The 54016-nt window shown below is 69.5% G+C and carries 58 protein-coding genes, 1 tRNA gene and 1 pseudogene (2 of these 60 running past the window's edge); 27 read left to right on the top strand and 33 right to left on the bottom strand.

Annotated features, from left to right (window positions below):
• The 3 genes from RWQ91_RS11740 to RWQ91_RS11730 all read left to right on the top strand — a co-directional run.
• Positions 1 to 423 carry the 3' portion of an anti-sigma factor gene (locus RWQ91_RS11740; RefSeq protein WP_314506176.1) on the top strand. The gene continues 345 nt to the left of window position 1, outside the view, so only the last 423 of its 768 coding nucleotides appear in the window; the start codon falls outside the window, past its left edge; the stop codon is at positions 421 to 423.
• Between the two features lie 34 nt (positions 424 to 457).
• The gene (locus RWQ91_RS11735) at positions 458 to 1096 is read left to right on the top strand and encodes a DNA-directed RNA polymerase subunit beta (RefSeq protein ID WP_314506174.1); all 639 of its coding nucleotides are present in this window, start codon (positions 458 to 460) and stop codon (positions 1094 to 1096) included.
• A 172-nt stretch (positions 1097 to 1268) separates the two neighbouring features.
• Entirely contained in the window at positions 1269 to 2153 is an 885-nt protein-coding gene (locus RWQ91_RS11730; RefSeq protein WP_314506172.1) for an aminodeoxychorismate lyase, read from the top strand.
• A 9-nt stretch (positions 2154 to 2162) separates the two neighbouring features.
• On the opposite strand, the gene pstB is transcribed toward RWQ91_RS11730, so the two are convergent.
• The 7 genes from pstB to RWQ91_RS11695 form a co-directional block, all read right to left on the bottom strand.
• Complete coding sequence (gene pstB / locus RWQ91_RS11725; protein WP_314506170.1) at positions 2163 to 2942, bottom strand: phosphate ABC transporter ATP-binding protein PstB; 780 nt, start codon at positions 2940 to 2942, stop codon at positions 2163 to 2165.
• A 21-nt stretch (positions 2943 to 2963) separates the two neighbouring features.
• The gene (gene pstA / locus RWQ91_RS11720) at positions 2964 to 4058 is read right to left on the bottom strand and encodes a phosphate ABC transporter permease PstA (protein ID WP_314506168.1); all 1095 of its coding nucleotides are present in this window, start codon (positions 4056 to 4058) and stop codon (positions 2964 to 2966) included.
• A gap of 1 nt (position 4059) precedes the next feature.
• On the bottom strand, positions 4060 to 5040 hold the full coding sequence (gene pstC / locus RWQ91_RS11715) for a phosphate ABC transporter permease subunit PstC (protein ID WP_314506167.1): 981 nt from the start codon (positions 5038 to 5040) through the stop codon (positions 4060 to 4062).
• Positions 5041 to 5113: 73 nt separating this feature from the next.
• Positions 5114 to 6214 carry a phosphate ABC transporter substrate-binding protein PstS gene (pstS, locus tag RWQ91_RS11710; protein WP_314506165.1) on the bottom strand — a complete coding sequence of 367 codons (1101 nt, stop codon included), beginning with the start codon at positions 6212 to 6214 and terminating at the stop codon, positions 5114 to 5116.
• 162 nt (positions 6215 to 6376) lie between these two features.
• On the bottom strand, positions 6377 to 7315 hold the full coding sequence (locus RWQ91_RS11705; RefSeq protein ID WP_314506164.1) for an NUDIX hydrolase: 939 nt from the start codon (positions 7313 to 7315) through the stop codon (positions 6377 to 6379).
• Positions 7312 to 9477, bottom strand: coding sequence for an RNA degradosome polyphosphate kinase (locus RWQ91_RS11700; protein ID WP_314506163.1), 2166 nt, complete (start codon positions 9475 to 9477; stop codon positions 7312 to 7314). Before RWQ91_RS11700 ends, RWQ91_RS11705 begins: the two co-directional genes overlap by 4 nt.
• Positions 9478 to 9521: 44 nt before the next feature.
• Complete coding sequence (locus RWQ91_RS11695) at positions 9522 to 10220, bottom strand: response regulator transcription factor (RefSeq protein WP_314506162.1); 699 nt, start codon at positions 10218 to 10220, stop codon at positions 9522 to 9524.
• A gap of 149 nt (positions 10221 to 10369) precedes the next feature.
• On the opposite strand from RWQ91_RS11695, the gene RWQ91_RS11690 reads away from it, so the two are divergent.
• The 4 genes from RWQ91_RS11690 (at position 10370) to RWQ91_RS11675 (ending at position 13632) form a co-directional block, all read left to right on the top strand.
• Positions 10370 to 10660 carry a hypothetical protein gene (locus RWQ91_RS11690; protein WP_314506161.1) on the top strand — a complete coding sequence of 97 codons (291 nt, stop codon included), beginning with the start codon at positions 10370 to 10372 and terminating at the stop codon, positions 10658 to 10660.
• Between the two features lie 136 nt (positions 10661 to 10796).
• Positions 10797 to 11420: an FABP family protein gene (locus tag RWQ91_RS11685; protein ID WP_314506159.1), complete on the top strand. Its 624-nt coding sequence runs from the start codon at positions 10797 to 10799 to the stop codon at positions 11418 to 11420.
• Positions 11420 to 12520, top strand: coding sequence for a folate-binding protein (locus RWQ91_RS11680; protein ID WP_314506158.1), 1101 nt, complete (start codon positions 11420 to 11422; stop codon positions 12518 to 12520). The genes RWQ91_RS11685 and RWQ91_RS11680 overlap by 1 nt, the downstream gene beginning before the upstream one ends.
• Before the next feature lie 8 nt (positions 12521 to 12528).
• Positions 12529 to 13632 (top strand): FUSC family protein, encoded by a 1104-nt coding sequence (locus tag RWQ91_RS11675; RefSeq protein WP_314506156.1) that lies wholly within the window; start codon positions 12529 to 12531, stop codon positions 13630 to 13632.
• A gap of 20 nt (positions 13633 to 13652) precedes the next feature.
• On the opposite strand, the pseudogene RWQ91_RS11670 reads toward RWQ91_RS11675, so the two are convergent.
• Positions 13653 to 14470 (bottom strand): annotated as a pseudogene (locus RWQ91_RS11670) (class I SAM-dependent methyltransferase).
• Positions 14471 to 14543: 73 nt separating this feature from the next.
• On the opposite strand from RWQ91_RS11670, the gene RWQ91_RS11665 reads away from it, so the two are divergent.
• Positions 14544 to 15293 (top strand): phosphoglyceromutase, encoded by a 750-nt coding sequence (locus RWQ91_RS11665; protein WP_314506154.1) that lies wholly within the window; start codon positions 14544 to 14546, stop codon positions 15291 to 15293.
• Between the two features lie 99 nt (positions 15294 to 15392).
• On the opposite strand, the gene phoU is transcribed toward RWQ91_RS11665, so the two are convergent.
• Positions 15393 to 16067 carry a phosphate signaling complex protein PhoU gene (phoU, locus tag RWQ91_RS11660; RefSeq protein WP_314506152.1) on the bottom strand — a complete coding sequence of 225 codons (675 nt, stop codon included), beginning with the start codon at positions 16065 to 16067 and terminating at the stop codon, positions 15393 to 15395.
• Positions 16068 to 16231: 164 nt separating this feature from the next.
• Between phoU and RWQ91_RS11655 the strand changes: the two genes are divergently transcribed.
• Positions 16232 to 17449, top strand: coding sequence for an ATP-binding protein (locus tag RWQ91_RS11655; protein WP_314506150.1), 1218 nt, complete (start codon positions 16232 to 16234; stop codon positions 17447 to 17449).
• Positions 17446 to 18129 (top strand): response regulator transcription factor, encoded by a 684-nt coding sequence (locus tag RWQ91_RS11650; RefSeq protein WP_314506148.1) that lies wholly within the window; start codon positions 17446 to 17448, stop codon positions 18127 to 18129. Before RWQ91_RS11655 ends, RWQ91_RS11650 begins: the two co-directional genes overlap by 4 nt.
• An 18-nt stretch (positions 18130 to 18147) precedes the next feature.
• Here RWQ91_RS11650 and RWQ91_RS11645 read toward each other — a convergent pair whose 3' ends face one another.
• A complete protein-coding gene (locus tag RWQ91_RS11645) occupies positions 18148 to 18618 on the bottom strand; it encodes a DNA modification methylase (protein ID WP_314506146.1) in 471 nt (156 codons plus the stop codon).
• A gap of 145 nt (positions 18619 to 18763) precedes the next feature.
• Between RWQ91_RS11645 and RWQ91_RS11640 the strand changes: the two genes are divergently transcribed.
• Together RWQ91_RS11640 and ispD are read left to right on the top strand one after the other, a co-directional pair.
• Complete coding sequence (locus RWQ91_RS11640) at positions 18764 to 19246, top strand: CarD family transcriptional regulator (RefSeq protein WP_314506144.1); 483 nt, start codon at positions 18764 to 18766, stop codon at positions 19244 to 19246.
• Between the two features lie 138 nt (positions 19247 to 19384).
• Complete coding sequence (gene ispD / locus RWQ91_RS11635) at positions 19385 to 20590, top strand: 2-C-methyl-D-erythritol 4-phosphate cytidylyltransferase (protein ID WP_314506142.1); 1206 nt, start codon at positions 19385 to 19387, stop codon at positions 20588 to 20590.
• A gap of 3 nt (positions 20591 to 20593) precedes the next feature.
• On the opposite strand, the gene RWQ91_RS11630 is transcribed toward ispD, so the two are convergent.
• Together RWQ91_RS11630 and RWQ91_RS11625 are read right to left on the bottom strand one after the other, a co-directional pair.
• Positions 20594 to 21058 carry a GNAT family N-acetyltransferase gene (locus RWQ91_RS11630; protein ID WP_314506140.1) on the bottom strand — a complete coding sequence of 155 codons (465 nt, stop codon included), beginning with the start codon at positions 21056 to 21058 and terminating at the stop codon, positions 20594 to 20596.
• Between the two features lie 3 nt (positions 21059 to 21061).
• A complete protein-coding gene (locus RWQ91_RS11625; RefSeq protein ID WP_314506138.1) occupies positions 21062 to 22015 on the bottom strand; it encodes an EamA family transporter in 954 nt (317 codons plus the stop codon).
• Between the two features lie 93 nt (positions 22016 to 22108).
• Between RWQ91_RS11625 and cysS the strand changes: the two genes are divergently transcribed.
• The 3 genes from cysS to RWQ91_RS11610 all read left to right on the top strand — a co-directional run bounded on the left by cysS (position 22109) and on the right by RWQ91_RS11610 (position 25234).
• Entirely contained in the window at positions 22109 to 23533 is a 1425-nt protein-coding gene (cysS, locus tag RWQ91_RS11620) for a cysteine--tRNA ligase (RefSeq protein WP_314506137.1), read from the top strand.
• Positions 23523 to 24515, top strand: a complete 993-nt coding sequence (gene rlmB / locus RWQ91_RS11615; RefSeq protein ID WP_314506136.1) for a 23S rRNA (guanosine(2251)-2'-O)-methyltransferase RlmB — start codon at positions 23523 to 23525, stop codon at positions 24513 to 24515. The genes cysS and rlmB overlap by 11 nt, the downstream gene beginning before the upstream one ends.
• A 77-nt stretch (positions 24516 to 24592) precedes the next feature.
• Positions 24593 to 25234 (top strand): NAD(P)H-binding protein, encoded by a 642-nt coding sequence (locus tag RWQ91_RS11610; protein ID WP_314506135.1) that lies wholly within the window; start codon positions 24593 to 24595, stop codon positions 25232 to 25234.
• A 20-nt stretch (positions 25235 to 25254) separates the two neighbouring features.
• On the opposite strand, the gene RWQ91_RS11605 is transcribed toward RWQ91_RS11610, so the two are convergent.
• Together RWQ91_RS11605 and RWQ91_RS11600 are read right to left on the bottom strand one after the other, a co-directional pair.
• Positions 25255 to 26565 (bottom strand): DUF4032 domain-containing protein, encoded by a 1311-nt coding sequence (locus RWQ91_RS11605; RefSeq protein WP_314506133.1) that lies wholly within the window; start codon positions 26563 to 26565, stop codon positions 25255 to 25257.
• A 75-nt stretch (positions 26566 to 26640) separates the two neighbouring features.
• Complete coding sequence (locus RWQ91_RS11600; RefSeq protein WP_314506131.1) at positions 26641 to 27747, bottom strand: sn-glycerol-3-phosphate ABC transporter ATP-binding protein UgpC; 1107 nt, start codon at positions 27745 to 27747, stop codon at positions 26641 to 26643.
• 221 nt (positions 27748 to 27968) lie between these two features.
• Between RWQ91_RS11600 and RWQ91_RS11595 the strand changes: the two genes are divergently transcribed.
• The 3 genes from RWQ91_RS11595 (at position 27969) to RWQ91_RS11585 (ending at position 30088) form a co-directional block, all read left to right on the top strand.
• On the top strand, positions 27969 to 28958 hold the full coding sequence (locus RWQ91_RS11595) for a thioredoxin domain-containing protein (RefSeq protein WP_314506130.1): 990 nt from the start codon (positions 27969 to 27971) through the stop codon (positions 28956 to 28958).
• 41 nt (positions 28959 to 28999) lie between these two features.
• A tRNA-Thr gene (locus RWQ91_RS11590) sits at positions 29000 to 29072 on the top strand.
• Positions 29073 to 29164: 92 nt separating this feature from the next.
• On the top strand, positions 29165 to 30088 hold the full coding sequence (locus tag RWQ91_RS11585; protein WP_314506128.1) for a metallophosphoesterase: 924 nt from the start codon (positions 29165 to 29167) through the stop codon (positions 30086 to 30088).
• Positions 30089 to 30177: 89 nt separating this feature from the next.
• On the opposite strand, the gene RWQ91_RS11580 is transcribed toward RWQ91_RS11585, so the two are convergent.
• From RWQ91_RS11580 to RWQ91_RS11535, 10 genes are all read right to left on the bottom strand, one after another.
• Complete coding sequence (locus RWQ91_RS11580; protein ID WP_314506126.1) at positions 30178 to 30399, bottom strand: amphi-Trp domain-containing protein; 222 nt, start codon at positions 30397 to 30399, stop codon at positions 30178 to 30180.
• Positions 30400 to 30510: 111 nt separating this feature from the next.
• The gene (locus RWQ91_RS11575; protein ID WP_314506124.1) at positions 30511 to 31047 is read right to left on the bottom strand and encodes an HPP family protein; all 537 of its coding nucleotides are present in this window, start codon (positions 31045 to 31047) and stop codon (positions 30511 to 30513) included.
• Entirely contained in the window at positions 31044 to 31502 is a 459-nt protein-coding gene (locus RWQ91_RS11570) for a hypothetical protein (protein WP_314506122.1), read from the bottom strand. The genes RWQ91_RS11575 and RWQ91_RS11570 overlap by 4 nt, the downstream gene beginning before the upstream one ends.
• Positions 31502 to 33970, bottom strand: coding sequence for a nitrate reductase (locus RWQ91_RS11565; RefSeq protein ID WP_314506121.1), 2469 nt, complete (start codon positions 33968 to 33970; stop codon positions 31502 to 31504). Before RWQ91_RS11565 ends, RWQ91_RS11570 begins: the two co-directional genes overlap by 1 nt.
• Before the next feature lie 24 nt (positions 33971 to 33994).
• Positions 33995 to 34303 carry a hypothetical protein gene (locus tag RWQ91_RS11560; RefSeq protein WP_314506119.1) on the bottom strand — a complete coding sequence of 103 codons (309 nt, stop codon included), beginning with the start codon at positions 34301 to 34303 and terminating at the stop codon, positions 33995 to 33997.
• Positions 34304 to 34409: 106 nt separating this feature from the next.
• Positions 34410 to 35852, bottom strand: a complete 1443-nt coding sequence (locus tag RWQ91_RS11555; RefSeq protein ID WP_314506118.1) for an NAD(P)/FAD-dependent oxidoreductase — start codon at positions 35850 to 35852, stop codon at positions 34410 to 34412.
• Positions 35853 to 35893: 41 nt separating this feature from the next.
• On the bottom strand, positions 35894 to 36391 hold the full coding sequence (locus RWQ91_RS11550) for an SRPBCC family protein (RefSeq protein ID WP_314506116.1): 498 nt from the start codon (positions 36389 to 36391) through the stop codon (positions 35894 to 35896).
• 2 nt (positions 36392 to 36393) lie between these two features.
• The gene (locus tag RWQ91_RS11545) at positions 36394 to 36633 is read right to left on the bottom strand and encodes a hypothetical protein (protein ID WP_314506114.1); all 240 of its coding nucleotides are present in this window, start codon (positions 36631 to 36633) and stop codon (positions 36394 to 36396) included.
• 162 nt (positions 36634 to 36795) lie between these two features.
• Positions 36796 to 37725: an SDR family NAD(P)-dependent oxidoreductase gene (locus RWQ91_RS11540; protein ID WP_314506112.1), complete on the bottom strand. Its 930-nt coding sequence runs from the start codon at positions 37723 to 37725 to the stop codon at positions 36796 to 36798.
• Between the two features lie 81 nt (positions 37726 to 37806).
• On the bottom strand, positions 37807 to 38466 hold the full coding sequence (locus tag RWQ91_RS11535; protein WP_314506110.1) for a hypothetical protein: 660 nt from the start codon (positions 38464 to 38466) through the stop codon (positions 37807 to 37809).
• A 74-nt stretch (positions 38467 to 38540) separates the two neighbouring features.
• Between RWQ91_RS11535 and RWQ91_RS11530 the strand changes: the two genes are divergently transcribed.
• A complete protein-coding gene (locus tag RWQ91_RS11530) occupies positions 38541 to 39485 on the top strand; it encodes a DMT family transporter (protein WP_314506109.1) in 945 nt (314 codons plus the stop codon).
• 21 nt (positions 39486 to 39506) lie between these two features.
• On the opposite strand, the gene RWQ91_RS11525 is transcribed toward RWQ91_RS11530, so the two are convergent.
• Both RWQ91_RS11525 and msrB read right to left on the bottom strand, forming a co-directional pair.
• Positions 39507 to 40094: a nitroreductase family protein gene (locus RWQ91_RS11525; RefSeq protein ID WP_314506107.1), complete on the bottom strand. Its 588-nt coding sequence runs from the start codon at positions 40092 to 40094 to the stop codon at positions 39507 to 39509.
• On the bottom strand, positions 40091 to 40492 hold the full coding sequence (gene msrB / locus RWQ91_RS11520) for a peptide-methionine (R)-S-oxide reductase MsrB (protein WP_314506105.1): 402 nt from the start codon (positions 40490 to 40492) through the stop codon (positions 40091 to 40093). The genes RWQ91_RS11525 and msrB overlap by 4 nt, the downstream gene beginning before the upstream one ends.
• 86 nt (positions 40493 to 40578) lie before the next feature.
• On the opposite strand from msrB, the gene RWQ91_RS11515 reads away from it, so the two are divergent.
• From RWQ91_RS11515 to groL, 5 genes are all read left to right on the top strand, one after another.
• Complete coding sequence (locus RWQ91_RS11515) at positions 40579 to 41559, top strand: DUF2332 domain-containing protein (RefSeq protein ID WP_314506103.1); 981 nt, start codon at positions 40579 to 40581, stop codon at positions 41557 to 41559.
• A 24-nt stretch (positions 41560 to 41583) separates the two neighbouring features.
• The gene (locus RWQ91_RS11510) at positions 41584 to 41835 is read left to right on the top strand and encodes a DUF3263 domain-containing protein (protein WP_314506099.1); all 252 of its coding nucleotides are present in this window, start codon (positions 41584 to 41586) and stop codon (positions 41833 to 41835) included.
• A 59-nt stretch (positions 41836 to 41894) separates the two neighbouring features.
• Positions 41895 to 42470 carry a LytR C-terminal domain-containing protein gene (locus RWQ91_RS11505; RefSeq protein WP_314506097.1) on the top strand — a complete coding sequence of 192 codons (576 nt, stop codon included), beginning with the start codon at positions 41895 to 41897 and terminating at the stop codon, positions 42468 to 42470.
• 135 nt (positions 42471 to 42605) lie between these two features.
• A complete protein-coding gene (locus RWQ91_RS11500; RefSeq protein WP_018172554.1) occupies positions 42606 to 42806 on the top strand; it encodes a cold-shock protein in 201 nt (66 codons plus the stop codon).
• 188 nt (positions 42807 to 42994) lie between these two features.
• Complete coding sequence (groL, locus tag RWQ91_RS11495) at positions 42995 to 44623, top strand: chaperonin GroEL (RefSeq protein ID WP_314506093.1); 1629 nt, start codon at positions 42995 to 42997, stop codon at positions 44621 to 44623.
• 177 nt (positions 44624 to 44800) lie between these two features.
• Here the strand turns inward: groL and RWQ91_RS11490 are convergent, their stop codons facing one another.
• The 4 genes from RWQ91_RS11490 to RWQ91_RS11475 all read right to left on the bottom strand — a co-directional run bounded on the left by RWQ91_RS11490 (position 44801) and on the right by RWQ91_RS11475 (position 48292).
• The gene (locus RWQ91_RS11490) at positions 44801 to 45088 is read right to left on the bottom strand and encodes a WXG100 family type VII secretion target (protein ID WP_314506091.1); all 288 of its coding nucleotides are present in this window, start codon (positions 45086 to 45088) and stop codon (positions 44801 to 44803) included.
• A 120-nt stretch (positions 45089 to 45208) separates the two neighbouring features.
• Positions 45209 to 46903, bottom strand: a complete 1695-nt coding sequence (locus tag RWQ91_RS11485; protein ID WP_314506090.1) for a HAMP domain-containing sensor histidine kinase — start codon at positions 46901 to 46903, stop codon at positions 45209 to 45211.
• Positions 46904 to 46990: 87 nt separating this feature from the next.
• The gene (locus RWQ91_RS11480; protein WP_314506088.1) at positions 46991 to 47683 is read right to left on the bottom strand and encodes a response regulator transcription factor; all 693 of its coding nucleotides are present in this window, start codon (positions 47681 to 47683) and stop codon (positions 46991 to 46993) included.
• Between the two features lie 60 nt (positions 47684 to 47743).
• Entirely contained in the window at positions 47744 to 48292 is a 549-nt protein-coding gene (locus RWQ91_RS11475; protein WP_314506087.1) for a TetR family transcriptional regulator, read from the bottom strand.
• 117 nt (positions 48293 to 48409) lie between these two features.
• Here RWQ91_RS11475 and RWQ91_RS11470 point away from each other — a divergent pair, with 117 nt between their 5' ends.
• Positions 48410 to 49255, top strand: coding sequence for an alpha/beta hydrolase (locus RWQ91_RS11470; protein WP_314506086.1), 846 nt, complete (start codon positions 48410 to 48412; stop codon positions 49253 to 49255).
• Between the two features lie 13 nt (positions 49256 to 49268).
• Here the strand turns inward: RWQ91_RS11470 and RWQ91_RS11465 are convergent, their stop codons facing one another.
• From RWQ91_RS11465 to RWQ91_RS11455, 3 genes are read right to left on the bottom strand one after another with little or no spacing between them, the layout of a single operon-like run.
• Complete coding sequence (locus RWQ91_RS11465; protein WP_314506084.1) at positions 49269 to 50909, bottom strand: DNA repair helicase XPB; 1641 nt, start codon at positions 50907 to 50909, stop codon at positions 49269 to 49271.
• Between the two features lie 57 nt (positions 50910 to 50966).
• Entirely contained in the window at positions 50967 to 52700 is a 1734-nt protein-coding gene (locus RWQ91_RS11460; RefSeq protein ID WP_314506083.1) for a helicase-associated domain-containing protein, read from the bottom strand.
• Positions 52701 to 52970 (bottom strand): multidrug ABC transporter ATPase, encoded by a 270-nt coding sequence (locus RWQ91_RS11455; protein ID WP_314506082.1) that lies wholly within the window; start codon positions 52968 to 52970, stop codon positions 52701 to 52703.
• 110 nt (positions 52971 to 53080) lie between these two features.
• Between RWQ91_RS11455 and RWQ91_RS11450 the strand changes: the two genes are divergently transcribed.
• On the top strand, positions 53081 to 53464 hold the full coding sequence (locus RWQ91_RS11450; protein ID WP_314506081.1) for a cold shock domain-containing protein: 384 nt from the start codon (positions 53081 to 53083) through the stop codon (positions 53462 to 53464).
• Positions 53448 to 54016, top strand: the 5' portion of a protein-coding gene (locus RWQ91_RS11445) for a DUF3027 domain-containing protein (RefSeq protein WP_314506079.1). Its footprint extends 235 nt past the window's final position; 569 of the gene's 804 nt are visible here — the first part of the coding sequence; the start codon lies at positions 53448 to 53450; its stop codon lies off the right edge, out of view. Before RWQ91_RS11450 ends, RWQ91_RS11445 begins: the two co-directional genes overlap by 17 nt.

Below are 54016 nucleotides of genomic sequence, written 5' to 3'. Positions count from 1 at the left end.
TCGCTCGTGCTGCTGGTCGGCGTCGGGTGGGGGGCTGTCTTCGTCGGCGAACGCCTCAACACTCCGGCATCCGTCGTCGCTCTCGACCAGATCGAATCTGCGCCCGACGCCCAGTCCGAGACGGTCAGCCTCTCCGACGGCGGCGAAGTGACCGCCCACTGGTCCGAGTCGCTCGGCAAGGCGGTGCTCGTCTCCGACAGCCTGCCTGACATCTCGGCAGATGAGACCTACGAGCTGTGGTTCGTCCGCGACGGCGCCGCTGTCTCGGCGGGCACCTTCACGACGGAGGACGGGGCGGCGACCGCACTGCTGGACGGCTCGATCGAGTCCGGCGACGTCATCGCGGTGACGGTGGAGCCCTCCGGCGGATCGCCGACCGGACAGCCCACGTCCGACCCGATCGTCGCGATCGAGACCGCCTGAGTCCCGGACAATCCACCGCGGGTAGCCTGGATGGGTGAGCGACGATTCGAGGGAGTTCCACAAACCCGTCCGCCGGCCCGCTGAGCTCTTCGATCGCCGGTTCGCGGCCGAGGACCCCGCCGAGGTGTCGCGCATCGCCCACTCGACTGCTCACGCCCTGCTGTCGCGCGCGCGGGAAGACCGTGACGGCGAGGTCGTGAACCGTCTGGTCGCCTTCACCGACGAACACGGCATCGACGACATCGCGGAACTCTGGTCCCGCTCGCCGGCGAGATCCCTGCCGGGTACGCTGTGGCGGCTGTACCTGATCCAGCTCATGATCCACGACGACCCGCATACCGCCGCTCTGCTGTACGAGCGCGGTCGCCTGGAGATCGCCTCCGTCGACCCGGTCGTCGCCGGAGCGCCGACTCCCGCGGGTCCGGAAGAACTGGTCGACCTCGTGGACACGATCCTGCGCGGACTCTTCCAGGGGGACTTCGCGGTCGCGCTCGACCGCGCCGCCGCGTTCTGCCGCGTGGAGGCGTCCGGCGCGAGTCACCTCGCCGACGATTACGAGCCGACCGAGCCCGAGCGCGCCTCAGCGCTCACGACCAGGGCACTGCGCCTGGCCGACTACGCAACCGACCTGACCGCCTGCGCTGCACTGTGGCGCCGTGAGTCGCTGACCTGACGGCCGGTCCGCAGGGGAGGAAAGTTGGTGCCGGGCCGCAGAACGCCTCTCGGCGCGAGGCCGCTCGCAGCGGCAGAAGATGGAGCCCGGGGTTACTGCGGCCCGGCTGTTCCATTGTAACCGAGGGCTCGGCGCAGGCATTCCCTGGAACGCGAATGGCTAGGCTCGTGGCATGCCCTGGCGCTTCGCCCTCCTGATCGATCCGGCGGCGTCCGACGATCCCCGGGAGGACTACTCCCGCACGTTCTCCGCCGTTGCTCCCGCGGGCCCGGTCCTTCCCGTCGGCGAGTTGAGCACCCAGCGCGGTGACGGCATCTTCGAGTCCATCGGCGTGATCGACGCGCACCCCCAGGAGGTCGAGGCGCACCTGGAGCGGCTCGTGCGTTCCGCCCAGATCTGCGACCTGCCCGCGCCGAACCTCGCGCAGTGGCGCCAGGCGATCGCCGCCGCGGCGGGGCACTGCGGGACGGGGGAGGCGGTCATCAAGCTCATCCTGAGCCGCGGTGTCGAGCGCGGCCCGGCGCCCACCGCCTGGGTCACGGCAGCCGACGCGGCCGACTTCCGCGGTCCGCGGGCCGAAGGCGTCAGAGTCGTGACGCTCGACCGCGGCCACGACAGCGGCGCCCCGGCCCGGGCGCCGTGGCTGCTGCTGGGTGCCAAGACGCTCTCGTACGCGGTGAACATGGCTGCGATCCGCGAAGCCAAGCGCCGTGGTGCCGATGACGCCGTCTTCGTCACCACCGACGGCCTGGTCCTCGAGGCGCCGACCGCCTCGGTGATCATCCGCACCGGAGACGAGTACGCCACGCCGACTCCGGCCGGCGGCATCCTGCAGGGGACGACGCAGGCGAGCGTCTTCTCGTGGCTTGACGCGCAGGGGATCCGCACGGCCTACCGAGACGTGTCGACGGACGAACTCAGGACGGCCGATGCCGCCTGGCTGGTCTCGTCGGTGCGCCTGGCTGCGCCGGTCAGCGAGGTCGACGGCATCCCGATCACCGTCGACGGCGACGTGACCGCGCGTCTGAACGGGTATCTGCTCAGCCCGCGGGACTGATCGGCGCTTCTATCCGAAGCGACCGGAGACGTAGTCCTCGGTTGCCTGCACGCTCGGCGTGGTGAAGATCGACCGGGTGTCGTCGTACTCGATGAGCTTGCCCGGCTTGCCGGTGCCCGCGATGTTGAAGAATGCGGTGCGGTCCGAGACACGCGAGGCCTGCTGCATGTTGTGCGTCACGATCACGATCGTGTAGTCGTTCTTCAGCTCGCCGATCAGCTCTTCGATCGCGTAGGTCGAGATGGGGTCCAGCGCCGAGCACGGCTCGTCCATCAGCAGCACCTGCGGCGAGACGGCGATCGCGCGTGCGATGCAGAGGCGCTGCTGCTGCCCGCCCGAGAGTCCCGAGCCGGGCTTGTCGAGGCGGTCCTTGACCTCGTTCCACAGGTTCGCCCCGGTGAGCGACTTCTCGACGAGGGCGTCGGCATCGGACTTCGAGATGCGCCGGTTGTTGAGCTTGACGCCCGCCAGGACGTTCTCCTTGATAGACATCGTCGGGAAAGGGTTGGGCCGCTGGAAGACCATCCCGACCTGTCGCCGGACGGCGACCGGGTCGACGCCGGGGCCGTAGAGGTCGTCGCCGTCGAGGAGCACTTCACCCTCGACCCGCGCGTTCGGGATCACCTCGTGCATGCGGTTCAGGGTGCGCAGGAACGTCGACTTGCCGCAGCCCGACGGCCCGATGAAGGCCGTCACGCTGCGCGGTTCGATGGACAGGCCCACACCCTCGACGGCGAGGAAATCGCCGTAGTAGACGTTGAGGTCGTTGACTTCGATGCTCTTGGACATGTGTGTGATTCCTTAGGTCGCTCAGCGACCGGTCTTGGGGGAGAAGATTTTGGCGACCAGGCGCGCGGCCAGGTTGAGCACCATGACGATGAGGATGAGGGTCAGCGCTGCCGCCCACGCACGGTCGAGGTACGCCTCAGGCGGGATGCCCTGGTTCGCGTACTGCGTGTAGGTGAAGACGGGGAGGGTCTGCATCCGCCCGCTGAAGAGGTCGTAGTTCATCGAGTCGGTGAACCCGGCCGTGATCAGTAGAGGTGCCGTCTCGCCGATGACGCGTGAGATCGACAGCATGATGCCGGTCGTGATGCCGGCGATGGCGGTGGGCATCACAACCTTGACGATCGTGAGCCACTTCGGCACACCGAGCGCGTACGCGGCCTCGCGCAGCTCGTTGGGCACGAGCCGGAGCATCTCTTCACTCGAGCGCACGACGACGGGGATCATCAGCACCGACAGCGCGACCGAGCCCATGATGCCCAGGCGGATGCCGGGGCCGAAGAACAGCGCGAACAGGGCGTAGGCGAACAGACCGGCGACGATCGAGGGGATGCCGGTCATCACGTCCACCAGGAAGGTGATGCCGCGGGCGAGGCGTTTGCCCTGGCCGTACTCGACGAGGTAGACCGAGGTCATCAGTCCGATGGGGATGGAGATGATCGCCGCGGCCCCGGTGATGAGGACCGTGCCGACGATCGCGTGCAGCGCCCCGCCGCCCTCGCCGACGACGTTGCGCATCGACGACGAGAAGAACAGGATGTCGAACCGCGCGATGCCGTTGCTGATGACGGTGAACGCCACCGACACCAGGGGCACCATCGCGACCACGAAGGCCGCGGTGACCACGCCGGTGACGAGGCGGTCGGTGGCCTTGCGCCCGCCCTCGATGATCGAGGAGGTGACGTAGATGACGACGAGGTAGACCAGGGCAGCCGAGACGAGCCATCCGCCGTAGTTCAGATCGCCGCCGGCAGCGCCGGCCATGACGAGGAAGACAGCCAGCATCGCCACGAGCGACGCGCCGAGCAGCGCCCAGGGAACCCAGCTCGCCAGGCGGCCGCTGCGCAGTGAGTCCGCCGCTGGTGCGGTCGAGACGGGGGCGGGAGCAGTGAGGGTCATGTCAGTTCGCTCCCGAGAATTCCTTGCGGCGGTTGACGATCCACCGCGCGACGGCATTGACGATGAAGGTCACCACGAACAGGATCAGGCCCGTCGCGATGAGCACGTTGATGTTGGTGCCGAACGCCTCGGGGAAGGTGAGGGCGATGTTCGCGGCGATGGTCGACGGGTTCGTCGAGGTGAACAGCTGGAAGGTGACGGTGCCCGTCGCCGAGAGCACCATGGCGACCGCCATCGTCTCGCCGAGCGCGCGGCCCAGACCGAGCATGGATGCCGAGACGATGCCGGAGCGGCCGAACGGGAGGACCGCCATGCGGATCATCTCCCAGCGGGTGGCGCCCAGGGCGAGCGCGGCCTCTTCGTGCAGCACCGGCGTCTGCAGGAAGATCTCGCGGCAGATCGCGGTGATGATCGGAACGACCATGACGGCCAGGACGATGGATGCCGTGAAGATCGTGCGGCCCGTTGCGGACACGTCGCCGCTGAACAGCGGGAACCAGCCGACGTTCTGGTTCAGCCAGGCGTACACGGGCTGAACGGCCGGCGCCAGCACCAGGATGCCCCAGAGGCCGAAGACGACCGAGGGGACGGCGGCGAGGAGGTCGACGACGTAGCCGAGGCCCTGCGCGATGCGGCGGGGTGCGTAGTGCGTGATGAACAGCGCGACGCCAAGGGAGAGGGGGACGGCCATCAGAAGGGCGAGGAAGGCCGCCCAGATCGTGCCGAACAGCAGGGGCCAGACGTAGTCCCAGAAGTTGGTGCTGATCAGCGATGCCTCATCGCTGCCGGCACCCAGGGCGGGGATCGACTGGATGATCAGGAAGAAGGCGACCGCCGCCAGCGTGGCGAGGATCATCGAGCCGGCGAACAGCGCCGATCCCGAGAACCACAGGTCCCCCGGTCGCTGCTTCGCCTTGCCGCGGGGATCCGGGGCCAGCGGGTCGGGAGCCTGCGGCTCGGTCGGCACGGAGGTCGTGGACATGTCTGCTTCCTGGATCGGGGAGAGCGGGGTTCGACCCCGGGCCGACGTTACCGTCGACCCGGGGTCGAGGGGACTACTTGATCGCGTCGACCGCAGCCTGGGCCTGCTCGGCCAGGCTGGCCGAGATCGGGGCGCTGCCGGCGGCTTCGGCCGCAGCCTGCTGGCCCGCCTCGCTGATCGCCGTGCTGAAGAATCCCTTCACCAGCGCAGCGGCGTCCGCGTCCTGGTACTCGACGCAGCCGATGAGGTAGCTCACGAGCATGACGGGGTACGCGCCGGCCTCGGTGGTCGTGCGGTCGATCTCGAACGCGAGATCGGTCGATGCGCGGCCTTCGGCCAGCGGCGAGGCGTCGAGAGCGATCGCGGCGCCGGCAGCGGAGGGCTCCACCCACTCTTCGCCCACCTGGACGTTCACGGCGCTCAAGTCGGTGGTCTGGGAGTGGTCGGCGTAGCCGATCGTTCCGTTGCCGCCCTTGATGGCGTTGACGACGCCCGAAGTGCCCTGGGCCGCTTCGCCGCCCTGGATCGGCCATTCCTCGACCGAGCCGTAGGTCCAGATCGTCTCGGCCGTCTGGGTCAGGTAGTCGGTGAAGTTGGCGGTCGTGCCCGACTTGTCCGAGCGGTGGACCGGGGTGATCGCCAGGTCGGGCAGCGTCACGCCGTCATTCGTCGCGGCGATCGCGGGGTCGTTCCAGTTGGTGATCGTGCCCGCGAAGATGCCGGCGATCGTGGCCGGGTCGAGGTCGAGCGAGTCGACGCCCTCGACGTTGAACGCGATGGCGATCGGCGACACGTAGGCGGGGATCTCGACGAGGTCCGAGCCTTCGACGCACGCGTCGAACGGACCGGCTTCGATCTCCTCGGCCTTGAAGGCGCGGTCGGAGCCGGCGAACTGGACGGCGCCGGACTGGAAGGACTCGCGTCCCGTTCCCGATCCCTGCGGGTCGTAGTTGACCGTCACGTCAGGGTTGGCGCCCTGGAATTCGGCCGTCCACGCCTGGACGGCGACCTGCTGCGACGTGGCGCCGGAGCCGTTGAGCGTTCCGGTGAGCGCGGGCGCGTCACTGGCGGCGGGCGTGCTGGTGGCGCCGGCCTCGTTCGAGGCACATCCGGAGAGTGCGAGGGCCGCGATAGCGGCGACAGCGCCCAGCTGGGCGATGCGGGAGATCTTCACTGTGTGAATCCTTCACGGGTCAGGGTACGAGTCCGGTGCAGGACTCGCTCTGAAACCTAGGGAGCGACTCTTAAGCGAATGCGCTGCGATGGTGAACGGGAGGTGAACGGCACGAGGGCAGATTGACGTTCACCTGCGGGCGATGGATCTCGATACGCGCGGCTAGGCCTTCGGAGCGTGGGTCTCGATCGCGACGATGCCGGATCCGGGATTGTCGATCGACAGGTGCACGACCGAGAACGCGCCCAGCTCCAGCGCGGACGCGCTGCCGAGGTAGGAGCCGCGCAGCGTCCCGGTGGCCAGGGCGATCTCGGTCAGGATCTCGGGGAGAACCGGGCCGTGACTGCAGACGACCGCAGGCTTGCGGGTGCGCACGCGCTCGCCCACGATGGTGCGGGCGTCCGAGCGGCCGTCCTCCCACGCGTCCTGACTGATCAGCGGCGTCTTGTCGATCTTGCGGCCGAGTGCGGCGGAGAGGGGAGCGACGGTCTTGACGCAGCGGGTGGCGGGACTGGAGATGATCCTGCGCGCGCCGAAGGCCAGCAGCGGACCGACGATCGAGTTCGCCTGCTTCTTGCCTCGCGAGGTGAGAGGACGCGCCGCATCCTTGCCGTCCCACTCCTCGCGAGGCACCGCTTTCGCGTGCCGCAGCGCGATGATGGGAAACGTGCGGAGCACGCCGTCGTCCACGAGCTTCTCGAAATGCTCGAGGATTTCCACGTCGACCGGGTAGCTCAACCGCCCGGACGCCTTCTTGAGCGCGACCCATTCCAGCGCCGCGATCTCCTTGTTCGGCACGAACGCGGACGTGCGGATCGCCGCATCGGTCGCCTCGGCCGCCCAGTAGTGCACGATCTTCTGCCGCTTGTTGGGCATCACGTACCGCGAGACGCCCACGGGCACACCGAGGCTCACCCGGATTCCGGTCTCTTCGAAGATCTCGCGGCTCGCGGTCTCGGCGAGCATCTCACCCGGGTCGACCTTGCCCTTGGGCAGGGTGACATCCCGATACCGCGTGCGGTGGATGAGCAGGACCATCAGCTTCTCGTCCACGATGCGCCACAGCACACCGCCCGCCGCGTAGACGGCGGTCTCGGTCATCGTGCCGCCCGGGAACGACGTCGGCGCTGGACGTCGGCCATCGTCCGCTCCTGGATGTCGATCAGCGCCTGACCGTCGGCATCCACGCTGTGACGGATCCACTCGCCCTCTGAACCGAGCCACCACGAACTGACGGCGTCGCTCATCGCCAGCTCGAAGAGTGCCTCCATCTCCTTCAGGTGCGCCGGAGCAACGACCCGCACGAGCGCCTCGACGCGTCGGTCGAGATTGCGGTGCATCATGTCGGCACTGCCGATGTAGACCTGAGGGTCGCCGTCGTTGTGGAACATGAAGATCCGCGAGTGCTCGAGGTAGCGGCCCAGGATGCTGCGCACCTTGATGTTCTCACTCACCCCGGGCACGCCCGGCTTGAGCGAGCAGATGCCGCGGACCCACACCTCGACGGGCACGCCGGCCTGGCTGGCCCGGTACAGCGCGTCGATGATCTGCTCGTCGACCATCGAGTTGACCTTGATCCGGATGCTGGCCGGCTTGCCGTTGAGGGCGTTGCGGCGCTCCTTCTCGATGAGTCGGAGCAGGCCCTTGCGCAGATGCAGCGGGGCGACCAGGAGGCGCTTGAACTTCTTCTCGATCGCGTAGCCGGAAAGCTCGTTGAACAGGCGGGTGAGATCGCGGCCGACCTGATCATCGACGGTGAACAGACCGAAGTCCTCGTAGATGCGGCTGGTCTTGGGGTTGTAGTTGCCCGTGCCGACGTGGCTGTAGTGACGCAGCCGTCCGTCTTCCTCGCGGATCACCAGCGCGAGCTTGCAGTGCGTCTTCAGTCCGACGAGCCCGTAGACGACGTGCACGCCGGCCTTCTCGAGCTTGCGCGCCCAGACGATGTTGGCCGCCTCGTCGAACCGAGCCTTGACCTCCACGAGCGCGAGCACCTGCTTGCCGGCCTCGGCGGCGTCGATCAGCGACTGCACGATGGGGCTGTCGCCCGAGGTGCGGTAGAGGGTCTGCTTGATCGCCAGGACGTGCGGATCCTTGGCCGCCTGCTCGAGGAAGGCCTGCACGCTCGTCGCGAAGGACTCGTACGGGTGGTGCACGAGCACGTCCGCACGACGGATCGCCGAGAAGATGTCCGAGCGGCCGTTCTGCTCCCTCGGCTGGAAGGCGACCGCGGTCGTCGGCACGTGCGGCGGATAGTGCAGCTCCGGACGATCGATCTTCGCCAGATCGAACAGGCCCCGCAGATCGAGGGATCCGGGAAGCCGGTAGACCTCCTGTGCGGTGATGTCCAGCTCGTTGATGAGCAGGTCCAGCGTGAGGTCGTCCATGTCGTCGCCGACCTCGAGCCGGATGGGCGGACCGAAGCGGCGCCGCAGCAGTTCGGCCTCGAGCGCCTGGATCAGGTTCTCGGTCTCGTCCTCCTCGATCACGACGTCCTCGTTGCGCGTGAGGCGGAAGGCGTGATGATCGAGGATCTCCATGCCGGGGAAGAGGTCCTCGAGGTGGTTGGCGATGAGCTCTTCCAGCGGCAGATAGCGCACCGTGTCGCCGTGCCGGGAGACATCCACGAAGCGGGGGAGCATCGGCGGCACCTTGAGGCGTGCGAACTCCTGTCGACCTGTCTTGGCGTTCCGGATGCGGATCGCCAGGTTCAGCGACAGGCCCGAGATGTAGGGGAACGGGTGGGCGGGGTCGACGGCGAGGGGCATCAGCACCGGGAACACCTGACCCTGGAAGTAGTCCGAGACGCGCGCGCGCTCGTCATCCTCGAGCTGATCCCACGAGATGACCTCGATGCCGGCATCCGCGAGCGCCGGTCGCACCTGCGAGGTCCACGCGTCGGCGTGACGCAGCTGCAGCGCGTGCGCGTCGGCCGAGATGTCCGCGAGCACCTCCTGCGGCGACCGTCCGACATTGGTGGGCACGGCCAGCCCGGTCACGATGCGGCGCTTGAGCCCGGCGACGCGCACCATGAAGAACTCGTCCAGGTTGCTGGCGAAGATCGCGAGGAAGTTGGCCCGTTCGAGCACCGGCAGGGCCGGATCCTCGGCGAGCTCGAGCACTCGCTGGTTGAAGGCCAGCCAGCTCAGTTCCCGGTCGAGATAGCGGTTGTCGGGCAGCTGGGAGTCGAAGACCTCGGACAGGTCGAAGTCGTCGTCGTCCGCGTCTCCGAGACCCGCGTCGAGCACGTCGTGTTCGATCATCCCCTCATCATTGCAGGGTGAGGTGACGAGCGCGTGAACTGGTGCTACGCGCCGGTGCGTTCGCGGGGGGCGGGGACCTGATCGTCCTCGTAGACGTTGAAGCGGTAGCCGACGTTGCGGACGGTGCCGATGAGCTGCTCCAGGTCGCCCAGCTTGGCGCGCAGGCGACGGACATGGACATCCACCGTGCGCGTGCCTCCGAAGTAGTCGTACCCCCATACCTCGCTGAGCAGCTGTTCGCGGGTGAAGACGCGCGAGGGATGCGTGGCGAAGAAATGCAGGAGCTGGAACTCCTTGTAGGTCAGGTCGAGCGGCTTGCCGTGCACCTTCGCCGAGTAGGAGGACTCGTCGATCGTGATGCCGGAGGTCTGGATGCGGGTCGAGACGGCGTCTTTGGTCATCCGGCCGATCGCCAGCCGGATGCGCGCGTCGACCTCGGCGGGACCTGCGGTGACGAGGATGACGTCATCGACCCCCCAATCGGTGGAGACCGCCGTCAGGCCGCCCTCGGTCACGACCAGCATCAGCGGCGCGTCCAGTCCGGTGGTGTTCAGGATCTTGCACAGAGACTTCGCGCCGACCAGGTCCAGGCGCGCGTCCACGAAGATGATGTCCGCACTCGGAGCGTTGACCAGCTGCGCCGGCTCGGCGGGGATCTGCCGCACGCGGTGGCTCAGCAGCTCCAGAGAAGGCAGGACCGGACCGCCTCCAGGTGCGGAGCTCAGAACCAGAAGCTGTGCCAAAAACGCCGTCCTCCCGGCGCAGGGGGAAGCGCCGCGACTCCAGTTTAGGGCGTGAGAGGTCATCGATTCGATTCGGATGTCCTCACGGGTCGCTCCGCGCCCGCGAAGCGGACGATGCGCGGGAGCCCGACGTGCGCGACAATGGTGCCGTGACCTCCCCCGACCTCGCCTCCCGTCGTACCTTCGGCGGCGTGATCGCCGTGTGGGTGGTGGCGGCCCTGCTCGGCATCGCAATCGGCATCTTCGTTCCCGAGGAGTGGCGCGCGGCGTGGTTGACCGTCGGCCTCGGCGCATGCCTCGTGCTCGCATTCGCCGTCCAGCTGTGGTTCGGGCGCTCGCAGGGATTCACCCAGCGGGTCGCCGCCAGCGTGCTGGGCGCCCTGCTGGCCATGGGTGTCATCAGTCTCGGCTTCGGGTTGGCGACGATCGTTCCCGGGTAGACTCCTCACATGGATCTCGTCGCTCTGGAACTGTTCTACGTGGGGCTTCTCGCACTCGCGTCGCTCGCGATCGTCTTCGTCTCCGGCGTGGTCCTGAAGAATCTCTTCCGCGGCCAGCGCTGACGGCTGCCGCGCCGTGTTCGACCTGCCCACCGATCTGCCCGCCGACCTCGGGCCCCTGTCCTGGCTCATCGGCGTCTGGGAGGGAACCGGGGTCATCGACTACGAAGTGGGCGGCCACCGCTTCGCGGGCGAGTTCCTGCACCGCGTGAGCTTCAGCCATGACGGCGGCGCCTATTTGAACTACGCCGCCAACGCGTGGCTGCTCGAGGACTCTGCTGCCGAGGGCGAGGGCGAGCCGGCACGCACGGCGCTCGTCTCTGAGATGGGCTACTGGCGACTGTCGCGCACCGCCACCGATGCCGAGGCCGGTCCGGGGCTGCTGCCGCCTCTGGAAGCCCCGGTCGCGCGCACGGCCGACGATGTCGAGGAGCTGCGCAACGCGGAGGGAGGCTTCGACATCGAAGCGTCCATCGTCCACTCCGACGGGGTCAGCGAGCTCTACCTCGGGTCGATCAAAGGTCCCCGTATCGACCTGGCCACCGACGCGGTGGTGCGCACGGCCAACGCGAAGGTCTATGCCGCCGCCACCCGCCTGTACGGCCTCGTGGACGGACACCTCCTCTGGGCGTGGGACATCGCCGCCCTCGGCCGGGAGCTGGCATCGCACGCCTCGGCCCGTCTCGCGCGGGTGGACTGATGACCGATCCGTTCGCACGCGTGCCGGGCGCCGTCATCGACGACGCCGGCCTCCGTCATCTCGGGAATCCGCTCGGCGAGCAGCGCGCGCTCGCCGCCGGGCGGGCGCTGGCCCCGCTCGCGGACCGCGCCGTGCTCTCCGTGACGGGCGAGGACCGCCTGTCGTGGCTGGATTCGCTCACCTCGCAGGCGCTCGCGCGGCTCGCGCCGGGGGAGAGCACCGAGCTGCTCGTGCTCGACCCGCACGGGCACGTCGAGCATGCGGCATCCGTTCTGGACGATGGTGAGACGACGTGGCTGATCGCCGATCGGACCGACGCCGAAGGTCTGCTCGGGTGGCTGCGCAAGATGCGGTTCCGACTGCGCGTGGATCCGGTCGACCGGGACGGCGAGTACGCGGTCGTCGGCGGCACCCGGTCCGCGCTCGCGGCGGTCGCCGCGGCAGCGCCGGCGGGACTGCCCCTCGTCTGGGTCGATCCCTGGCCCGAGGTCGGCGCCGGCGGATGGGCGTACGCCGCGGTGGAACCGCACCCGGGCCGCGAGCGCGACTGGGCCGAGGCGATCGTGCCGCGTGCCGAACTGGAAACGGTGGCGGATGCTGTCGTGTCGGGTGACCTCGCACTCGCCGGGCTGGACGCGGTGGATGCGCTGCGCGTCGCCGCCTGGCGTCCGCGGTGGAGCGCCGAGGTCGACGAGCGCACCCTGCCGCACGAGCTGGACTGGCTGCGCACGGCCGTCCATCTCGAGAAGGGCTGCTACCGCGGTCAGGAGACCGTCGCCAAGGTGCACAACCTCGGCCACCCGCCGCGGCGCATCGTCGCCCTGCAGCTGGACGGCTCCGATTCCGGGCTGCCGTCCCACGGCGACGACGTGCTCCTGGGCTATGCCGTCGTGGGGGCGATCACCTCCGCCGCCCGCCACTTCGAGGAGGGTCCGATCGCGCTGGCGGTCGTGCGACGCAGCACGCCGGTGGACGCCGAGCTGCTCGTGCGCACAGCCGACGGTGCCATCGTCGGTGCGCAGGAGGTGATCGTGCCCCCCGAGGCGGGTGCGACGGCGAACATCCCTCGTCTGCCGCGGCTCGGGCGGCGGGCCGGCTGAGGCCGACCGTGGCCGAGAACCCGCAGCCGAGCACGGCGGCCGTCCCCACGGGGTGGCGGCGCGTCGATCCTCGCCGGGGGCTCCGGCGCGTGCAGGGGTCCTCGATCGCGATCCTGCAGATCGTCGTCGCGACGACGGGCGCCTACGCGTTCGCACACTACGGCCTCGGACACCCGGCGCCCCTGTTGGCGGCGACGGTGTGCGTGTCGAGCCTGGGGCTGGTGCGGGACGCGCGGCCCCGCCGCGTGCTCGAGACGGTGCTCGGGATGCTGGTGGGCGTGCTGGTGGCCGAACTGCTGCTGCTGCTCGCCGGCTCGGGCTGGTGGCAGATCGCGGTGGCGCTGGGGATCACGCTCGTGGTCGCCCGGTTCCTCTCGGCGCAGGCGAGCTTCGCGATCGCCGCGGCGATCCAGGCTCTGATCGTCATGGTCATCCCTGCCAATGCGCCGTTCCTGCGCCTGGTCGACGGCATCATCGGGGGCATCGCTGCGCTGCTGGTGACAGCGCTGATCCCGCGGACGCTGCAGCGCGAAGAGGTGCGCACCGGCACCGCGGTGTACCGAGCGATGGATTCGACCATGACCACGCTCGCCCAGGCGCTGCGCCGCGGCGACCGGATGCGGGCCGAGCGCGGGCTCGAGAAGGCGCGGGCGCTCCAGGCCCAGGTGGACGCATGGTCGACATCGCTCGATTCCGGAATCGCCATCGCCCGCATCTCGCCGTTCCTGCGCCGGCAGCGCTCCGAACTGCAGCGGCACGAGCGCATCCGCTCGCACACCGACCTGGCGACGCGCAATCTGCGGGTGATCGCCCGGCGGGTGGTCTACCTGTGCGACGACGCCACGGCCCGACCCGTCGCCGCCGACACCCTCACCGATCTCGCGCGGGGCGCGCAGCTGGTCGCGCAGTCGCTGACGGACATCTCCCTCGAGCCGGTCGCGCGCGAGGCGGTGCGGGCCGTCGCGGGACGACTGGATCCCGCGCTGCTGCTGCCGGGGGCCTCACTGGGAGAGCAGAATCTCATCGCCGCGCTTCGCCCGCTGGCGGTGGATCTGCTGGCCGCGACCGGGATGACCAGCGCGGAAGCGCGCGCCTGCGTTCCGCGGATCTGACGCATCGATCGTGGGTCGCGTCAGATCGGGGCCACCGCGCTCCAGGGCACGGTGAGCTCGCCGAGACGCCAGCGTGAGCGTTCCCGCACCGGCCACCCGATGCTGCGCATCCCGGTCAGCGCCCCCTCCCAGCGCTGCACGGGCCCGAAGGGCGCGAGGACGGCAGCACGCTCCCACTCCTGCGCGAGGGCGGTCAACAGCGCGTGCACGCGCTCACCGGGCACGTTGCGGTGGATCAGCGCCTTGGGCAGGCGCTCGGCCGCGACCGCGGGATCGTCCAGCCCGGCCAGTCGGAGCGAGATGGTGAAGGTGCGAGGCGCCGCATCGGCACCGACGGCCACCCACGTGCAGATGCGCCGACCTCGTCGCAGGTGCCCTCGACCAGCAGGCCGTCGGGTGCGAGGCGCGCCGACATCCGCCGCCACGCGTCCGACACCTCGGATTCGTCGTACTGCCGCAGGACGTTCATCGCGCGGATCACCGTCGGCGGGCGCGGCGCCGGAACCTCGAACCCGCCGAGGGCGAACGCGACCCGCGAGTCCGCGGCGAAGGCGGTCGAGCCCTGCCGCACGGCGGCGAGCTGTGTGCGGGCGCGCGAGACGCGCTCGGGGTCGATCTCGAGACCGAGCACTTCGACGTCGGGTCGCGCGCGGGCCAGTCGCGCGTACAGCTCGAGCGCGGTCACCCCGCTCGCACCGAAGCCGAGGTCGATGACGAGAGGGTCGACCGCACGACGCAGCGAGGGATGCCGGGCGATCCAGCGGTCCACGCGACGCAGCCGGTTCGTCCCGGTGGTGCCGCGCGTGATCTGCCCGACGGGGGAGCGGCCCGAGCTCATGAGCCCATGATGCCAGGGTCCGAGACCCCACCCGGCGCCGGATCGCGACCGCCCGCGTCAGTATCATGGGGCCATGACCGCGCCCTACACGCTGATCCTCCTCCGCCACGGCCAGAGCGTCTGGAACGAGCTCAACCTCTTCACCGGATGGGTCGATGTGCGCCTCTCCGAGAAGGGCGAGGCCGAAGCCGTCCGCGGCGGCGAGCTGCTCTCCGAAGCGGGCCTGCTCCCCGACGTGCTGCACACCTCGGTGCTCAGCCGCGCGATCCAGACCGCCAACCTGGCGCTGGAAGCCGCCGATCGCCTGTGGATCCCCGTCAAGCGCTCGTGGCGGCTCAACGAGCGCCACTACGGCGCGCTGCAGGGCAAGGACAAGGCGCAGACCCTGGAGGAATTCGGGCCCGAGCAGTTCATGCTGTGGCGCCGCTCCTTCGACGTGCCGCCGCCGGCGCTCGCCGACGACTCGGAGTTCAGCCAGGTCAGCGACCCCCGCTACGCCGGCATCGACGGCGAGGTGCCGCGCACCGAGTCGCTCAAGCTCGTGATCGACAGGTTCCTGCCCTACTGGGAGAGCGACATCGTCCCCGACCTGCGCGCCGGCAAGACCGTGCTGGTCACGGCGCACGGCAACTCGCTGCGAGGACTGGTCAAGCACCTCGACGGCATCAGCGACGCCGACATCGCCGAGCTGAACATCCCCACCGGCATCCCGCTGGTCTATCGCCTCGACGAGAACCTCGCCCCGGTCGCTCCCGGCGAGTACCTCGACCCCGAGGCCGCCGCGGCCGGCGCTGCGGCTGTGGCCAGCCAGGGGAAGCAGTAGAGCCAGGTCTCGATACGCTCGCCGGCGCTCGCTGCTCGACCACCGAAGCGAAGAGCGGATGCCGAGACCTCGGCATCCGCTCTCTTCTGGTGTCCTCCGCTACCCGCGGACGATGTCGATCGCGTCGGTCTCGACCGTCCAGTCTCCGGTGGAGAGGTAGACGACCTTCTTCGCGACCGAGACGGCGTGGTCCGCGAACCGCTCGTGGTACCGGCTGGCGAGGGTCGCGTCGACCGTCGCCGAGGCCTCGCCCTTCCAGCTGTCGCTGAGCACCTTCTCGAACACGCTGATGTGCAGATCGTCGAGCTTGTCGTCGTCGTTGCGGATCTCTTCGGCCAGCGCCTGGTCTTCGGTGCGCAGCAGCTCGGTGAGCTTGCGCGCGACGTTCACATCGAGTTCCCCCATCTTGGTGAACGTCGACTTGAGCCCGCGGGGGATGGCTCGCTCCGGGAATCGCATGCGCGTGAGCTGCGCGATGTGCTCCGCGATGTCACCCATGCGCTCGAGCGACGCGCTGATGCGCAACGCGCTCACGACGATGCGAAGATCACGCGCCACGGGCTGCTGGCGGGCGAGGATCTCGATCGCCAGTTCGTCCAGCGCGACCGCCTTCTCGTCGATGACCGCATCGGCCTCGATGACCTCCTCGGCCAGACCGACGTCGCTCGAGCTGAAAGCCCGGGTCGCCTTGTCGATGGCGACGGTGACCAGTTCGGCGATCTCGACCAGACGCCCCTGGACGTCCTCGAGGGACTGATGGAAGACCTCGCGCATTGCAGCACCTTTCGTGTTCCGCAGGAGGCACACGCCTCGCGACCTGGCGATCATCGCCATCGAAGGTTAACGAACGGTGCCGGGCGAGTGAATACTAACGGGCCGCCGCTGCGGTGACGCGGATCCGATCCGGAGCAGGCCCGCGCGGCATCTACTGTGGAGCCATGGATACGACGCAGCTTGCGCTGCTCGCCCTGCTTCTGGGGGCGATCATCGGAGGCTCCGTCGCCGCCGGCATCGCGCTCGCGGTCCGGGCGCGGGATCGTGCTCAGATCGAGACGTCATCGACGATCCCGGAGGGCGTCCACGAAGTGCTCAGGGCCATGGACGAAGCGGCCGTCGTCGTTGACACCTCTTCGACGGTGCTGGCGGCCTCGGCCCCCGCGGCGCCGTTCCAGCTGTCCGAGGGCAGCGTGCTCGCCTCGGACGAACTGCGTGCGATCGCGCGACGGGCGCGCGCGGAGGAGTCGGTGATCACGGCAACGCTGCGCCTGCGACGGGGTGCGGCGCCGGCCGAGCCCCGGCTGGTCGTCGCGCGGGCATCGCGGATCTCGGCGCGGCTGACACTGCTGGTGCTCCGGGACATCACCGAGCGCGAGCGGGTGGAGCAGATGCGCCGGGACTTCGTGGCCAACACGAGTCACGAGCTGAAGACCCCCGTCGGGGCGGTGAGCCTGCTCGCCGAAGCGATCGAATCGGCCGCGGACGATCCGGACCAGGTGCGCAACTTCGCCGGTCGCCTGACGGCGGAGGCGACGCGGCTCTCCCAGCTGACCTCCCGCATCATGAACCTCTCGCGGCTGCAGGCAGCTGACGAGTTCACCGACGAGCGCGAGGTCGCGGTCGACGAGATCATCGCCTCGGCCGCGGACGCTCATGCGATCCAGGCGGCCTCCGCGGGGGTCGAGATCGTGCGCGGCGGCGATCGGGGGCTGTACGTCCGCGGCGATGCGCAGGTGCTCGGTGAAGCCGTCGGCAATCTCGTCGCCAACGCGATCGCCTACTCCCCATCGGGCTCGAGTGTCGGAGTGGGCGTCAAGGCGGTCGGGGACGTCGTCGAGATCGCGGTGACCGATCGCGGCATCGGCATCGCCGAGGGTGATCAGGAGCGGGTGTTCGAGCGCTTCTATCGCGCGGACCAGGCGCGGTCGCGCCGTACGGGCGGCTCCGGACTGGGCCTCGCGATCGTCAAACATGCCGTGCAGCGTCACGGCGGCGAGGTGCGCCTGTGGTCCCGCCCGGGACGAGGGTCCACCTTCACGATCCGCCTTCCGCTGATCGACCCGCCCGCCGATCAGGTCGTGCCCAAGCGCCGCCGGCCGAAGAAGAAGAAGACCACGCCGGCTGCGGCATCCCACCCCACGAACGGAGCACCCGCATGACCCGCGTCCTAGTCGTCGAGGACGAGCCCGATCTCGCCGATCCGCTCGCCTATCTCCTGCGCAGGGAGGGGTACGACGTCGAGATCGCCGAGGACGGCCCCGCTGCTCTCACCGCATTCCGGGAGCGGGGCGCGGACATCGTCCTGCTGGACCTGATGCTGCCCGGCATGTCGGGCACCGAGGTGTGCCGGCAGATCCGCACGAGCTCGCGCGTGCCGATCATCATGCTGACCGCGAAGGACTCCGAGGTGGACATCGTCGTGGGACTCGAACTCGGCGCGGATGACTACGTGACCAAGCCCTACTCGGCACGGGAGCTGCTCGCGCGGATGCGCGCCGTGCTGCGGCGCCTCGCGCAGAACGAGGCGGATCTGGAGGATCACGTCCTGGACGGTGGGCGTGTGGTGCTCGACATCGACCGCCACACGATCGCCGTCGACGGGCGCGAGATCGCCATGCCGCTCAAGGAATTCGAACTGCTCGAGGTGCTCATGCGCAATGCCGGGCGCGTTCTGACGCGGGGCCAGCTCATCGACCGGGTCTGGGGAACCGACTACTTCGGCGACACCAAGACGCTGGATGTGCACATCAAGCGCATCCGCTCGCGCATCGAGAAGCACCCGAGCGACCCGACGATGCTCATGACCGTGCGCGGACTGGGTTACCGGTTCGAGGCCTGAGCCGGCACGCTGCCGAGGTCAGGGGAGAAGGTCGCCGTAGTAGTCCAGTGAGCCGTCGAGCACGGGGACGGCGTACAGGACGCCCTCGCTGTCGCCGGACTGGAAGAACATCGGCAGGTTCGTGCCCAGCGCGGAGTCGATTCCCTCGAGCGGCAGCGCGTCGGTCTCGTCGGTGCCGAGGCTGACGACGCCGTTCGCGGGAACCCGGATCTTCTCGCTCGTCTTGTCGGAGCCTTCGCCGTACTCGATGTTCAGCGTCTGGGGCTCGCTCGTCGTGTTCACGATCGCCGCGACCAGCACCCCGTCGACCCCGTCCTCGGTCACGACGAGCACATTGCGCACGTCGAGGGGTCCGGAGTGCGGGATGTTGACCCCGTCGGACGCCGAGTACTGCAGCTGCGTCGCCTGCGTGGACACGAGGGCGCATCCGCTCGTTCCGAGGACCACGAGGGCGCTCACGGCGAGGGACGCGATAAGGCGCGAATTCACAGATCCTCCAGGAACGGATGACGGTTCCCTGACATTCTAGGGGTGCGTCGCGGACGGCGCCGAGTGGCCTGCCGGGGGGTGGGCGGCGAACCTTACCGCATCTGCGCCTGTGGTATCGTGGAGGTTGCCGAAAGGACATAACTCCATGCTTTTTGAGGTTGGCGAAACGGTCGTTTACCCCCACCACGGGGCCGCGACGATCATCGAAGTCAAGGACCGGGTCATCAAGGGCGAGACCAAGAAATACCTGAAGCTCAACGTCACTCAGGGCGATCTGATCATCGAAGTTCCTGCGGAGAATGTCGATCTGGTCGGCGTTCGCGACGTCATCGGCAAGGAAGGCCTTGATCGGGTCTTCGAGGTGCTGCGCGCACCCTTCACCGAGGAGCCGACGAACTGGTCCCGCCGGTACAAGGCGAACCTCGAGAAGCTCGCGTCGGGTGATGTCATCAAGGTCAGCGAGGTCGTCCGCGACCTGTGGCGCCGCGATCAGGACCGCGGCCTGTCGGCCGGTGAGAAGCGCATGCTCGCCAAGGCGAAGCAGATCCTGATCTCCGAGCTCGCGCTCGCGGAGAAGACCGACGAAGAGCAGGCCGGCGCGATCCTCGACGAGGTCCTCGCGAGTTGAGTCGGGACGGATCAATGCGAGATTCGAGTAGGCGCGATAGCGCCGTATCGAGATCCGCGTTGATGGGTCATCGACTCAAGGTCGAGTAGCTGAGCGTCAGCGAGCGTATCGAGACCTCGCCAAGGTAGCGTGGCGGGCGTGAGTATCACGCCTGTGCCGCGCATCGCGGTGATCGTCGTTGCAGCCGGGTCGGGAACGCGACTTCACGCCGGCATGCCGAAGGCGTTCGTCGGGATCGACGAGCACACGATGCTCCGCCATGCGCTGCAGCGGGTGCTCGACGCCCCCGAGGCGCAGGTCGTGATCGTCGCGCCACCGGGTCGCGAGGGAGATGCCCTGACCGACGCGCTCGCCGCGGCCGGCGACAGGCGCGATCTCGTCTCCGTCGTGTCGGGAGGCCCGACCCGACAGGCCTCGGTCGCCGCGGGGCTCGACGCGCTGTGGGCCGACGTCGAGATCGTCCTCGTGCACGATGCGGCCCGCGCCCTGACCCCGCCCGCGGTCTTCGAACGCGTGATCGCCGCCGTGGACGCCGGTCGCGCGGGCGCCATTCCGGTGCTGCCGGTCATCGACACGATCAAGCGCGTCGACGGGTCCCTGATCACCGCCGCACTCGACCGATCCGAGCTCGCCGCGGCGCAGACGCCGCAGGGTTTCCGCCGTGATGTGCTGGATGCCGCCTACGCGGTCGCCGAGGCGGATCACACCGACGACGCCGCGCTGGTCGCGGCGGCCGGCCACGACGTCGCGGTCGTGGACGGCGACGTGCTCGCATTCAAGATCACGACGCCCGACGACATGGAGCGTGCCCGGTCGATCGTGGCGCGGCATCCCTCGCAGCCGTCGATGGCGCACCTCGAGAACCTCCTGCCTGTTCCCCGCGTGGGAATCGGGACCGACGTGCACGCGTTCGGCGGACCCGGCGACCTCTGGCTCGCCGGACTGGAATGGCTCGGGGAGCCGGCGCTCTCGGGTCACTCCGACGGCGACGCCGTCGCGCACGCGATCGTCGATGCGCTCCTGTCGGCGGCAGGTCTCGGCGACATCGGCACCCATTTCGGCACAGATCATCCCGAGTACGCCGGCGCGCACGCCGACCTCTTCCTCGCGCGCACGCTCGGCCTGCTCGGTGAAGCCGGGTGGCGCGTCGGCAACGTCTCCGTCCAGGTGCAGGCCAATCGCCCGCGCTTGAGCGCCCGTCGTGAAGAGGCAGAGCGTGCACTCTCCTCCGCGCTCGGCGGTGCCGCGGTCTCGCTGTCGGCGACGACCACCGACGGGCTCGGCTTCACCGGTCGCGGCGAAGGCGTCGCGGCGTTCGCGATGGCTGTCGTGGTGCCGGCCTGATCGTCAGAGCGCGCGGGTCATGAACACCGAGAACGGATCGTCGGTGTACCCGTCGAACGGCCCGCACCGCGTGAAGCCCTCGCTCTCGTAGAGGCGTACGGCCGGGACGAACTCCTCGGCGCTTCCCGTTTCGAGCCAGACGCCGGTGATTCCGCTGTCGCGTGCGGCGGCGAGGATGTGGCGCAGCAGTGCGCGCCCGATCCCGGCGCCACGGAAGCGGTCGTCGACGCGCATGGATTTGAGCTCGCCGCGCTCGGCGTCGATCCGCTTGAGCGCGCCGATTCCGGCCAGGTCGCCATCTACCCAAGCCGACCAGAACGTGATCGACGGATGCCGCAGACCCTCGATGTCCAGCGCGTGCACGCTCTCCGCCGGCGACGCGTCGTGCATCCCGTCCAGGTGGCTTCGGATCAGGGCCTGCACGTCGTGCCCGGACAGGTCGTCGATACGGACCTCGATGCGCGGCATCCCTCAGCCCTCCACCGCGAAGGGCACGGGATCGCGCGGGGCGCGTGATCCCCAGGCGAGCAGCGCCAGCCCAGCGGCGAGGACGACCAGTCCGATGATCGCCAGCGCCGAAAGCCGTTCTCCGAGCACGACGATGCCCAGGATGCTGGCAGTGAGCGGTTCGCCCAGCGTGAGGGTCGCGGCCGTCGCCGCGGTGAGGCCGCCCAGACCCCAGGTGAACAGCACGTACGCGATCGAGATCGTCGCGATCCCCAGCCAGAGCGCCATCGCCAGTCCCTCCGGCGTCCCGAGCCAGCGCAGATCGACGAACGGCAGCACGAAGGCCGAGATCACGGCCGAGCTCGCCCCCATCGCGCCGACGACGGTGAACGGATCCCAGGCGTCGTCCAGCAGGCGGCGCTGGGTGTTCGCGATCACCGCGAACGTGGCGCCCGCGCCGACGCTCGCGATGAGCCCGATGGGATCGGTGCCGCCCCCGCCACCGGCGCTGGGTGCTTCTCCGCCGAACCCCAAGAGCACGACGCCGACGGTCGCGAGGGCGGTGGCCAGCATCCACGTCGAACTCGGGATCCGCCGGGTCAGCACCCACTCCAGCAGGCCGGCGAGGATCGGCGCCGAGCCCAGTGCGACGACCGTTCCGACCGCGACCCCGTTGCGCTCGGTGCCCAGGAAGAACAGCGGCTGGTACAGGGCGAGGCAGAAGCCCGTCAGCACCATCAGTGAGATGGGCCGCATCCCGGCTCTGGACAGGCGCAGCGATCGCGGCGGCGGCGTCGCGGCCTGGCGGGCGTGGCGGCGAGCGAGGACGAACGCGATGACCGCAAGCCCCGTGCCGCCGATCACGAGGCGCACCGCTCCGACCGACAGTGGTGTGGCGCCATCGGGTCCGAGGGCCATCGAGGTTCCGGTCGTCCCGAACAGCAGCGCCGCGGCGAGGACGGCCAGGACGTGGATCACCCTCCAGTTCTACAGGCAGCGCGCGTCGTCGACCGAACCGGGCACGCTCGTCACGGCCAGGTTCGGCGCCGCCGCCGCCGGTAGGCTGGTGCGGTGACACCCGGTATTCCGCCCGTGAGGCTCTACGACACGAAAGCGCAGTCACTGCGCGACTTCGCGCCGCTCGACCCCACGAACGTGACGGTCTACGTCTGCGGTCCGACCGTCCAGTCCGGGCCGCACATCGGGCACCTCCGGGGAGCGCTGAGCTTCGACATCCTCAGGCGCTGGCTCGCACACCGCTTCGGGCGCGTCACCTTCGTGCGCAACGTCACAGACATCGACGACAAGGTGCTGGCGAACGCGACCGACATCGAGCCGTGGTGGGCGCTGGCCTACCGCATGGAGCTCGAGTTCTCGGCCGCGTACGCCGCGATCGGCATCGCGCCGCCGACGTACGAGCCGCGCGCGACCGCCTCCATCCCGCAGATGGAGGAGCTCATCGCGCGTCTGATCGACGCGGGGCACGCCTACGCGGCGAACGGGGACGTGTACTTCGACGTCCGCTCCTGGAGCGAGTACGGCACGCTCACCCGCCAGTCGCTCGACGCGATGGAGCCGGCCGCGGATGCCGACCCCCGCGGGAAGCGCGATCCCCGGGATTTCGCACTCTGGAAGGGGTCGAAGGACGACGAGCCCGACAGCGCCCGGTGGGATTCCCCGTGGGGCAGCGGCCGGCCGGGATGGCACATCGAATGCTCCGCGATGTCGCGTCGCTACCTCGGACCCGAGTTCGACATCCACGGCGGAGGCCTGGACCTGCGCTTTCCGCACCACGAGAACGAACTGGCGCAGTCCACCGCCGCCGGAGACCCGTTCGCCCGCTACTGGGTGCACAACGGCCTGGTGACGGTCGGCGATCAGAAGATGTCCAAGTCGCTGGGCAACTTCCTGCTCGCGGAGGACGTGCTGCGCGAGCGCGCCCCGCTGGTGGTGCGCTACGCGCTCGCGGCAGCGCACTACCGCTCGAGCCTGGACATCACTGACTCATCCTTCGACGAGGCCGAGGCGGCGCTCGAGCGGATCGGGAGCTTCCTCGAGCGCGCGGTGAGGGCTCTCCAGGGCGACTCCGCCGATCTGCGGATCGCCGGGGAGGTTCCCGAGCGCTTCGCCGCCGCGATGGACGACGACCTGGGCGTGCCGCAGGCGCTCGCCGTGCTGCACGAGACGGTGCGGTCGGGCAACACGGCCTTGGATGCCGGTGACCGCGGAGCGACCGTGCAGGCCTTCACCGACGTCGCGATCATGACGGGCATCCTCGGCATCGACCCCCTGGACCCGGCGTGGCAGACAGCAGCGACGGGTGCGGAGTACTCGGCTCTGGACGCTCTCGTCCAGAGCCTCATCGCCCAGCGCGCCGAGGCGCGCGCGGCCAAAGACTGGGCGGCGGCGGATCGCATCCGAGATGCCATCGCCGCCGCGGGCATCACGCTCGAAGACACGAACGACGCCACACATTGGAGTATTCATGGCCGGTAGCAAGCCGGGGCGCCCGGGCGCCAGCAAGGGCAAGAAGGGCCCCACGAAGGGCACAGGCGGCAAGAACAAGCGCTCGCTCGAGGGTCGCGGGCCGACGCCGAAGGCCGAGGACCGCGCCTGGCACCCCGCCGGCAAGCGCAAGGCCGCCGCGGAGCGTTATGCCGCCGCGGGCGGCAAGGGCAAGCCGGCCGGGCAGGCTCAGTCGCGCCCGCGCGCCGCGAAGAAAGACGACGACACCGAGGTGGTGACCGGGCGCAACTCCGTGCTCGAGGCTCTGCGGGCCAAGATCCCCGCGACCGCGTTCTACATCGCCCAGCGCGTGGAGATGGACGATCGCGTCAAGGAGATGCTCTCGATCGCCACGCACCGCCAGATTCCGGTGATGGAGGTCACGCGTCCCGAACTCGACCGCATGGCCGGCTTCGACGGCGTGCACCAGGGCGTCGCCCTCAAGGTGCCGCCGTACGAGTACGCGCACCCGCAGGATCTCCTGGAGAGCGTGATCGACAAGGGCAGCGTCCCGCTGTTCGTCGCGCTGGACGGCATCACCGACCCCCGCAACCTCGGCGCGATCATCCGCTCCACCGGCGCGTTCGGCGGGCACGGTGTCATCCTCCCGCAGCGCCGCTCGGCGAGCGTGAACAGCGCCGCCTGGAAGACCAGCGCCGGCGCGGCCGCTCGCATCCCGGTCGCGATCGCGCCCAACCTCACCTCGACGCTCAAGGACTTCAAGAAGCAGGGCGTGTTCGTCCTGGGTCTCGACGGCGGCGGAGAGGTCTCGCTGCCGGCGCTCGAACTGGCCGACCGGCCGGTCGTGATCGTCGTCGGCTCCGAGGGCAAGGGTCTCTCCCGACTGGTCAGCGAGACGTGCGATCAGATCGTGTCGATTCCGATCGACGCGGCCACCGAGTCTCTGAACGCCGGCATCGCGGCATCCGTCGCCCTGTACCAGGTGTCGGTCCTGCGGACTCCCGACGCGTGATGTCGCCGCGTTTCATTCTTGGGAATGAAACGCGTGCGGAGCCGCTTGGTACCGACAACCCCGTCGAAAGGAACACCATGGCACGCATCGCCGTCATCGGAGGAACCGGCTACGCCGGTCGTCACATCGTCACCGAGGCGGTGGATCGCGGACACACCGTCGTCTCCGTCGCCCGCAGCGTGCCTGCGGAACGCGTCGAAGGAGCGACCTACATCGAGGGGACGCTTCTGGACTCTCCCAGCCTCGTCGCAGAGCTGCAGGGCGTGGACGTCGTCGTGGTGACAGTTCCCGCCCGCGGTGACATGGAGGGCAGCGTCCGGCCCAACGTGGCCGAGCTCGTCGCATCGCTGCCGCAGAACGTCCGCATCGGCGTGATCGGCGGCGCGGGCGGAAGCCAGGTCTCCGAAGGCGGTCCCCGGGTCGTGGATCAGCCGTCGTTCACCGAGGAGTTCAAGCCGGAGGCGCTCGAGGCGATCGGCGTCCTGGAGGATCTGCGCGCGAACGACCACGGTCACGACTGGTTCTACGTGCACCCCGCCGGCGGTTTCGGCGCCTGGAACCCGGGGGAGCGCACGGGCAGCTACCGCGACGGCGGCGACGTGATCGTGACGGATGCCGATGGCGAGTCGTACATCTCCGGACCGGACTTCGCGGTCGCGGTCGTCGACGAGATCGAGAACCCGAAGCACTCGCGAGAGCGTTTCACCGTCGGCTACTAGTCGGCGACCACCGGCAGCGGCTAGACCAGGTCGCGCCAGTCGACGCTGTCGGCATCCTCGTCGTCCTGGACGGGGATGTCGGCGGTGATGACCGGCAGCGCCATCGTCTCGGTCATCGGACCCATCAGGGTCGCCTCATCGCGCCGGTGACGCAGCACGTCGTCGATGTAGCTCGTGATGACCTCGGCCAGGGGCACGGCCTTTCCGCGCGCTTGTGACATGTACCACCGGTGCTCGAGCACCTGGTGGAACACCTCGGCCGGTTCGAGCTTGGCGCGCAGATCGAAGGGGATCGACTTGATCACCGGTTCGAACACGCGGGTGAGCCACTCGTGCGCGACCATGTCCTCGTCATCGCCGAGGCGCGAGATCCGCGCCCGGAACTCATCGAGATCGTTCAGCAGACGCCGCGCCTGATTCTCCTCGACGTCGAGGCCGGTCAGCCGCAGGAGGCGCCGCTGGTGGTGCCCGGCATCCACCACTTTCGGCTGGATCGAGACCTTCGTACCGTCGGCCATGGCCTGGATCGACATCTCGCCGATGTCGAAGCCGAGATCGTTGAGGCGCTGCACCCGCTCGGTGATGCGCCACGACTCGTTCGGCGAGAACGCCTCTTCGTCGGTGAGGGCTGTCCACAGTGAGCGGTACGACGACATGATGCCGTCGGCGATCGCGAGCGCGTCCACTCCGCCCTCGAGCCGGCCGCCCGCTTCGAGGTCCATGATCTCGCCGGCGATGTTCGTGCGCGCGACGTCCAGGTCGTGCGCACGCTGACCGGAGGTGAGCCCGTTCTCGTGCAGTTCACCGGTCTCGGCGTCCACGAGGTAGGCGGCGAAGGCGCCGGCGTCGCGTCGGAAGAGGGTGTTCGACAGCGAGACGTCGCCCCAGAAGAAGCCGACGTTGTGGAGGCGCACGAGCAGCAGGGCAAGGGCGTCCACGAGCCGGTTCGCCGTATCGGGGCGAAGCACCTGGGTGAACAGCGCACGGTACGGCATCGAGAATTTGAGGTGGGCGGTGACCAGTGCGGCCGGGAGCGGGTCGCCCGCGGCATCGGTGCGTCCGGCGATCACGGCGACCCGATCGACGCACGGGGCATCCAGCCGATGCAGATTGCCGAGCATGTCGTACTCGCGGCGCGCCATCTCCTCGGTGGTCTCCTTGATCGCGACGACGCGACCCGAGAGGTTCGCGAAGCGTACGAGGTGCCGGGAGAGTCCCTTGGGCAGGAACACGATCGCGTTGCTCGGCCACTCGGCCAGCGGAGTGGACCACGGCAGCGACAGCAGGCCCGGGTCCACGGAACTCGCGGTGATCCTCAGTGCATCCGGCATGCAACCCCCTGCGGCTCGGCAAAAGAAGAACCGCGGCGCGGAAGGTCGATGACCCTCCGCGCCGCGGTCCGGATACTAGCTGCCCGAGATGACCGGAGCGTCGTTGAGGCGCTCGCCCGACTCGAGGTCGAACGCGTGCACGTGACCTGCGGTGGCGGCGAGCGTCACCGTGTCACCGGCGTTCGGGTGGCGGCGACCGTCGACGCGGGCGACGATGTCGGTGCGCTTGCCGGCGATGTCGGTGTGGCCGTACAGGTAGCCGTCCGCGCCGAGCTCTTCGACGAGGTCGACGACCACCGAGAGGCCCTTGCCATCGGCGGGGCCGACGACGATGTCCTCGGGACGCACGCCGACCGTGACCTGGCTGCCGTTCGCGCGGCCGACCGTGTCGCGGTCGAGCGGGACGACCTCGGAGCCGAACTGGACGCCGCCCTCGGCGAGGTCAGCCGGGAACAGGTTCATGGCGGGGGAGCCGATGAAGCCGGCGACGAACACATTGTTCGGGCGCTCGTACAGGTCGCGGGGGGTGCCGACCTGCTGCAGGAGGCCGTCCTTGAGCACGGCGATGCGGTCACCCATGGTGAGGGCCTCGGTCTGGTCGTGCGTGACGTAGACCGTGGTGACGCCGAGGCGGCGCTGCAGCGACGCGATCTGCGTACGCGTCTGCACGCGCAGCTTGGCGTCGAGGTTCGACAGCGGCTCGTCCATGAGGAACACCTGCGGCTGGCGGACGATCGCGCGTCCCATCGCGACGCGCTGACGCTGACCACCCGAGAGCGCCTTCGGCTTGCGGGTGAGGTAGTCCTCGAGGTCGAGGAGCTTGGCGGCCTCGAGCACGCGGGCTGCGCGCTCTTCCTTGCCGATGCCGGCGATCTTCAGGGCGAAGCCCATGTTCTCGGCGACCGTCATGTGGGGGTACAGCGCGTAGTTCTGGAACACCATCGCGATGTCGCGGTCCTTCGGCGGGACGTCGGTCACGTCGCGGTCGCCGATCAGGATGCGGCCCGAGTTGACCTCTTCGAGGCCGGCGAGCATGCGCAGGGACGTGGACTTGCCACATCCGGAGGGGCCGACCAGGACGAGGAACTCGCCGTCGCCGACTTCGAGGTTGAGCTTGTCGACCGCGGCACGGGTGCCTCCGGGGTACAAGCGGGTTGCGTTGTCGAACGTGACTGACGCCATTGTTTCTTCTCCTTCACCGGCAGGTACGTGCCGGACGATCCGTAGTGATGGATTTGCGGGGCGAACCGCGGCCCGTCATTGGGCGTTCGTCCAGTATGACACGGCCCGTAACCAGGCGCCGTCTGGGTATTTCCCAGCCTGCCTGGTTAGCATCGAATCCGGTCGCCTCACCGTGCGATCCATGCAGGGCCACCCGGTCCGCAGCCGCCCCGAGAGGTCCCATGTCGAGCGACGACTCCCCGAACGTGCCTGCCGAGCGCCACCGCCGTCACGCGGTCCGTGAGAAGGCGCAACAGGTTCAGGCTCAGCAGTCGCGGGCCCACGTGATCCGCACGGCCTCGCTCGTGACGGTCATCGTCGCCGTGGTCGCCGTCGCCGCCGTCATCGTCACCTGGGTGGTCTCCTCGTCCGCGTCGCAGCCGCTGCTCAGCCCGACGAACGTCACCGACGACGGCTTCGTGGTGACCACTGTCGCGGGCGTCGGCTCGGCCACGGAGTCGGGCACCATCGACGACGAGTCCGCGGCCCAGTCGCTCGAAGCCGCCGCCCCCACCGAGACGCCGACGCCGACGCCCACTCCGACCCCGGATGCGACCGAGCAGCCCGTCGCCGACATCCGTGTCTACGTCGATTACCTCTCGACCGGTTCGCACGACTTCCAGGTCGCGAACGTGCAGCAGCTCTCGAAGTGGGTCAGCGCGGATGCCGCCACACTGACGTATTACCCGGTCGCCATGCTGACCGCGAAGTCGAACGGCACCAAATACTCGCTGCGTGCGGCGAGCGCCGCGGCGTGTGTCGCCACGCATTCGCCCGACACGTTCTTCGCGTTCAACAACGCCCTGCTCACCGAGCAGCCCGAGGTCGACGCCGACGGGTACACCGACGCGGAACTCGCGAACATGGCGCAGGCCTCGGGCGTCCAATCGCCCAAGGTCGTGCGGTCGTGCATCGAGAAGCAGGAGTTCGCCTCCTGGGCGAAGTCCGCGACCGAGCGCGCGCTGCAGGGTCTGCCCGAGACCGATGACGCGACGCTGACCGGCACCCCCATGGTCTTCGTCAACGGCGTGCAGTACCTGGGAGCGCTGACGGACCCCAAGGAATTCGCCCAGTTCGTGCTCACGAGCGCGAGCGACGCCTACTACAGCACCCCTTCGCCGACCGCGACGCCGTCCGACACTGCGACGCCGACACCTACCCCCACTCCGTAGGACGGATGCCGCCCGGCGGGCATCGGTAGACTTCTGTACCTGCCGACTTGGCGCAATTGGTAGCGCACCTAACTTGTAATTAGGGGGTTACGGGTTCAAGTCCCGTAGTCGGCTCGAGAATGATCCGCCCCGCCGGAGCGCTCACCTGTCACGCCACCGCCCGCGCGCATGGCTCATACCGAGCAGCCCGCCATATGCTGGTGTCGGTGAGGAAGCTCTGGGGAGCGGTCGTGGTCGCCGCAATGCTGGCGATATCCGGATGTGTCGCGGAGCCCGCGCCGTCGCCTACGCAGACGCCCCTGCCGACCGTCACCGAGGCCGCGTCGGCTTCTCCTACCCCCACGGGGGAGGGTTCGGATCCGGTTCTGTCCACGGTCGCGACGGTCGGTGACATCGGGCTCGAACCGGCGGGCGCCGCCACCCTCGCGGGGATGGGCGCCATCGATGCGAGTCTGACCCTCCTCCTCGGTGACCTCGCCTACACCACCACGGCGCAACCGTTCTGCGACGCAGTGACTGCGCAGATCACAGGTCCTTTCGGCTGGGTGCAGGGCAATCATGAAACCGTCCCCGACAGTCAAGGGCCCCTCACTGCAGACTTCGTCGCCTGCCTCCCTCCCACACCCGGAGCGACCGGCACACCCGCCGTCGAGCAGGTGATCGACATTCCTGGTGCGCGCATCATCACGGCCTCACCGCAGGAAGGCATCGGCTATCTCCCGGGCACGCCCGGGTACGAGAGAATCTCGCAGGCGATGGACGCGGCCGACGAGGCGGGGCTGTGGCCGATCCTCGCCATGCACGAGCCGCACGTCACGGTGGGAGAGCACGGGTCAGCGGGCGACGAGTCGAAGGCACTGTCGGAACTCGCGATCTCCAAGGGCGTCCCGCTGGTTCTGACGGCTCACGATCACAACTATTCCCGCACCGTCGTCGATCAGACGACGTTCATCGTCGCCGGCATGGGCGGCCATGAGTCCCGGGGCCTCGATCCCGAGTCGCCGTGGTGGCCGCAGACCGTGGCCGCCTACCCCGGCGCGCCGGGGTTCCTGTCACTGACGATCCGTGAGAACTCCATCACCGGCGCGACCGTCGGCGGCGGAGCCGACCAGTTCGAGATCAGCCGCTGACGCTCCGAGGTGGTTGACGCAGCGCTCGACGACGCCGCCGGGCCCCTTGCAGCGCCGGGAGAACCGTTGACCATCCGGGCCGGACGCGCTCACCAGGTGAGCTCGACCTCCAGCTCGTTCTCGCCCTCATCGCCGAGCTCCACCTCCACCTTCAGATTGACCTGGTCGGGGACGTTGATGGTGATGCGGCGCCCCCCGCGGTCGAACTCGACGGAGTTGTTCTTCGCCAAGACGTCGGCCAGTGCGTGCAGTCTGGCGGCCGCCTCCTCACGGCTCATCCGCTGCGTGTCGTCGATGTCGAACAGGTCCATGGCGTCTCTCCCTGATGTCGTGTTCTCGACCGTAGCGAGCCCGGACGACCCGCGGCAGGGTTTCTCGGACAACCACCGCCGGCCGCAGGGTGGTGCCGACGTCCGCTGAGGTCAGGTCTTCGCGGGCCGCGTTCCGAGCAGCACGTTGGCACCCCAGCCGATGATCGTCACCAGGATCACGGCACCCATCATCGAAAGCAGCTGCGGAGGGGTGGTCAGGATGCCGAGGCTCACGATCAGCGTGGTCGCTCCCGCCGGCGGATGAGGCAGGTCGAGGAGGGTCAGCACGAGGATCGTCAGGGCGACCGATAGTGCGCCGGCGGCGACGTAGGCGGGCGTCAGCCCACCGACGGGCGCCGGCTTCGCACCGAACAGTCCGAAGGCGGCCAGGCACGCCACGCCGGCCAGGATGCCGACCGCGTGGCCCACGATCGTGTTGAGCGGACGGGCCGAGGGCTGCTCGGGGGAGTCGAAGAACAGCATGACGGTGGGGCCGAGGCTCGGGAAGAGCCACGGCAGCGCCGCGACCACGCCCACGAGACCCGTCGCGGTGAGCACCACCAGACTCAGCACGACCGAGTAAGCGGCGGCGCCCAGGCGTCCGTACCGGGACTTCGCCCGTTCGAGCAGGCTCCGCGGAGGGCTCATGAGGCCACGATCAGCGCTTGCGGAGCCGCTTGCTTCAACCGGGTGCTCAGCCATGCCAACTGGGTCTTCGTCTCGCCCTCGCACCCCTCGACGATCGAGACCAGCTCTTCATCGCGCACGCCCATCGCGGCCTGCTTCACCGCCGTCCAGGTGATGTCGACGAAGCTCGCCAGCAGGTACAGGTCCTGCAGGTCGCGCAGCAGGCCGAGGGGTCCTTCGCGCGTCGAATCCAGCGCGTCGGTGTGCAGGCGCTCGGGCTCATCGTCGGGCTGCTCGCCGTACCTGTCGATCACCGGCTGCAGGGAACGGCGATGCCTTTCGCACTGTTGGGCGAGCGTGTGGCACAGGTGGAAGACGTCGGGCTCGTCGCCGTGGCCCTCCGCCACCTGGCGGAAGAACTGCGCCAGAGCGGACTCCGACCGCTCCAGCATCCCGAGGTACACCGGCAGCAGCATCAGCGCTCGCCGCCTCGTGCGCCGCCGTCGGCTTCGAAACATTCCGTGCTCTCGCCGTCCGGGCCGCCCACCGTCGCCGGGACGCCGGCCCGCGCCTCGGGGCGTGACGCCGCGGTGGTCGGCGCCGGCGCGGGCCGGTCGCCGTCGGAGATCTTCTCGACGCGCACCGCCGCGACCTTGAAGATCGGCTGCTTCGACACCGGATCCCACTCGGTGATGGTCAGCTCGTTGGCCGCGGTCGGGTGCCCGTCGGGTCCGAAGCCCCCGGCATCCCAGTATCCGTAATGGAAGGGCGCGAAGACCGTGCCCTTCCGCACGTCCCCGACGCGCGCAGGGACCACCAGCGATCCGCGCGGCGAATGGACGCCGACGATGTCACCCTCGCGGATGCCGAGGCTTTCGGCATCCGGACGCGACAGCTCCACCCACGCCGCGGGAGCCGCCCTGTTCAGCTGCCGCGCGCGACCCGTGCGGGTGCGCGTGTGGAAGTGGTAGGCCGTGCGCCCGGTGCTGAAGCGGAGGGGGTACTCCTCGCTGGGCAGCTCGTGCGGCGGCGAGAACTCGGTCGCTTTGAGGATCGCGCGGCCGTGCGTCTCCAGTGCGCGGAAAGCCGTCTCGCCCTTCTCCGCGCCCGTCAGCAGATCGTGACCGTAGCTCTCGCACTCGTCCGGCTCGCTCGGGAAGACACTGTCGCTGTACAGGCGCTCGACCCCGTCGGGATGCTCGTCGTTGCAGGGCCAGGGGATGCCGCTCGGGCCGCGCAGCTTCTCGTAGCTCAGCCCGGTGTAGTCGCACGGGCGGCCACGGCTGCACTCCTGCCACGCGCGGAATGCGTCCTCAGGTCCGCTCCACTCCAGCAGCGGCCGGCCTGAGCGGGTGCGGAAGTCCATGCGGCGGGCGTACTCCAGGAAGATGTCGAGGTCGCTGCGCGCGTCGCCGGGAGGATCCACCGCTTTCTCGGCCAGGTGCACCACGCGGTCGGCGTTCGTGAAGGTCCCCGTCTTCTCGCCCCACCCCGCGGCAGGGAGCACGACGTCGGCGACCGCGGCGGTCTCGGTGAGATAGAGGTCCTGGACGACGAGGAAGAGGCTGTCCTTCTCGAGGATGCCGCGGATCCGCTCCAGCTGGGGGAGTGAGACTGCCGGGTTGGTCGCCGAGACCCAGAGGAACTGGATGCTGCCCTGCTCGACGTAGCGGAAGATCTGCATCGCGTGCGTCGGCGGCGCCCAGTGCGGGATGACGCCGGCATCCACATCCCACAGCTGCGCGAGCTGGTCGACGTGGGCGGCGTTGTCCCAGTTGCGGAAGCCCGGCAGGTCGCCGTCCGCGCCGCACTCGCGGTTGTTCTGCGCGGTGGGCTGTCCGTTCATCTGCAGGATGCCGCCGCCGGGCTTGCCGAGCATGCCGCGCAGGAGATGCAGATTGTTGACCTGACAGGATGCCGCCGTCGCCTGCGTGGACTGGTAGAAGCCCTGCAGCACGGTCGAGATCACCCGCTCGCTGGTGCCGAAGATCCGGGCGGCTTCTCGCACATCGTCCGCGGAGACCCCGCACGTCGTGGCGACGGCTTCGGGGGTCCAGCTCTCCACCGCCTTCTTCAGGTCGTCGAAGCCGACGGTGTGCTCGGCGACGTAATCGGCGTCCACCCAGCCGTTCGCGAGCACCTCGCGGATGAGCCCGTTCATGAGCGCCAGATTCGTGCCCGGCTGGATCGCGAGGTGCACGTCGGCGAGCCGGGCGCATTCCGTTTCCCGCGGATCGACGCACACCAGCAGCGGCCGGTCGTCTCCCGCGAGGCGGTCCAGCACGCGGGCCCAGAGCACCGTCTGGGTCTCGGCCATGTTGTGGCCGTACAGGAAGAGGGCATCGCAGTGGTCGATGTCGGCGAAGGTGCCCGGTTGACCGTCGGCGCCGAAGCTCTCCTTCATGGCGGCCGCAGCGGTCGCCGTGCACAGGCGTGTGTTGCCGTCCATGTGCGGCGTGCCGATCCCGGCCTTGCCGATGATGCTCAGGGCGTAGTACTCCTCGAGGAAGAGCTGTCCGCTCGTGTAGAACGCGTGGCTGAGCGGGCCCTTCTCCTGCAGCAGCGACCGGCTGCGCTCCACGATTCGCGCCATCGCGGTGTCCCAGTCGGATTCTTCGAGGCGCCCGTCGACGCGCACGAGGGGGCGGGTCAGGCGCTGGTCGTTCGCCATGCCCTGCCATGACCCGAACAGACCCTTGGGACCCAGCCGGCCGCGGTTGACGACGTCTCCGGGTCGGCCGCGGACACCCACCATCCGGCCGTCCTTGACCGCGATGTCGCACGCGCAGCCGTTGCTGCACAGCGTGCACGCCGCCTGCACCCACCGATCGACATCCTCTTCGACCAGGCCTTCGGCCAGCTTCTGATCGACGCGCACCGGCCACTCGCCGCCCCGGCGGTACGGGGTGCGGGTTCCCCAGATGTCCGCGATCCTGTCGACCATGACGCGCCTCCGCCGCCTGTGGCCTCAGCAGTGCTGCTCGAGCGCTCGGAGCGCGTCTTCGAACACGAGGGTCTGCGCGGCTTCGACCGCCTGGTCGTACCGGCGCCCGGCGAGTGCGACGAACACGGCACCGGCGATGTCGATGAAGCCGATGGTCTCGCCGCGCATCGTCACCTCGTAGCGCTCGGTGTCGATCAGCGCCCACTTGAGAGACGCGGATGCCGCCGGCGGAGCTGCCGGGCGTCTCGTCGGCAGCTGCTTCAACACGTCTGCCTCGGCGAATCGACCCAAGGTGCGCGTGCGACGCCAGACCGGTCCGATGTCGACGGCCATCGTCCACCTCCTTGCTCGATGGCTCCACTTTCGTCCGCCTCCCCGACATCGCCGGAGAGGATTGACGGCGCCGCGTTTTTGGGCTACATCGTGGGCGATCGATGCGTCACGGCGGTGACAGATCGGGCAGCGTGCGGGTGCCGAACTCATGGCGCAGAGCGCTGAGCGCCGCCGCCCAGCCGCCGAGTCCGTGTACGCCGGGGCCGGGCGAGACCGACGCGGACGCGAGGTAGACCCCCGGGATCGGCGTGCGCCAGGGCTCAGGGCCGAGCACGGGACGACGCACGAGCTGGCGCAGGGTCGGTGCGCCGGCGGCGATGTCCCCGAGCACGTAGTTCGGATCGTGGCGTTCGACATCGAGCGCGGTGCGTGAGCTGATGTCCAGGACGGTGTCGCGGAAACCGGGCGCGAAGCGCTCGATCTGGCGGATGACTGCGTCGCGCCGGTCGGCAGGCGATCCGGCCGGAACGTGAGTGTACGTCCAGAGGGTGTGGCGGCCATCGGGGGCGCGGCCGGCGTCGAACGTCGAGGGCTGGGCGACAAGCACGTACGGCCGGTCGGGGAGGCGGCCGCGGTTCACGTCGTTCTCGGCGTCCGCGATCTGCGACCGGTTCCCGCCGACGTGGATCGTGCCGGCGCGGCGCAGCTCGGGGTTCGCCCACGGCACCGGGTCGGTGAGCGCGAAATCCACCTTCGCGACCCCGCCGCCGTAGCGGAACGACTCGAGCGACCGGCGGTATCGTCTCGGCATCGACGTGCCGGCCATGCGCACGAAGGCACGCGGAGTGATGTCCAGGATCGTCGCGGCTGCGGGCGGCAGCTCGGCCAGCGAGGTGACGTCGTGGTCGAGGATGATCTCACCGCCGTGCGCGCGCAGGTCCGACACCATCGCGTCGACGATCGACTGGCTGCCCCCGACGGGGATCGGCCATCCACGCGCGTGCGCGTACGCGGCCAGCACGAGCCCGGCGCCGGCTGCGGCGATGCTGGGCTGGTGCAGGATCGAGTGCGCCGCGACGCCGGTGAGCAGAGCCGGGACGGCATCGCCTCGGAACCGCAGGTTCCAGGCGGGGGTGCCCTGCTCGAGGGAGCGGACGGCGAAGGCCGCAGCGACGAGCGGATCCCGCGGGATGCGCAGGAGCGTCGACCCCGTGAACTCGGCGACGCCGTCCGCTCGACGAGCCAGCGGCGCCATGATCGCGCCGTATGCGGCGCCGTCCACGCCCAGCTCTGCGCACGTGCGTTCGAGGTCCCGGTGAGCGATCGCAGCGCGACCGCCGTCGAGGGGGTGGCCGAACGAGACCTCGGGCGTGATGAAGGACACGCGCCGCTCGAGCCTGAACTCCCGGAAGAATCGCGATGCGAAGGCCATCGGGTGCACGGCCGAGCACACGTCATGACGAAAGCCGGGGAGGGTGAGTTCGCGCGTCGCCGCTCCGCCGCCCGCCTGGCCGGCGCGCTCGTACACGCGGACGCGCAAGCCGGCTCGGGCGAGCGTCACGGCGGCTGCGAGACCGTTCGGGCCGGCGCCGACCACGACGGCATCCACGTCGCTGCCTCGCTGTCGACCGCGACCCTGAGTCTGCACCGTCACTTCGACGCGGAGCCGCCGGCGTGCAGCATCTCGGCGTCGACGGTTCTGGGCTGCGATGCCGAGCCCCGGCCCTCGGCGAGGTAGGCGAGTCGGTGCAGGGTCTCGGTGTTGCGCCAGTGCAGCAGCGGATCCATGAGCAGACGGGGGACGAGCGTGCCGGGACCGGCGACGGGCTCCTCCTGGATGCGCACGACAGATTGGCGGCCGCGCGGCTTCACATCGATCGTGACCCGCGCTTCTCCGATCGGCCACCCCCTGGCCCGCATGACCATGCGCCGGGGCGGCTCGTACATCTCGACGACCGTCGCGTCGTCGATCAGCGCCGGCCACACGCCGAAGGAGTGGTGCAGCCGGGAACCGGGCTGCGGCCAGCCCGATTCCACCACGCGCATCCGCGACGCACCCACGACCCAGCACGGATAGAGCCACCCGTCCCCGAGGACGCGGAACACGTCCTCGGGGGCGCAGTGCAGCACTCGCACGTTCCTCGACACGCTCAGCAGCCTCGGACCGCCTGCAGGGCGTCGCGCAGGCTGTCGAACCGTTCGTCCGCGCGCTTGTCTCGCACCCAGGTCACAACGACGTGCTGGTCTTTGCACTCCAGGTACGCCAGGACCCGCCGCGCGTCGTTTTCGGGCACCGACGTGTCGTAGGCGACCCAGCCACCCGCGCCCATCCAGACCAGTTCGGCGTGCACCGCCGTGGGAACCCGCTCTTGCACGTGGGCCTGCGACATGGACCGCTCCGTTCTTCCGTGCGTTCGTGAGGCGATACTGCGTGGGGAGCCGTCGCGACACTGCGACGATGCTTCTGCCACCGCCCTCATCATGCGATTCCCCGGCGACAAACCGTCTGGGGATTGACAAACCGCCCGCATTCGGATCCCGCCGGCGCGCGCTCACGGGTGCGGCGCAGCATCCTCCGCCTTCATGCGCGGGCGGATGCCGCCCTCGACGCTCGTGCCCTCCTCGATGGGCACGTGGATCGCCCCCGAGGTGGGTGCCACCGGCGTCCCCTTCCGCGACTCGGAGTCCGCGACGAGCGCCGACACCCGATCCGCCGCTCCGGAGGCGACGCGCGCGGCGACGCCGGCCACATGCGCTTTCGCTCCGACCCGGTGCTCGGGCTGCGGGTGGGTGCAGGCGGCGACGATCGCATCGATCGCCGGCTGGGGATCAGCCATCGTGGCCATCCTCAACGTGCGTCCGGTGTAATTGCCGGCATGCGACCAGAAGGGGGTGTCCAGCGCCCACGGCATGATCGTGCTGACTCGGATGCTCTCGTGCAGCCCGGCCAGGCGCAGTTCCTCATTCAGACACCGGCCGAACGTGAGGATGCCCGCCTTCGTCGCGGCGTACGACGACTGGTACGCCAGGGGCACGTCGGCTTCGACCGATCCGACGTTGACGAGGGTTCCACTGCCCTGCGCGATGAACTGGCGGATCGCGGCGTGCGCGCCGTACATCAGTCCGGTCAGGTTGACCTCGACGACGCGGGCGTGATCGGCGACGGGCACGTCCCAGAAGCTGCCGAGCGAGCCGATCCCCACGTCGTTGATCCACACGTCGATGCGCCCGAAGCGCTCCGATGCCGTCGCGGCCAGCCGTGCGACGGCATCCGGATCGCTCACATCCGTCGGGACCGCCACCGCCGTGCCTCCGGCTGCCGTGACCTCGGCCACGAGCTCGTCGAGCACGGCGCCGCGCCGCGCCGCCGCCACCACCTTCGCCCCCGCTGCCGCGAGCTGGAGGGCCGCGCCCTTGCCGAGGCCGCTCGAGGCGCCGGTGACGACGACAGTCTTGCCGGCGAGCTCCGCTGCATCAGTCATATCGCCATCCTGCGGATGAACGTACGTCCCGGCAGGGGCTTGCCACGGCCACGGGCTCGGGATATGCGCCCGAAAGTCGCCTCAGCTCCCGGGTTCGAAGGTCAGCGTGACCGGAGTGGCGCCGCTGCCGCTGAAGAACGAGAGCGTGGCGGTGACGTGGGCGCCGCCCTGCGACGGCCCGACCACGGCGGTGAAGGCGTCGCCCGTGCCGCTGCGGTTGAACTCGGCGAGCTGGGCGTCGAGTCCGGCGATCTGCGCCTCGTCCCACCCGTATGTCGGTGCCAGCTCCTGGACCTTATCGACGGCATCCGACCACGTGCCCGGATTGTCGAACGTGAGCGTCACCGACGCCAGCTCGCCGTCCTTCGTGACGGCTGACAGCGCCGCGATGTCGTCCACGACGTACACGTCCTCGCCGCCGGCGACGACAGCGCGTACCGGGCGGCGGAACTCGGCTGACTTCTCGCCGTCCGCGGGCATGCCCAGCTCCTGCGCCGTCAGTGCGCCGTCGCCGACGCGCACGCGCAGCAGGCCCTCGACGTTGACGTAGTCGAAGCCGGCGTCGGTGAGCATGCTCGATCCGTCCGTCGCCTTCTGATCGGTCGATGCCGTCGGGCGGTCCTCGGCCCACCATGACCCCTGCACCGCGAATGTCGCCAGCACGATCAGGCCGATGATCACGACGAGGATCGTGGCCGGCAGCCAGGTGAGGAGGGAGCGCGTGCGCGCAGATGTGGGCACAGTCCAGGGTAACCGCGGCCCCGGACACGCACCTCCCGTCCGTCCGTGGCGCCGCCGCCCGGCAAGATGGGCACGTGACCCGCCCTCGCCTGCCCGCCTGGATCGCCCTCGGCGGCGCGGTGCTGGTGGGCGTCTTCACCGCGCTGCAGGCGCGGGTCAACGGTCAGCTCGGCGTACGGCTGGAGGACGGCCTCGTGGCCGCGGTGGTCTCCTTCGGCTCGGGCCTGGTGATCCTTCTCGTGCTCTCGGGCGTGCTGCCGGTGGGCCGCCGGGGGACTGCCGCGCTCGTGCGCGGGATCCGCACCCGGGCAATTCCGTGGTGGATGCTGGCCGGAGGGGCTGCGGGAGCACTCACCGTCGCCACTCAGGGCATCGCCGTGGGCCTGCTGGGCGTCTCGCTCTTCACCGTCGGAGTGGTCGCCGGCCAAGCCGTCTGCGGGCTCGTGCTCGACCGCGTCGGCTACGGCCCCGCCGGCGTCGTCGCCGTCACGGTTCCCCGACTGCTGGGCGGGGCGCTCGCGCTCGCGGCCGTGGGCATCGCCCTGGCCGGAGACGGACTGAGCGGCATCCCGTGGTGGATGCTGGCTCTGCCGCTTCTGACCGGCATCGGCATCGCGTGGCAGCAGGCGACGAACGGGCGTCTGCGCCAGCGCGTCGGCACGCCCTTGACGGCGACGTTCGTCAACTTCGCGGGCGGCACGGTGGTCCTCGCGATCGCCGCCGCCGTCCACGTGGCGATCGTCGGCATGCCCGCGGCTTTCCCGACCGAGGTGTGGCTCTACCTCGGCGGAGTCATCGGAGTGGTGTACATCTTCATGTCGGCCGCGCTGGTCGCCCAGACCGGCGTGCTGCTGCTCGGACTCGGAGCGGTCGTCGGCCAGCTCGGCACGTCGTTCGCGCTGGACGCGCTGTGGCCGGCTCCGGCGAGCCCGGGACCGCTGCAGGAACTGGCGATGGTGCTCGTCGCGCTGCTTTCCGTCGTGATCGCCACGGTTCCGTGGGGACGGCTGCGCCGCTGAACCCTGAGCAGGGCTTCGCTGCTAGGCCTGCGCGTCGAGCTCGGACAGATCCGGCTCCTCGAGACGTTTCGCCGACGGCAGCCGGGAGAAGTGCCGCCGGGCATCGACGGCCTTGCGTCGTCCGGGCCGGGCCTTCGGGGGCTTGCCGCCGACGTACAGCCACCCGAGCAGCTCCTCGTTCTTGCCCAGGCCGTGGAGCCTCGCGACGGCTTTGCTGCGCGTGTAGTCGCCCGTGCGCCAGATCACGCCCCAGCCCGCCTCGTCCAGCAGCAGGCTCAGCACATGGGCGACGCCCGAGGCGACCGCCTCCTGCTCCCACCGCGGCACCTTATCGCTCTTGCGGTACGTCGCCACGACAGCCAGCAGCAGGGGAGCCCGCAGCGGCTTGGAGGAGGACCCCTTGTCGCCGTTCGCCTTGTTGATCGCGCGCCCGAGGCGCTCGCGGTCGGTTCCGCGCAGTTCGATGACCCGCCAGGGGCGCATCGAGGAGTGGTCGGCGACGCGTCCGGCCGCCGAAAGGAGCGTCAGCAGCTCCGCGCGCGTGGGGGCGGCATCCGTCACCTTCGACCACGAGCGGCGGCTGCGCACCGCCTCGAGCGCGCCCGTCACGCTTCGGGGGTGAACGCGAGCGCGATCGAGTTCATGCAGTACCGGTCGCCCGTGGGCGTGCCGACGCCGTCGGGGAACACGTGCCCGAGGTGCGAGCCGCACGCGGCGCAGCGCACTTCGGTGCGCACCATGCCGTGTGCGTTGTCTTCGAGGAGCTCGACAGCCTCGGGCCGCACCGACTCGTAGAAGCTCGGCCATCCGCAGTGGGAATCGAACTTGGTGCCGCTCTGGAACAGCTCGGCGCCGCACGCGGCGCACGCGTACAGGCCGGCACGGCTCTCGTCGAGCAGCTCGCCCGTCCACGGCCGTTCGGTCGCCGCCTCGCGCAGCACCTGGTACTGCTGCGGATCCAGCTCGGCGCGCCACTGCTCGTCGCTCTTGTCAACGCTGTAGGTCATCGGGTCCTCCTTCGCCAGAGTCCATTCAACCCCACGGGTCGGGGTGCCGGACCGCGGCGACGGCGCCTCACCGGGAGAATGGGACGATGGATGCCGCCCGCCCGGTCGCCGTCGAGGTCGCCGACCGCTACGGGCACTTCGCACGGGACGAGGCCCCGGGCCGATCTGCGCTGTACGCCGAGTGGGCCGCGGGTGTCGCGTCGGACCCGCCTGTGGCGGCCCTCCTCGGCCGCATCGCGGCGGCACACCGCCAGCCGCCCCTCGTGTTCGCGGTCACGCGGATGCTCGGCGCGCCGGAGGCGTCGTACCGCGCGTGGGCGGAGTGGGTTCTCGCGCACGCCGAGGCCGTCGTGGCGGAGTGCGCAGCGCGCAGCCTGCAGACGAACGAGCCCCTGCGCTGCGCGGCCCTGCTGCCCGCGCTGAGCGGCATCGACGGGCCGATCGCGCTCCTGGAGATCGGGGCGAGCGCCGGGCTGTGCCTGTATCCCGATCGGTATTCGTACCGGTACCGCGGCGGCCCCGACCTGGACCCGGCCGCCGGGGTCTCGCCCGTCGTCCTCGAGTCGGCGCTCGTGGGAGACCCGGCGCTGCGGATTCCCGAGATCCTCTGGCGCGGCGGGATCGACCTCGCGCCGTTGAACGCCGCGGATGCCGATGACCGGCGATTCCTCACGAGCCTGGTGTGGCCGGGGGAGGAAGGACGCAGGCGCCGCATCGAGGCCGCTCTGGACGTCGTCGCCGCCGATCCGCCGGTGCTCGTCCGGGGCGATGCCACCGAGCGGGGCGTGCTCGAGTTGCTCGCCAGGCAAGCGCCGCCCGACGCGACGCTCGTCATCACGACACCCGGAGTGTTGCCGCACATCCCTCGAGCCGGCCGCGACCTCCTGATCGCGCACATCGCAGACCTCGACGCGGTCTGGATCTCGATCGACCCGCCGGGGCTTGCGCTCGACGGCGTGACACCGGTCGACTCGGCCTGGACGAGGTTCGTGCTGCGCCGCAACGGGACCGCTCTGGCCGCGGTCGATCCACTCGGCGGTTTCGTGGAGTGGCGCCGCGAAGACTGACCGACCTCGGGCTACCGTGACGTCGTGCCCTTGACCGACCGCGACCGCGCCCTCCTCGAGTTCGAGGCCGAATGGCGCCGGCACGCCGGTGCCAAGGAGGAGGCGATCCGTGCGGAGCTGGGGCTTTCCCCCGCCCGGTACTACCAGCTGCTCGGCCGGCTGATCGACACGACCGAGGCACAGGAACACGATCCGATGCTGGTCAAGCGCCTGCGGCGCATCCGCGATGCCCGCCACGAGGCGAGGATCGCCCGGGCCGCCGGCGCGCCGCGCTGAGCTCCGCTCGCACGCCGCCGTGGACAGGGCGACCTGCCCGCGACCGATACCATCGGGGGGTGCCGAGAACGACCTTCCCGCGGGATCGCTTCGACGACCTCCCTGCGGATGCGGGCCGGGTCGGCGCCCATCGTGCGGAGAATCCTCGCATGCGCGGCTGGGTGGTGCTGCTGTGGGCGGTGCTCGCGACGATCGTTCTGGTGGCCGTCGGCATCTTCGGCACGCTGCTGGTGACCGGGCGGGTCGTCCTGTTCCCGACTCCCACCCCGACGGCCGCTCCGCTTCCCGTCGTGACTCCCGTCGTCGACACGACGTATGACGTCCTGGTGCTCAACGCGACGCCCGAGCAGGGACTCGCGACGCAGATGAAGGACACCGTCGTCGCCGCCGGCTGGGCCGACGACACGGTGCTGGCGAGCGAAGCGGGCTCGACCGACTTCGCGGAGACCACGATCTACTACTACCTGCCGGCCGATGAGGCGGCGGCCGCCGGCCTCGCCCAGGTGATCGGGGGAGCGAAGCTCGAGCAGAGCGACGTGTACCAGCCGGCCGACGATCCCGAGGCGAAGCAGCTCACCATCGTCATCGGCCTGGATCGCACGGCCAACCCGCCCAGCCCCTCGCCGTCGGGCTGAGTCGCGCGGACGGCCCCGTGTTTCAGGCCGGTAAACACTTCGATGCACGCGTGTCAACACTTGGCTTTCCGGCGATTTCACGGTGATGCGCGTGCATACGATGGCCCTGTTCCCCCCGCACTACAGGAGAGTCAGATGACCCAGGGCACCGTCAAGTGGTTCAACGCCGAGAAGGGCTTCGGCTTCATCACCGTGGCCGATGGGCAGGACGTCTTCGTCCATTACTCGAACATCGACATGAGCGGCTTCCGCGTGCTCGAAGAGGGTCAGACCGTCGAGTTCACCGTCGGCGCCGGTCAGAAGGGCCCGCAGGCCGAATCGGTCCGCGTCGTCTGAGCCCCGCCGACGCGCATCGTGCGCAAGCCCCGTCGCCTCGTGCGGCGGGGCTTCGGCGTTGCACGACGGTTTCGTCACCGCATCCGTCCCCACGGCTTGCACTCGGTAGGGGCGAGTGCCAGAATGGATTAGCACTCGACTCACCCGAGTGCTAAGACATCGCAACGTCCGGGAGGGACGAAAAACACATGGCTAAGATCATCGCTTTCGACGAGGAGGCCCGTCGTGGTCTCGAGCGCGGCCTCAACATCCTGGCCGACGCCGTCAAGGTGACACTGGGCCCCCGCGGTCGCAACGTCGTACTTGAGAAGAAGTGGGGCGCCCCCACCATCACGAACGACGGCGTCTCCATCGCCAAGGAGATCGAGCTCGAGGACCCCTTCGAGAAGATCGGCGCGGAGCTCGTCAAGGAGGTCGCCAAGAAGACCGACGACGTCGCGGGTGACGGAACCACCACCGCCACGGTGCTGGCTCAGGCACTGGTCAAGGAAGGCCTGCGCAACGTCGCGGCCGGAGCTGACCCCATCTCGCTCAAGAAGGGCATCGAGAAGGCCGTCAAGGCCATCTCCGACGAGCTGCTGGCATCCGCCAAGCCCGTCGAGTCCAAGGAGCAGATCGCCGCGACGGCATCCATCTCCGCCGCTGACAGCACCATCGGCGACCTGATCGCCGAGGCGATCGACAAGGTCGGCAAGGAAGGCGTCGTCACCGTCGAGGAGTCGCAGACGTTCGGCACCGAGCTCGAGCTCACCGAGGGCATGCGCTTCGACAAGGGCTTCATCAACCCCTACTTCGTTACCGACCCGGAGCGTCAGGAGGCTGTCTTCGAAGACGCCTACATCCTGATCGCCAACCAGAAGATCTCGAACATCAAAGACCTTCTGCCGATCGTCGACAAGGTGATCCAGGACGGCAAGGAGCTCGTCATCATCGCCGAGGACGTCGAGGGCGAGGCGCTTGCGACTCTCGTGCTCAACAAGATCCGCGGCATCTTCAAGTCGGCTGCCGTCAAGGCGCCCGGCTTCGGCGACCGTCGCAAGGCGCAACTGCAGGACATCGCGATCCTCACGGGCGGCCAGGTCATCACCGAGGAGGTCGGACTCAAGCTCGAGAACGCCACCCTCGACCTGCTCGGCCGTGCCCGCAAGGTCATCATCACCAAGGATGAGACCACGATCATCGAGGGTGCCGGCGAGGCTTCCCAGATCGAGGGTCGCGTCACGCAGATCCGTCGCGAGATCGACAACACCGACAGCGACTACGACCGCGAGAAGCTGCAGGAGCGTCTGGCGAAGCTCGCCGGTGGCGTCGCCGTCATCAAGGCCGGCGCTGCGACCGAGGTCGAGCTGAAGGAGCGCAAGCACCGCATCGAGGACGCCGTTCGCAACGCGAAGGCGGCCGTCGAGGAGGGCATCGTCCCCGGTGGTGGCGTCGCGCTCATCCAGGCCGGCAAGGTCGCGTTCGGCACGGAGGCCCTCACGAGCCTGCTCGGCGACGAGGCGACCGGCGCGAACATCGTTCGCGTCGCGATCGAGGCGCCGCTGAAGCAGATCGCTCTGAACGCGGGCATGGAGCCCGGCGTCGTGGCGAACAAGGTTGCCGAGCTCGAGCCCGGTTTCGGCCTCAACGCCGCCACCGGCGAGTACGGCGACCTCTTCGCTCAGGGCATCATCGACCCGGCAAAGGTCACCCGCTCGGCTCTGCAGAACGCCGCGTCGATCGCTGCGCTGTTCCTGACGACCGAGGCCGTCGTCGCCGACAAGCCGGAGAAGGTCGGCGCTCCGGCGGGCGACCCGACCGGTGGCATGGATTTCTGATCCACTGAGTCGGCGTCACTGAACGCACAGAAGAGCCCCTCCTTCGGGAGGGGCTCTTCTGCATGTTCGGTCGGCTCGGCTGGCGATCCGGCGACCTCGCACTTCCGCGCGAACTTCGCAGCATCGGGCGAGAATCCTGCGAAGTTCGTCGGTTTCTGCGAGCTTCGTGCGATCGGGTCAGCGGAACAGACTGGTGGTCGCCTGCTCGGCCTCGGCGTACTGGCGACCGGCGGCCGCGAGCGCGGCGTTGATGCCGGCGAGCGACTCCTCGACCTGTCGCTGCGTGGCGCGCCACTGGTCGATCACGGTGTGGAAGGCCACGGCGGCGCTGCCCGTCCAGCTGCTCTGCAGCTGCGTCAGCTGCGTGAGCATCGCCTGCGTCTCGCCCTGCAGGCGGTCGATCGTGCCGCGGACGGCGGCGGTGGTGGACAGGACGGCGTCGCTGTCGACGGAGAAGACGGCCATGGGTGCTCCTTGATCGGTGGCTGGGCCTGCCACGCTAGGAGCCCAGTGGCCTCGTCGACCGTCGCCCCACGGTGGCTGTGGGCACGCCGCCCGCGATCCCGACCTGGGGAGGAAGCGGCCTCACTCCTGCGGCAGGCCCTCCAGCGGCTGCGTCTCGATCATGAGCTGCTCGGCGTTGTCCCGCTGCTGCGCCAGCGGAAAGCCGACACGGAAGGTCGCGCCGCCGCCCGGAGTCTCGGTGACCGCGACCGAGCCGTGCAGCGCCTCGACGATGGACGCGACGATCGACAGCCCGAGACCGGTGCCTCCGGTCTCGCGCGCCCGCGACGTGTCGGCGCGCCAGAAGCGCTGGAAGATCTTGTCGCGGATCTGCTCGGGGATGCCCTCGCCATGGTCGGCGACTTCGATCCAGCCCATGCCCGCCGCGGCGTCCACCCCGAGGCGCAGATCGATGGGGGAGTCCTCGGTCGTGAACCGGCGCGCGTTGCCGAGCAGATTGGCCACGACCTGACGGATGCGGTTCTCATCGCCCAGCACGATCGGGGCGATCGGGCCACCACCGGGCACCACGGCCGGCAGCGGCGTCATCGCCGGCATCTCGGCGGTTCCCGACACCTGCGCTGCCGAGACGGGGCGGGGCTTGCGGCGCAGCAGCGACAGCGCACCGCCGCCCGCGCGTGCGATCGCCGAGGTGGGCGGGCCGCCACGACGGCGTGCCTGCGCCTCCGGCTCCTCGAGCGGTTCGGCGATCGGCTCGGACAGCGGGGATTCCTCGATGGTCGTGTCGTACACGGTGACCAGCCGCAGCGGGGAGGTTGCGCGGACATCGAGCGCGGCATCCCGTGCGATCGGCCGCAGGTCGACCGGTGCGATGACGACGTCGCGGCGCTCATCCAGGCGGGCGAGCGCCAGCAGGTCCTCCACCAGCACCCCCATCCGCATCGCCTCCTTCTCGATGCGCTCCATCGCCTGGGCGACGTCCTCGTCGCCCGAGATCGCGCCCATCCGGTACAGCTCGGCGTAGCCGCGCACGGTAACGAGCGGCGTCCGCAGCTCGTGGCTCGCGTCGCCGATGAACCGGCGCATCTGACGCACCGACGAGTCGCGCTGCGAGATCGCGAAGTCCACCCTGCCGAGCATCGCGTTGATCGCCGCCTTCAGCCGCCCCACCTCGGTCGTCGCGGGCTCGACGTCCGTCATGCGCTGGCTGAAGTCGCCCGCCGCGATCGCCTCAGCGGTGCGCTCCACCTGGCCGAGACTGCGAAAGGTGAGCGTGACCAGCCACCGCGTCAGGAGGGCACCGGAGATGATCGCGATGACCGACAGGATGCTGTAGATGCCGAGGAAGGTTCCGATGGCCTGGTTGACGGGTGCCGTGGGCAGCGCGACCAGCTGGGTGAACAGCGCGCCGCCGACCTCCAGGGGCGCGACGCTCGCCTTGAACTGCGCGCCGGTCTCGGCATCCTGGATCCAGAACGGGGTTGTGCCGACGGTGTAGGCCTTCTCGAGCGCGAACTCGGAAGGATAGTCCGGCTCCGTGCCGTCGGCGCCGCCGGCGATCAGGAATGCGCCGGGGGGTTCGGAGACGTACACGGCGACGTGGTAGTCCGTCCGCGACGGATCGGCCTTCTCGCTCACGATGGCTACGCCGCCGGACACTTCGAAGTCGAACAGCTCCGTGGCGATGTCGGTCGTGGCCGCCTGCTCGACGGCGGCGTCGAGATTGGAGATCAGGGCGTTGCGGAAGAACACCGTCGCCCCGGCGCCGGTGGCGAACAGACCGATCGCGAGCACCGCGACGGTGACTCCGGTCACCTTCGCGCGCAGGCTGATGCTGCGCCACCCCCGGGTGACCGCATCCGTCTTGTTCGCCAGGACGGCCCCCTTGGATCAGTGACCGCGTCAGGCGGTCTTGCCCGCCTTGAGCATGTAGCCGAAGCCGCGCTTGGTCTGGATCAGGGGTTCGGAGGAGTGCGGGTCGATCTTGCGACGAAGGTAGGAGATGTAGCTCTCGACGATGCCCGCGTCGCCGTTGAAGTCGTACTCCCAGACGTGGTCGAGGATCTGCGCCTTGGACAGCACCCGGTTCGGGTTGAGCATCAGGTACCGCAGCAGTTTGAATTCGGTGGGGCTGAGGTCGATCGACGCGTCGCCGACGAGGACATCGTGCGTGTCCTGGTCCATCGTCAGCTCACCGGCCCGGATCACCGACTCCTCGTCGGCCTGCATCGTGCGACGCAGGATCGCCTGGATGCGGGCCACGATCTCATCGAGGCTGAAGGGCTTGGTCACATAGTCGTCGCCGCCGGCGTTGAGGCCGGCGATCTTGTCCTCAGTCTCGTCCTTGGCCGTCAGGAACAGGATCGGGGCGGTGTAGCCGGCGCCACGCAGTCGCTTGGTGACGCTGAACCCGTTCATGTCGGGCAGCATGACGTCGAGGATGATCAGGTCGGGTTCCTCTTCGAGGACGGCCGAGATGGTCTGGGCGCCGTTGGAGACGGCCCGGACCTGGAATCCTGCGAATCGCAGGCTCGTGATGAGCAGTTCGCGGATGTTCGGCTCGTCGTCCACAACGAGGATACGAGGTGCGGTCATGGCTTCATTATGGCCAGGTATTCGATGCGCTGTCTGGATATCGCGCGGAGCGGCATCCGATCACTGCATGCAGGCTCGGACGACGCGTTTGATGACCGGCCGGATCTCGGCGTCCGGATCAACGGTCAGACGGTGCAGCACCAGGCCGTCGCCCGCGGCCATCAGGGCCCGCACGGAGTCCTCCGGCGATCGCGCACCGATGCGGGCGAGGAGCGACGTCGTCCATTCGAGGTAGGTGCGGCGCTGCTCGAGCAGCGGTGCCAGCAGTTCTGGATCGCCGGCGCCTTCAAGGAACAGGCCGTAGCGAGCCCTGGTGCGCCCGGCGAAGGGGCCGGTTTCGGCCGCGATCATTGCGCTCAGCGAATCGATGAGCTGATCGGCGGTCTCGATCGTCGACGTGTCGGCCGCGGCGAAGTCCGCGCGCTCGCTCTCGGCGAGGTAGGTCACCACGCCCGAGATCAGTGCCTCGCGCGTGCGGAACCAGTTCGACGTGGAGCCCTTGGGCAGCCCCGCTAGCTGGTCGACGCGGGCGTGGGTGAGGGCGCGCATGCCCTGCTCACCCACCAGGGCGAGCGCCGCCTCCAGCGCTCTCGTCTTCGTCGAAGCCATGACTAGACGATAGATCTGATCGTCTACTACTTCTGTAGTGACACGCCACTACGGAAGTAGTATTCTCGGCGCATGGACGAGATTTCTGCCTTTGCGGCGGTGACTGAGCCGCCCCCGATGCCTGAAGTGCCGGGCTTCGCGCACGAGTACGTCGAGACGCTCGGGCTGCGCACGCACGTCGCCACCATCGGCGTAGGGGAGCCGGTTCTTCTGCTGCACGGGTTTCCGCAGCACTGGTGGCAGTGGCGTCAGGTCGGGCCTGCGCTCGCCGAGCGATACCGGGTGATCTGTCCGGACCTGCGTGGCTCCGGGTGGACGTGCGCCGCGACCACCCGCATCGAGCGGTTCTCGATGAGGAACGATCTCCTCGCCCTTCTGGATGCCCTGGGACTGGAGCGCGTACGCATCCTGGCACACGACATGGGCGCCATCCCCGCAGCCCAACTCGCGTACGCGCAACCGAATCGCGTGCGCGCGATGGTGATCCTCTCGGTGCCGCCGCCGTTCATGCGGTTGGGGCTGGGGATGCTGCCCGCGATGCGACACGTGCCGAAGCTCCGATTCCATCGGAGAGGACGATCGCTCGAGTACTTGTTCGAGCCACCCTACGTGGCCAGACCGATGGCCCCCGAGACGGTGGAGACCTACCTCGCGCCGCTGCGTCAGCCGCAGAACGAGGAGGCGATCCGCGAGATCTACCGCGGGCTCATCGGAGGCGAAGTGCCGAGCCTGGCGACCGGTGCATATCGGAAGGAGCGCTTGAAGGTGCCGTGCATGTACGCATTCGGTGTCAAGGATGAGCCTCTGACGGCGTCATTCGTTCGTGCACATTGCGGCGATGTCTCCCGCTTCGCAGATCACCTCGAGATCGTATCCGTCGACGGCGGAGCGCATTTCATGACCGACGACAATCCCCGCGCGGTGCAAGCCCTCGCCGAGGACTTCTTCGTACGGACGCCGTGACCGGCCGAGGCGATCAGGCCGCGAGGGCGTGGGCGTCCAGGATCGTGTAGCTGTACCCCTGCTCGGCGAGGAACCGCTGCCGGTTCTGGGCGAAGTCCTGGTCGACGGTGTCGCGCGCGATGAGCGTGTAGAAGCTCGCGGTGCGCCCCGACTCCTTGGGCCGCAGCAGGCGGCCGAGCCGCTGCGCTTCCTCCTGGCGTGAGCCGAACGACCCGGAGACCTGGATCGCGACGGAGGCCTCGGGCAGGTCGATCGAGAAGTTGGCCACCTTCGAGACCACCAGCAGCGAGATCTCCCCGACGCGGAACGCCTGGTACAGCTCTTCGCGTTCGTCCACCGGGGTCGCGCCGGTGATCCGCGGGGCGTCGAGCGCCTCGGCGAGGATGTCGATCTGGTCGAGGTACTGGCCGATCACCAGGATGCGCTCGCCCTTGTGGCGTTCGACGAGCTGGCGGACCACGCCGATCTTGGCGTGCGCGGTTGCGGCCAGGCGGTAGCGCTCGTCGTCGGCGGCGGCCGCGTACTCGAGGCGGTCGCCCGCCGGCAGGTCGACGCGCACTTCGTAGCAGGCGGCGGGGGAGATGAAGCCCTGGGCCTCGATCTCCTTCCACGGCGCGTCGAAGCGCTTGGGGCCGATCAGGCTGAACACGTCGCCCTCCCGGCCGTCTTCGCGCACCAGTGTGGCGGTCAGCCCCAGGCGGCGACGCGCCTGCAGATCGGCGGTCAGCTTGAAGACCGGTGCCGGCAGCAGATGCACCTCGTCGTAGACGATCAGGCCCCAGTCCAGGGCATCCAGCAGCGCGAGGTGAGCGTACTGTCCGCCGCGCTTGGCGGTGAGGATCTGGTACGTCGCGATCGTGACGGGCTTGATCTCCTTCATCTGCCCCGAGTACTCGCCGATCTCCTCGGCGGTCAGGGAGGTGCGCTTGAGCAGTTCGTCCCGCCACTGCCGGGCGCTGACGGTGTTGGTCACGAGGATCAGGGTGGTCGTCTTGGTGTCGGCCATCGCCGCAGCGCCGACGAGGGTCTTGCCCGCGCCACAGGGGAGCACGACGACTCCTGATCCGCCCTCGGTGAAGATGTCGACGGCTTTGCGCTGGTACGGACGCAGGGTCCAGTTCGTCTCGTCGAGCTCGATCGGATGCGGCGTCCCCGGCGTGTAGCCGGCGAGATCCTCCGCCGGCCACCCGATCTTCAGCAGCTCCTGCTTGATGTGACCGCGGGCCCAGGCGTCGATCACGAACGACTGCGGCGTCGGCTGGCTGATCAGCAGCGGCTGGATGCGCTTGTTGCGGGCCACTTCGGTGAGCACCGCCGTGTCGGTGGCGGTCAGCAACAGTTCGCCGTCCTCATTGCGCTCGATCGTGAGGCGGCCGTAGCGCCCCACGGTCTCGCGGATGTCGATCGAGACCGACGGGGGCACCGGGAACCTCGACCAGCGGTCGAGGGTGGTCAGCATGTCCTCCGCATCGTGGCCGGCGGCGCGGGCGTTCCACAGGCCGAGACGGGTGATGCGGTACGTGTGGATGTGCTCGGGAGCGCGCTCGAGCTCGGCGAAGATCGCCAGTTCGTGGCGCGCCGACTCGGCGTCCGGATGTGCCACTTCCAGCAGCACAGTCCGGTCGCTCTGCACGATGAGAGGACCGTCAGCCATAACGTTCCATCCTACCGGGCAGGTGCGCGGACGGATCGCGGTGCGGCGGGAAGGGGATCAGGATGCCGGCTGCACGCTGACGATGCTCGAGACCGGCAGGGTGCGCTCCACGTCGGCGTTGCGATCCCGGCCGCGCAGGCGCCCGCCGCCCAGACCCGACGCCTCGAGGGTGAGCGAGCGCTCCGATCCATCCGGCATCCGCACGACCACGATGATCTCGGACTTGCTGCGCACGGCCTGCTCGAGTTCCCGACCGAGCCAGGCGGCGTCGGCATCGGTCTCGTGCCCGGCGCGCAGCGCGGCGATCAGGCGGGCGTACGTGTCGCGCGGCTCGGCCGCAGCCGTGGATTCGGCGGCGCGAGAGCGGCGCCGCAACGATTCCGGTGCGCCGGAGGCATCCAGCGCGACGACGGGATACCGGGCATCGGCCAGCGACCAGTACACCGCGTCGCGCTCGACCTTCGACGCGAGTTCATGGCCGTTGCGGACGAACCCGAGGGGGCGCAGCGCTTGATCGACCAGGATCGTGTCGCGCAGCGAAGGATCGGTCGCCTCCACGCGCGTGCGGGCCGTCGCCTCGTCCGCGCGGACACGGATCAGGCCGTGCCGGGCGGCGGTGCTCTCGACCAGGTAGTCCAGCGGCTGCGGGATGCCGGTCAGGGAGATTCCGCTCAGGAACCCGCGGATCGAATCCGCCGTCTCGCCCTCGGTCATGCCCGCGCCGAGGGATTCGGTGCTGAAGCGGTAGGTCGATGCCTGTGCGCGGGACTCGCGGGTGGCGATCGTGCGCAGACGCAGGTCGAGCGCGGGCGCGAGCGGCCCGGGTGCGATCGCGGTGAGGTCGGCCTGCAGGTACACGCGGTCGATCTCGGCCGGAAGGTGTGCCGCCAGGCTGCCGGTGTCGGCGCTGTCCCCCACCCGCAGCGCGGCGGTCCAGCGAGGCTCGCCGCCCGCGGTGAGAAGGCCCCAGGCCGCGGCGATGCGCTGCAGCCGTGCGGCACGCTCCGCCCATTCCGCGTGCAGCGGATAGGCGCCGGCCCAGCTGGCGAGCGGACGGAACCCGCCCTCGTCCGTGCGCAACCCGGCGGGCAGCGCGGCGCGCAGTCCTTCGACGATGAGCGCCCAGCGACGTGTGGTCGTCGCTTCGAGCCACTCCAGTCCGGTCGCGGTCACGACCCACTCGCGGCCCGAGGCCGTCACCAGGTCGGCGGCGGCCGCCGCGGCGACCAGGTCGTCGATGTCGTCGACGGAGCCCAGCGCGCCCGCCTCGGTCAATCGGCGACGATCGACCGCGCTGACCGTCCCTGTTCCCGTGCGGGAGAGCGGCGTGTGCAGGCCGGCGAGCAGAACGTCGGCCAGCGCGCCGACGGTCGTGAAGGCGCGCTCGGCCGCGGCCGCGGCATCCCTCTCCGTCGCCGTCGGTACCGGCGGCGCGGCCGGCTCGGCGACGAAGGCGTCGGGGTGCGCCATGGATGCGGCGCGCACGCGTGCCAGGACGGCGCCGAAGGGGGCTGCGTCCTCGTCGGTGAGCGCCAGCGACGTCAGCAGCTCGCGGTGGGACGGCGGAAGGGCCGCGCCGTCCAGGGCGGCGGCGAGGGCGACGAGGGTCGTCCGGGGAAGCCTGCTGACGGCGCGTTCCACCGAGGCCGGTTCGAGCAGCCCTGCGGCTGCGTCGAAGAAGTCGTGCCAGGGGGCGGAGGGTGCCACCCCGCGTTCGGCGAACGTGCGCGCCAGGGCGCCGTCGTCGGTCGTTGCCAGGCGTACGGCCAGTGCGCGCTCGTCGGAGACCATTCAGCCCCCTCGGTTTGCTCGTGCCCTCCGCACGAAAGTCATGATCAGCAGAGCCAGGATCATGAGGAATGCGAGGGGAAGTGCGATGAGCGGAAGCACCGCGACGATCGGCCAGATTCCCGCGGTGAAATCGGTCACCCCGGCGGGCCTGGCGATGATGATCGCGAGGAAGCAGCCGATCGATACGACCGCCAGGCCCAGCGACATGTACGCCAGGATGCGGTCGAGACGTCGTACCGGGACGTCCCCACCGGGGGTGCGGTTGCTCATCGGGCTCAGCCTATCGGGTGACGCAGCGTGCCGTAGGCTGTGGGTCGGGATCGATCGGTCCCGCATTCCCCCGTGCCCGTGATCGAGGCGCACGACACAGCGAGGTTCCCATGCCCACCGGCAAGGTCAGGTTCTACGACGAGGAGAAGGGGTTCGGCTTCATCGCCGGCGACGATGGCCAGGATGTCTTCCTGCATGCCACCGCTCTTCCCGCCGGTACGCCGGCACCCAAGGCGGGCACCCGCCTGGAGTTCGGCGTCGCCGACGGCAAACGTGGTCTGCAGGCGCTCTCGGTGCGTGTCCTCGAGGCGCCGCCCAGCCTGTCGAAGGCGCAGCGCAAACCCGCGGACGACATGGCGATCATCGTCGAAGACCTCGTGAAGCTGCTCGACGGCATCGGCGGAGACCTCCGCCGCGGCCGGTACCCCAGCGGCGCTCACGGCAAGAAGGTCGCCGCGGTGCTGCGCAAGGTCGCCGATGACTTCGACGCCTGAGACGGCGCCCACGCCTGAGACGGCACCGACGCCTGAGGTCGACCTGACGGCTGAAGTGGAACAGGCGCCTGAGGTCGAACCGACGGCTGAGGTGGAGCAGACGCCCGACGAGTCGTCGGAGCAGGTCGCGGTCTCACCTGTCCTCGAGCCGATCGATGAGATCGCCGCGCGCGAGCTCGCCCTGGCGGCGCTGCACGAGATCACGCCCGCGACGACGGTGGGCGAGCCGACGGACTCGTCGGTGGATGCCGGCGGCGTGCTGACCGTGCGATACGCGAACCGCATGCCCGGCTACCCCGGCTGGTTCTGGACGGTGAGCCTCGCGCAGGTCGAGGGCTCCGCGCCGACCGTTCTCGAGGCCGAGCTGATGCCCGGCGACGGGGCGCTCACCGCGCCCGACTGGCTGCCGTGGGCGGAGCGTCTGGCCGAGTACCAGGCAGCACAGGCGGCGCTCGCCGCCGAAGGCCTGGCGACCGACGATCTGGTCATCGTCGAGGACGAAGACGAAGACCTCGACGACGTCGACGATCTCGACGCGGTCGACTTCGACCG

Origin of the sequence: uncultured Microbacterium sp. (assembly GCF_963524805.1) — a bacterium.
GTDB lineage: Bacteria > Actinomycetota > Actinomycetes > Actinomycetales > Microbacteriaceae > Microbacterium.
The sequence above is the reverse complement of the archived record's forward strand: the minus strand, read 5'-3'. Positions and strand labels throughout refer to the sequence as shown.

Excerpts from the sequence above, each read along its gene's own strand:
- RWQ91_RS11500 (WP_018172554.1), top strand. The coding sequence starts at position 42,606 with ATGACCCAGGGCACCGTCAAGTGGTTCAACGCCGAGAAGGGCTTCGGC.
- RWQ91_RS11665 (WP_314506154.1), top strand. The coding sequence starts at position 14,544 with ATGACCGCGCCCTACACGCTGATCCTCCTCCGCCACGGCCAGAGCGTC.
- RWQ91_RS11600 (WP_314506131.1), bottom strand. The coding sequence starts at position 27,747 with ATGGCGTCAGTCACGTTCGACAACGCAACCCGCTTGTACCCCGGAGGC.
- RWQ91_RS11605 (WP_314506133.1), bottom strand. The coding sequence starts at position 26,565 with ATGCCGGATGCACTGAGGATCACCGCGAGTTCCGTGGACCCGGGCCTG.
- RWQ91_RS11705 (WP_314506164.1), bottom strand. The coding sequence starts at position 7,315 with ATGACCGAGACCGCCGTCTACGCGGCGGGCGGTGTGCTGTGGCGCATC.
- RWQ91_RS11455 (WP_314506082.1), bottom strand. The coding sequence starts at position 52,970 with ATGAGCAACCGCACCCCCGGTGGGGACGTCCCGGTACGACGTCTCGAC.
- RWQ91_RS11650 (WP_314506148.1), top strand. The coding sequence starts at position 17,446 with ATGACCCGCGTCCTAGTCGTCGAGGACGAGCCCGATCTCGCCGATCCG.
- RWQ91_RS11595 (WP_314506130.1), top strand. The coding sequence starts at position 27,969 with ATGTCGAGCGACGACTCCCCGAACGTGCCTGCCGAGCGCCACCGCCGT.
- RWQ91_RS11475 (WP_314506087.1), bottom strand. The coding sequence starts at position 48,292 with ATGGCTTCGACGAAGACGAGAGCGCTGGAGGCGGCGCTCGCCCTGGTG.
- RWQ91_RS11730 (WP_314506172.1), top strand. The coding sequence starts at position 1,269 with ATGCCCTGGCGCTTCGCCCTCCTGATCGATCCGGCGGCGTCCGACGAT.
- RWQ91_RS11610 (WP_314506135.1), top strand. The coding sequence starts at position 24,593 with ATGGCACGCATCGCCGTCATCGGAGGAACCGGCTACGCCGGTCGTCAC.
- RWQ91_RS11480 (WP_314506088.1), bottom strand. The coding sequence starts at position 47,683 with ATGACCGCACCTCGTATCCTCGTTGTGGACGACGAGCCGAACATCCGC.
- RWQ91_RS11465 (WP_314506084.1), bottom strand. The coding sequence starts at position 50,909 with ATGGCTGACGGTCCTCTCATCGTGCAGAGCGACCGGACTGTGCTGCTG.
- RWQ91_RS11560 (WP_314506119.1), bottom strand. The coding sequence starts at position 34,303 with ATGGCCGTCGACATCGGACCGGTCTGGCGTCGCACGCGCACCTTGGGT.
- RWQ91_RS11630 (WP_314506140.1), bottom strand. The coding sequence starts at position 21,058 with ATGCCGCGCATCGAGGTCCGTATCGACGACCTGTCCGGGCACGACGTG.
- RWQ91_RS11450 (WP_314506081.1), top strand. The coding sequence starts at position 53,081 with ATGCCCACCGGCAAGGTCAGGTTCTACGACGAGGAGAAGGGGTTCGGC.
- pstA (WP_314506168.1), bottom strand. The coding sequence starts at position 4,058 with ATGACCCTCACTGCTCCCGCCCCCGTCTCGACCGCACCAGCGGCGGAC.
- rlmB (WP_314506136.1), top strand. The coding sequence starts at position 23,523 with ATGGCCGGTAGCAAGCCGGGGCGCCCGGGCGCCAGCAAGGGCAAGAAG.
- phoU (WP_314506152.1), bottom strand. The coding sequence starts at position 16,067 with ATGCGCGAGGTCTTCCATCAGTCCCTCGAGGACGTCCAGGGGCGTCTG.
- RWQ91_RS11680 (WP_314506158.1), top strand. The coding sequence starts at position 11,420 with ATGACCGATCCGTTCGCACGCGTGCCGGGCGCCGTCATCGACGACGCC.
- RWQ91_RS11545 (WP_314506114.1), bottom strand. The coding sequence starts at position 36,633 with ATGTCGCAGGCCCACGTGCAAGAGCGGGTTCCCACGGCGGTGCACGCC.
- RWQ91_RS11580 (WP_314506126.1), bottom strand. The coding sequence starts at position 30,399 with ATGGACCTGTTCGACATCGACGACACGCAGCGGATGAGCCGTGAGGAG.
- RWQ91_RS11540 (WP_314506112.1), bottom strand. The coding sequence starts at position 37,725 with ATGACTGATGCAGCGGAGCTCGCCGGCAAGACTGTCGTCGTCACCGGC.
- RWQ91_RS11470 (WP_314506086.1), top strand. The coding sequence starts at position 48,410 with ATGCCTGAAGTGCCGGGCTTCGCGCACGAGTACGTCGAGACGCTCGGG.
- groL (WP_314506093.1), top strand. The coding sequence starts at position 42,995 with ATGGCTAAGATCATCGCTTTCGACGAGGAGGCCCGTCGTGGTCTCGAG.
- pstC (WP_314506167.1), bottom strand. The coding sequence starts at position 5,040 with ATGTCCACGACCTCCGTGCCGACCGAGCCGCAGGCTCCCGACCCGCTG.
- RWQ91_RS11655 (WP_314506150.1), top strand. The coding sequence starts at position 16,232 with ATGGATACGACGCAGCTTGCGCTGCTCGCCCTGCTTCTGGGGGCGATC.
- msrB (WP_314506105.1), bottom strand. The coding sequence starts at position 40,492 with ATGACCTACAGCGTTGACAAGAGCGACGAGCAGTGGCGCGCCGAGCTG.
- RWQ91_RS11515 (WP_314506103.1), top strand. The coding sequence starts at position 40,579 with ATGGATGCCGCCCGCCCGGTCGCCGTCGAGGTCGCCGACCGCTACGGG.
- RWQ91_RS11570 (WP_314506122.1), bottom strand. The coding sequence starts at position 31,502 with ATGCTGCTGCCGGTGTACCTCGGGATGCTGGAGCGGTCGGAGTCCGCT.
- RWQ91_RS11575 (WP_314506124.1), bottom strand. The coding sequence starts at position 31,047 with ATGAGCCCTCCGCGGAGCCTGCTCGAACGGGCGAAGTCCCGGTACGGA.
- pstB (WP_314506170.1), bottom strand. The coding sequence starts at position 2,942 with ATGTCCAAGAGCATCGAAGTCAACGACCTCAACGTCTACTACGGCGAT.
- RWQ91_RS11565 (WP_314506121.1), bottom strand. The coding sequence starts at position 33,970 with ATGGTCGACAGGATCGCGGACATCTGGGGAACCCGCACCCCGTACCGC.
- RWQ91_RS11640 (WP_314506144.1), top strand. The coding sequence starts at position 18,764 with ATGCTTTTTGAGGTTGGCGAAACGGTCGTTTACCCCCACCACGGGGCC.
- RWQ91_RS11700 (WP_314506163.1), bottom strand. The coding sequence starts at position 9,477 with ATGATCGAACACGACGTGCTCGACGCGGGTCTCGGAGACGCGGACGAC.
- RWQ91_RS11460 (WP_314506083.1), bottom strand. The coding sequence starts at position 52,700 with ATGGTCTCCGACGAGCGCGCACTGGCCGTACGCCTGGCAACGACCGAC.
- RWQ91_RS11490 (WP_314506091.1), bottom strand. The coding sequence starts at position 45,088 with ATGGCCGTCTTCTCCGTCGACAGCGACGCCGTCCTGTCCACCACCGCC.